The following is a 57,671-nucleotide window of genomic DNA, read 5'->3' as shown; positions in this document are numbered from 1 at the left end:
CTCCACAATCTCTACGGTTTCTTTAGGGAAAAGTTCGCGCACTTCCGCAATCCAACTGGGAACGTTGAGCTGACTCGGATCGAGGGAGCCTGGTTGCTTTTCCGTGCTGCTATCCTTTCCATCTTTTCCACGCATCCCCCGACCTTGATATTCTCTGCCATAGAGATAGTCGAGCGCCGCTTCGATACGCGCATCGCGCCCTTCCATCGGGCATTGCAGCTTGTCCTGTGCAAATCGTCCCAAGATATGCCGCCACCGCATTAAATTTTTAGGGTTGGATTTTGGAGAATCCACGCGATCGCTCATGATTGAAAACTCTTGAAATGCTATGAATCTAAAACGGTTAGGCTGTGAGGATTGTCAAGCTTAAGTAAGCGTTTTTCTTTAATCAAGTTTCCGTAGCAAATAATTAATTTTTTTTGTTGGTGAGCAGAAGTTGCGATCGCATATTCGCGTTCTTGTAAATCAATCTGAACTTGTCGTTTAGCGATCGTATCTTGAACGGTAACTTTTCCTATTCTTGCATTTCGAGGTCGATAGAGCTTAATTACATCCCCTTTTACTTCTGTAGCGATCGGCAGCTCAAAATTTGGAATAGCAAGCCCTGAAATAGCAGCATAAAGAACATCAGGGTCTAGATCGGCATCGTTCGCCCATTGGATAGTTCCCGATTCAGGGTTTACATATACGCTTTCAAAAAAATTTTTGTCTTGAAGCGGAGCAAAAACACCAGTGAATTCGATCAGTTTAGACAAATCTACAATTCCTTCTATTCCATCTTCAAACCACAAATGGAGCTTGTAATCTGGAAGTGTTTTAACAGCTAAAATATCTTGAAGCATATTTACTCCAGAGGTTGAATCATTTTTAAAGGTTGATTTTTAGTGGTAAGTTCCCAGTTTTCTAAAAGTTCCACTTGATGCAGATTTGCCCACTCAATCACCAAGTTGGTAACTTTTGTGGATAGTTCGCCAGCTAATAGGCTCGGAGGGGAAATGCGAATCAGTGCTTTTTGCTGATTATAACGAACATGAAAATGTGGCGGCAAATGATCGTTGTAGTACATCATTAAAGAAATACCCAGAAATCGGCTGATTTGTGGCATGGTTGGGATTTAAAAGTTTCTCAATAAACTTTATTGTTCGAATACCGATCGGGTTGCCATCTTGTCAAAGACAAGTTGTTGTATGTGCTTCATATAGCCTCAATATATATCTGCATAAATCTAGTTTAACTTTTCTTGCATAATTACTTTCAGAATATGACGACTACCTTTGTTTGCGATCGTAGAATGCAGTAAGGCATTTTTATAGTAAAACCCAATACAGAGCATTCGTGGCAACATCAGAGAAACAGAGCGCAGGGGACATCGCCGCAAGTTTTGCGGATATCGTGGGTTTAGGTAACGTTCAGACACTCGATCTGGCGGAACCGCACCTTAGATCGCAGATCGTGAATTCAACCATAGGTGTTGAAAATCTTGCCATTGTCTCCCCTAAAACCCAAACCAAGCTAGCCAGCGCGATCGCCTTGGCACATCAGCAGCAATGGCGCGTTTTACCCTACGGCAATGCCAGCAAACTGAGTTGGGGCGGACTGGTTCGCGGCGCAAACGTGGCAATTAGCACGACTGGCTGCGATCGCTTGATCGAGCATTGCGTAGGCGATCTCACTGTCACCGTCGAGGCAGGCATGAAGTTTGCCGACCTCCAGAAGATTTTGGCGCAGGAGGGGCAGTATTGCGCGATCGATCCTGCCTATCCTCACGAAGCTACGCTGGGTGGAATTGTGGCGACGGCTAGTACAGGTTCGCTGCGGCATCGTTATGGTGGCTTGCGCGATATGTGTCTCGGCATTTCCTTTGTGCGATCGGATGGCGAGTTGGTCAAGGCAGGTGGTCGGGTAGTCAAAAATGTGGCAGGCTACGATCTGATGAAACTGCTGACGGGGTCTTATGGTACGTTGGGCATAATTTCCCAGTTGACCTTTCGGCTATATCCTTTGCCAGAAGCCAAGCAAACCGTTATTTTGACGGGCAAAGCCGAGGCGATCGCGGAATTAAGAAATAAAATTCTATCCTCGACCTTAACCCCTACGGTTTTAGATCTGCTCTCTTCCAGTTTGCTGAAGGAATTGGGATACGGGCAGGATACGGGCAAAGAGCTTGGATTAGTGGCTCGGTTTGAGACCTTAAAAGTCAGCGCGATCGAGCAAAGCGATCGCTTGGTAGAGCTTGGCAAATCCCTTCATCTCAAGGCGGAAGTACTATCAGAAGCAGAGGATTTCTTGCCGAGGCTAGAGAATTTGGTTTGGCAACCGAGTCCGCAGTCCAGTCTGGAGGGAAATTCTAAACTGATTGCTAAACTGGGCATACTTCCTTCTAAAGCTGTCAATATCTTGGTAGAACTCGAAGCGATTGCGCGTACCCTGTCAGAATCCATTCCACAATCTTTCGTTCAAATCCATGCGGCGGCGGGGCTAGGAACGCTACGCTTCGATCTTACGGGAGGATTCGATCCTCAAGAGTTGCTCTTAAAGATTCGCCATCTAGCGAACGATACGGGCGGATTTCTCACGATCTTGGAAGCTCCACCTGCACTCAAACAAAAACTAGATGTCTGGGGATATACGGGCAATGCGATCGAAATCATGCAACGAATTAAGCATCAATTTGACCCGCATCACATTCTCAGCCCCCATCGATTATTCATGTGATGTAGGGGCAATTCATGAATTGCCCCTACATCGATCGCCAATCACTCATCCTCACCATTCAAACTATGCAAACCTCAGAAATGTCCTCTGAAGAACTTCCAGAAACCAGTCAAATGAATAGCTTTGACTTCAAAAGCCTAGAATTCAAAAATTTTGACACTCAAAATCCACCTGATGCCACTCTGATCGATGCCTGCGTCCATTGTGGCTTTTGCTTATCGACCTGTCCCAGCTATCGCGTTATGGGCAAAGAGACAGACTCGCCAAGGGGCAGAATCTATTTGATGGATGGTGTGAATGAAGGCAAGATTCCACTATCTGGGGCAATTACACAGCATTTTGACTCTTGTTTGGGATGCCTTGCTTGCGTAACCACCTGCCCCTCTGGAGTGCAGTATGACAAATTAATTGCAGCCACTCGCGCCCAAGTGGAACGAAATCACGATCGCCCGTTATCTGAGAAACTGTTGCGAAAGTTGATTTTCTCGATCTTCCCCTATCCCAATCGCTTACGGGCTTTGCTAGCTCCATTACTGGTCTATCAAAGATTGGGATTGCAAAAAATCATGCGATCGTCTGGGCTGTTGGCAAAGATCTTGCCAAAATCGCTAGCAGCCATGGAATCCGTTTTACCTGAGATTACACCTGAGTCATTTCAAGATATTTTCCCTGAGGTAATCCCAGCCCAAGGGACAAAACGCTATCGCGTCGGCATGATTTTGGGCTGCGTGCAGCGCGTCTTTTTACCTGCCGTGAATACAGCAACCGTAAGGGTTTTAGCCGCGAATGGTTGTGAGGTTGTGATTCCTAGGTCTCAAGGCTGCTGTGCTGCCCTCTCTCAGCATCAAGGACAAGAGGAGCAAGCAAAATCTCTAGCCCGTGCCACGATCGACAGCTTTGCGAATACGGATGTCGATGCAGTGATTATCAATGCTTCAGGTTGCGGTCACACGATGAAGGAGTACGGTCATATTCTGCAAGATGACCCAGAATATGCAGCCAAAGCCAAAGAATTTGCCAAGAAAGTAAAGGATGTACAGGAATTCCTCGCAGATGTAGGTTTAACGGTAAAGCTCTTCCCTTTACAGGAAGCTTCGCCTTTAACGATTGTCTATCAAGATGCCTGTCACATGCTGCACGGACAGAAAATTAGCGTGCAACCGCGTCAACTTTTAAAACAAATTCCGAACGTGCAATTGCGAGAACCTCTAGATGCGGCTCTATGTTGCGGCAGTGCGGGGGTATATAACATTTTGCAGCCTGAGGTAGGAGACGAATTAGGCAAGCAGAAAGTAGAGAATCTCGTGGATACGGGTGCAAGCTTGATTGCTTCCGCCAACGTGGGTTGTACGATTCAAATCCGCAAACATTTGAAACTACAATGCCAGCGAGTTCCCGTGATGCATCCAATGGAACTCTTAGATCTCTCCATCCGAGGTGAGAAGTTAAGGTCAATCGATTAGGATTGCTATAAATAATAATTTGTAATAGCTTGAGATTTGCGTTCCGTGCCTAGCGCGATCTACACAATGATATTACGGAACCAAAAGATTTTGAATGGTGGCGATCAATTGCCTCATCTTTACGGGTTTAATCACGTAATCATTGGCTCCTGCGGCTAAACAGCGATCGCGATCGCCATCCATCGCTAATGCAGTGAGCGCGACGATCGGTACATCGATTAAGTTGCGATCGATGCGAATCTGCCGCATTGCTTCTAATCCATCTATCCCAGGCATTTGAATATCCATCAAAATTAGATCGGGATGTGCAGATTGAGCTAAAGCGATCGCCTCCTGTCCATTTTTCGCCAAAAGCGTGCGATAGCCTTTGGCTTCAAGATAGCTGTAATATCACTTTTAATCAGATAGTCTGCTGCCCCTAGTTTCATTGCCTGTACGGCAGTACGCTCATCTCCCTGTCCAGTTAGGACGATCGCAGGTAATTTCTCATCAGCTTTATCAGTACCAATCTCTGTCAGAAATTCCAACCCATCGCCATCAGGTAAGCTCATATCAACCAACACCACATCTGGATGCTGCGATCGCCATAACTCCAGCCCTGCTTCTAGGGTTTCGGCTGTGATAATGCGATAGGACTGCTCTGCGTTCGATTGTAGATAGCGAATGTAGGTAGTGCGATCGATTTCAGAATCTTCTACAATCAGGATCGTCGTTGGAGATGGCAGGGCTTGGAAGAAGCTAGTACTTCTACCATCCTGAGAAATGCCTCTAGGGGGCGAGTTTGGCATAATTATAGCGGTATGAGATCGGCTTTTATCCGTTTCGCATTTGCGATCTCTCGTCCTTCGGGAATCAGTAACTCGACCTGACCCGTCCGATCGAACATCGGATGCAGAGAAAAGTCGATGGGAATCACCGTTTGATTTGCACCCCAAATATCCACTTCATAGCGGACAAACTCCCCTTTCGCTGCCAGAGCGATCGCCTGTTTCAATTGAGCTTGGGTTTCAGCCGAAATCTGCCACCAATAGGTCTCCCAAAGGGGACGACCCATCACCTTTTCAGCCTCAATTCCACCAACTGTTAGGAAAGATTTATTCACTTCCAAGACAGTACCATCAATCGCCAACAATCCCATAAACTGGAACATACGATCGAAAATGGCACGAAAGCGATTTTCAGTAAATTTGAGTGCCCTCTTTCGTTCCTTACCTTTCCGTGTTAGGGATTTGTTGAGAACTTGGAGTGATTGAAATAGTTCTGCCTGTTGAATAGAGAGTGACAACTGTGTCGATAAGCGTTGCAATAACTCGATGTCTGACGCTTCCCATTGTCGTGGCTCAGAACATTGATGCAAAATCAAAAAGCCCCAAAGGAGTTGAGGTTCGCCAATGGGTATCACCAAATTTGCTCGCACCTGAAACTGTTCGAGCAGTTGAATGTGGCATGGGGAAAGGTTTGCAGCATAGATGTCGGCGGCAGCAAAGACTCTGCCCTCTTGATAGTCCCCACTAAGATAGCTCTGAAAGCAAGTATCGACAATTTGAGCGTTCAGACAGGGAGTCCAAGGGGAAACAATCGCCTCGGCTACGACTGTCCCACTCATATCGGGATTAAATTGGTAGATGATGACCCGATCGACAGCCAAAAATTCATGCACTTTTTGGACGATCGCATTCAAAATTGAGCTTAAATTGATATATTTCCTTGTTTGAAGGGCGATTTCAGCAATCATCGCCTCTTGCTGCTGCGATCGCTGCAATTGACGAGCAAGGGTGATGCGATCGCGTACCTGAGAGACACTAATGCAGAGAGAAATCGCCGTGATATCCCGCTTGACGAGATAGTCTAACGCTCCTAGCTTCATCGCTTGCACAGCGAGCCTTTCATCGCCATGTCCAGTTAACATGATTACCCCTGGTTGCATATCAGGGGAGCTTTTTCCCATCGCCTTTAGCAAGTCCAATCCATCCCCATCAGGAAGCAAATAATCTACTAGAACGATTTCAGGATGCTGCGATCGCCATAGCTCTATCCCTTCAGCCAATGTTTCTGCTTCGATGATGTGATAAGACCAGTCTGGATCTTGCTGGAGATAGCGAATATAGGTGGCGCGATCGACCTCCGAATCATCAACAATCAGAATAGTTGTCAGCCTTTTACTCACTTTTATTTATATCTCCATGTATATCCCCATGTTTAAAAAATTTTGATAATTATAAAAAAAGGGCTTTCCTTCATTTTATCTCTTCATCATATTATTTATCTTTGTGAGATTTTCATGATTCATTGTTATGTAGCTAAGAGTTGTTGAATATCTAGAGCGATCCTATTCGATCCATGAGAGCTTCTTTCCTCTGCATTGCGTGTAGGGGCAATTCATGAATTGCCCCTACACGCATGCTATCTGTCGGTTAGGAGTGGTGCATGAGGATTAAATCGACTTTGAAAGAATTGCACTTTCATCAATCTAAAATCCTTAGTGAGAATTTGGTTTTGTGATAGGCGTGGAGTCAGGGAGCGTCGTGTCTGTAGATGCTGTAAGCGGTGTAACCACAATGCGATCGCCTACCTTTACACCCATTTGCATTGCCCAACCTGCCCGCAATTCGATCACCTGATCGGCAACAACGCCCTCGCTGGGATAGATCGCACAGGGCTCTGCCACACAGGGCGGGGCGGAATGCGCGATCGCTTTCACTTCCCCTTTATACAAAAACAGCATATCTAGATCGACAGGCACGTTTTTCATCCAAAAGGCGATTTGCCGCGCTGGGTCAAACGGAAATAACATGCCGCGATCGTCAGGTAAGGCGGGGCGATACATTAACCCCTTGGCTTGCTCGGCAAAGGTGCGGGCGACTTCTAGTTGCACGGTGCGTCCTGCAATTTCAGCTTTGGCAGTAATGGGTAGAGATTGTGCCAGTTGAGGGTTGGGCTGGGGCAATTGGGGTTTACTAGATGTAGGGGGTGTGGGTACTGAACTGGGTTTTATCGTTGTATTGAGATTGGGTTTAGCACTAGGTTCAGGTAGAGTGCTAGGCTTAGAAGCGTCAGACACTACGGGTTGCGTACAGCCCATTAAGCAAAGCGGCAAAATTAAGTAAAGGGGCAAACGCCAAAAATAAGCTCGATGCCAGTTTTTTAGAGCTTTTAGATTTTTCATGTTCGTATTATCCATTAAGGATATGTAACAATTTTTAAATATTGAGCCTGCCATAACCTATGTCTCTTCCCTTATACGTTGCGTTTATCTGGCACCAGCATCAACCACTCTATAAGAGTCCGATCGCTGGCAAATATCGTATGCCTTGGGTGAGGCTACATGGGGTCAAAGACTATTTAGATTTGGTGTTGCTCTTGGCAAAATATCCAAAACTTCACCAGACTGTCAATTTAGTCCCTTCTCTGATTGCTCAGCTACAAGATTATAGTGAAGGCAATGCCTTCGATCCATATTTGGAGCTAACCCTAACACCCGTTGCTAATTTTGACGCAGATCGGCGGCGTTTTGTGGCAGAGCGTTTTTTTGATGCCTACCATCACACCATGGTCGAGCCCTATCCGCGCTATGCCCAACTCTTAGCCCAAAAAAAGCAATATGGTACGGACTGGTGTGTGGCAAACTGGACGCATCAAGACTTTAGCGATCTCTTGGCTTGGCATAATCTGACTTGGATCGATCCCCTATTTCGCGAAACCGATCCTCAGATTAAGGCTTGGTTCGATCGCGGTGAAGGCTTTACCCTCAGCGATCGTCAGTTAATTTACACCAAGCAAAAAGAGATCATCGCCCAAATTTTGCCCCAACACCATGCGATGCAAGCGCAGGGGCAGCTTGAAATTACCACAACTCCCTATACGCACCCGATCATGCCTTTGCTGGCAGACAACTATTCAGGCAGGGTGGCTGTCTCCGACATGTTGCTACCAGGAATTCGCTATCGTTGGGACTCTGATATCAACCTACATTTAGAAAAATCGAAGCGCATTTACCGAAAACACTTCGAGTGCGAGCCACGCGGTCTATGGCCCTCAGAACAATCGGTCAGCCCTGCCATCTTGCCCCATGTTGCCAAGCATGGCTTTTCTTGGTTGTGTTCCGATGAAGGCGTTTTGGGATGGAGTTTAGGGCATTATTTTCGCCGCGACGAACGAGGCGGCGTCCTAGATCCCCATCTGTTATATCAGCCCTATCGTCTAGAAACCATGCATGGGGACTTAGCGATCGTATTTCGCGATCGGCGCTTGTCTGACCTGATCGGGTTTAGTTATAGCTCCATGTCACCCCAAGCAGCCTGCGACGATCTATACGATCACCTGGAGAGCATTCATGTGGCTCAGCAAGAATATTTGCAAAACAACCCATCGGCTGACCCTAAGCGACCTTGGCTTGTGACGATCGCCCTTGATGGCGAAAATTGCTGGGAATATTACCCGCAAGATGGCAAGCCATTTTTAGAAACCCTGTACGAGCGCTTCTCAAAAACGGACGACATTCAATTAGTCACTGTGTCAGAGTTTGTCGAGCACTTTCCTCCCGTGGATAAAATTCCACCGCACCAACTCCATAGCGGCTCTTGGATTGATGCCAACTTCACCACATGGATCGGCGACCCGATCAAAAATCGGGCTTGGGATCTATTGGCAGAAACCAGACAGGTTTTGGCAAATCATACCGAAGCGACCCAAGAGAATAATCCTGAAGCTTGGGAAAACCTATTTGCAGCAGAGGGTTCTGACTGGTTTTGGTGGTTTGGCGACGGACATAACTCCGATCACGATCACGTTTTTGACCAACTGTTTCGCGAGCACTTGCAGGCAGTTTATCGCGCCCTGAATGAGCCTGTGCCAACAGGTCTGCTGTATCCCCTAGAGCCGCATGATGTCTCGCCCAGCGATCGCCCCACCAGTTTTATTCATCCAGTGATTGACGGACGGGTTGACAAACAAGATTGGGATGGGGCGGGGCGGCTAGAAATTGGTGGCATGCGCGGAACAATGCATCAAGCCAGTTTGGTGCAACGCCTATGGTACGGGGTCGATCACTTTAACGTTTATCTGAGAGTGGACTTTCATGCCGATCTTTATCAAGGCGAGTTAAATAAGAAATTATTAACAGAATCTCAATCGACTTTACATTTACTATGGTTTTATCCCGAACAAACCAATTACAATAGCCCTATTCAACTAACAGGTTTGCCAAATATTTCACCCTTAAATTACCTGTTTCATCACCATCTAAGTGTCGATCTGTCCAATCATTCCATCGATTTTCAAGAAGCGATCGAAGATCATCAGTGGAAAAATATGCCTACACAGGCGAAAATGGGACTTGATCAATGTTTAGAAATTGCTGTACCTTGGTGCGATCTTGTAGTAAAACCTCAGTCCTTAACCCGATTAGTCGTTATGCTCAGCCGAAACGGTCAGTTTCAAACATCTTTGCCAGAATATACGATTATTCCAATTGAAGTGCCCTGAGTTACCTTAACTTTAGAGAGAGAAATCTTTAGAAATGTCAAGTTCTGTGGAAAAATCCAATTCAACCAGTATAGAGAAAATCGTAGAGCAAGCTTTGCAAGACGGTTATCTAACTCCTGCGATGGAGGCTGAAGTCGGACGCATCTGTGACAGTGCTTTTGAACTGTCTGTAGAAGAGTACATGGCGCTCGATCGCTTGATGGGTGCTTTGCTCACAGGTGAAGTGGTTGCCGTCCCGCGCAAACAGTTTATCAACGTCATGGAGGAGTTAGTCCTCAGCGAAGCTGTCGCTAGGGTTGCAGAAATTGAGGAACATAGCGGTAAGATTCTCGATTTAGGGGATATTGCTGCCTACGCGCTGAATCGCTTGCCTCCCCTCTATGCGACCACCGAGCAGGGAGCGGTTTACCAAAGAGAGCGTGCCTTAGCCGATCTCCAGCATTTGATCGTACAACAGGTTAAAGAAGCGATCGAGCGTAACCTCGATCGTCCTGAGTTTTTCCCCGATCGCTCCAGCTTTGGACAAACGGGCAAAGACACGGTACTTACCCAAATCAGTGCCCTCTTGCAAACGATCGCCCCAAACTTTGAGAACGATCCCTCTCAACAAAATTAGTTGTCAGTATCAAAAATTAGTTGTCAGTTGTCAGTTGTCAGTTCAAGTGTTAATTCCAAATAAATGCAGCTAACCGATAACCGATAACTTTTTACCGATAGCCGATAACCTTATTACCCTTTATCCGCTCAAATGACCCAACTCACCCAAGTCCTCCAACCGATCGCCAATCAATTTGAGAAATTGGGTACTCCTGAGCCCATTGTGCATTGGGGACACCCCTTTTTTATGGCGATCGTAATTTTTATCATGGGCAGCTATGTCGGTTATGCGGGATGGCGTAGTCGCATTGCTACCGACCAAGAAATTGTTACAAAAAGTAAAGCCGATCACCGCAAACTTGCCCCATTGATGTCTGCATTTTTAGCGGCAGGCTATACGGGTGGTTTATTGTCCTTGGTGATGCAAGACAAGCCTTTGTTAGAAAGTCCTCACTTTTGGACGGGCTCAACGATTTTAATCTTGTTGGCGGTTAATGCCACACTTTCGCTCACAGGCTTTGCGGGGAATAAAGCCATCCTCCGCACTACCCATGCTTATGTGGGTAGTGCTATTCTCGTTTTGCTATTTGTTCATGCTGCGTTAGGGCTAAAACTAGGACTAGCCATTTAAACGAATGGTTGGTATAGCAAGATAAGCAATTTTTTCTCTGCCTAGAATAAATCGTAGGGGCAACTCATGAGTTGCCCCTACATCCACATCAAATGGGATTGCTATAACAAGTTGTAATTAGCTTCTAGAGCGGGATTTTGAAAGAGCGATCGCAGTTTGGGTGACGGGTTATAGACCTTTGCGGGAATCGCTAACAACCAACCGCCAATCGCTAATCGATAAACTTCATAAAGACGGAATAATAAATTTGTGCCTAATCCGTAACTATGGGTTAGTATTTGGCATATTTGTTGCAAGTTTTTATCGCAAGCCTTATGGACAACTGGGAGTTTTTGTTACAAAAGAAAGGTGACAAGTCCTGGTTACCCCTAGAGTCACCAACCGTAGAGATTCTAGAGGGGCAATATCGTTTGGCTGCAAGATCTGAGTTAGCCAATACCATGATTGGGATTCAGATTACTTATCAGCCTAGTTCAGAATCTAGCCACCACCCCAATCAGCAAAGAATCTCGAAGCGGGTCAGCCCAGATGGACTGCTGATTGTGATGCCTTACACCCACTTTGCCCCAGGTGCTTGGCAAATTAGCTGTCAAACGGTTGAACCACAACCCGATCGCAAGAGCAATCGACCTGCCGTTGTTAAATTTGACGTGCAAGCCATTTCCCCTGAGTTAGCCTCTGAATGGCATTTGCCCGACTTAACTGTAGTAGAGACAAACGCTGAGCGTAGAGCGTCGGATCGGTTTGAATCTACAGATATAGATAATGTTTTAGGGATTGCAGACCCTCAGCCTGTTGCTTCTCCATCGATATCCGCTCAAGCTAAAACCACGGCTAAACCATCGGCTACCGCACCCACTGCTTATCCCTCTCCCATGATGCAGATGGCAGAACAGATGTCAGAGCAATTGGTGCAGTCTTTACTAGATGAGTTTTCGCCTTTTGATGATGACTTTAATCAAGATCTCGATAGTTTAAATTTCAATCTAGAGGCAGAAGCCCCTTCGCAATCCGACGAGCCAAGCGATGAGCCAGTAGCGGTATCTAGTAGCCAGACTGAGATTGCTGCAGAGCCTACAGATTCCACACTCCCACAGATTTTACTCAGCCTCGATCGAGCCCAATATTTAGTCTCGCCGCAAAGCAACATTACGATCGCTGGCGAAGCCTACACCGCAGGTGAGTTAGAAATAACGCTCAAAAACCCTGAAAATCTCGAAATTTTGGTCAATGTTTGTCACTTTGTCCCTCAAGAGCCTACAGATTCTCTCAGTTCTAACGTTTTCCCCTTTCAATATGTCGTCAACATTCCCCGTCAAGCTGGCATACAGGTACTGATCGGCGAAATCAAGCTTTATCCGACGGATAGTTCGCTACAGGATGCGCAGTCCTATCAACTCAGTCAAGCGATTACAGCTACCGCCCAATCCCCGACGCTGCTTGCCGATGTTGCTAAGGAAATGGAAGCGATCGCAAATTCTATGGCTGAGCCGCCTACGACGGTAGGGACTTCAAGTAAGGCGAAAGCCGCGCCCAAGAAAATGGCGAAGAATACGTCTGCTTTAGAACTGCCCCCACTTTCCTCTACGCCAAGTCCTACGACAAAAAAGCCTACGCCCTCCACGCCACCCCAACCGACTTCTGAAAGCAAATCACCTAGCCTACCCAATCTGCCAATCAACAAAACGCCTTCTATTCAAGATGCACCCATAAACTTATCGGCAAATCAAGGGCAAGAAGCTATAAATTCGCCCCAGAACTACGAAGAGTTTACCGAACTGTTTGAGTCAGAGCTATTAGATTCGGAGGCTAGGTATCCTCAATCATCTATAAATGCCCAAATATCGGGCTCTGATGAGCCCGACTTGCTCTACCTGTTTGAAGAAGATTTGCCCAGTGATTACCAGCAAATGCTGGAGGAACCACCTAAAAGCGAGCAACCTTCTTTGCTGGGGGCATTAAATATCGGCGATCGCTTTCTGAGTAAGCTGCAAAGTCTGTCTTTAGATGCGATCGCGACGAAACCTGAGGATTCTGAATCTACTCCTAGCTCAGATCCTGTAGAACCAGAACCAGTAAAGCCAGAAGAAATTGCCTCAACCACTTCCACCGATTCAATAGCCAGTAGTGCCTCGCCTCAAACCGATGCCATTGCCGATCTAGACCAAGAATTGGAACAGTTGCTATCATCCTCTGAGTCAGGTAGCCCACAGGCAGAGCGACTCTGGGAAGACCCCAACGCACCCTTGAGCGAGGCTCTCAACCAAGAGTATTACGAGGCACTGAGTCAGAGACAAGCTGCGATTTCCCCCGATCTTGCCAATCCCAATTATGCCCAAGCAGGGGGGCAGATTCAAGATGAAGGCATGGGAACTGCCCAAAATCCTGCTAGTGCGACAGCCAAAGCTCAAAATATTCCCACTCTGGCACCACAAGACCCAATTCCTCTGCCTACGATCGAAATCCCCATAGGCGATCTGGTTGCAGGTACACCGATTCCAGCCAGAGTTAAATTGCCCGCGATCGCGCCGCAACTGTTTGTCAAATTTTGGATCAAGGATTGTCAAACCCGTGCCACCATTGATGGCCCTCGGTGGTTGGTCGATTTTAAACCTGAATCCGAGCCTGAGTTTGTGGAAACAACCATGCAAATTTCCATACCCCTCGGCAGCATGGAAGTTGCCTTAGAAGCGGTCACGATCGAAGTGCAAACCCAGAGAGAAAGCCATAAAACCCGAATTACCCGTTCGGTCACTCCTCCCAATCTCGATCGAGATAACGATCTAGACTTTGAGATTGCGCTTTAGGAGCTTTCTTAACCTCAGTTCGAGATAAGAAAAGCTGAAACCCTTTATCTGAGCTATTGATGCCGTAAATGCTAAATTCTCCCCCAAAAATCCCATTTACCCTGCAAATCAGGGCAGGCACGGGGGCACTGCCCCTACAATTGGGGTAGGGGCGATGCCCCTGTGCTCGCCCAGAACGCTTGTACGCCCTATATTTCGTCTCATATTCCTTATCCCGAATTCACGTTACGAAGCTTTGCTCTCAAACTCAATCACATTGTTAGGGTTTACAACTGGGCTAATTAAGGGCAAACTGCAAGCAATATCAGGACGCAACTCAGCATAGCGACTTTGCCGCACCGCCATAATTTCTGACTGTACCATTTGCCGACTTTCGCCCAAACTCAACAGGAGGTGGGTGGAGAGTTCCAAACTCGCCTCAAAGGTTGGATGCACGACTTCTCTCGCCCCCAATTGATAGAGCGTATCAATTTCTGCGTCCCTGGAGGCTCTTGCTACGATATCTAGTTCGGGTGCGATCGCGATCGCGCGTTGTACGCAAAGGCGGGTATAACCTGCATCCGTAATCACCACCACCATCGACTTTGCCCGTTCCACTTCGGCTTTTTCTAACACCAAAGGACTCGCGCAATTTCCATACAAATAAGGAATGCCCTGACTGCGCAAAAGCTGGATCTTCGCCTCAGATTGTTCGATCACGAGGACTGGATAGCCTCTCGATTGCAGCAAACTGACAATGTTTTGACCTGCACGTCCGTAGCCACAGACAATTACATGGTTGTTGAGAACGGCAGTATCTGAAATTTCCTGTGGGACATCCATCTGATTTAGCCAGTCTTTAAGGATAGGAACCTTCTCCATTAACAGCAAAATCTGGGGGGTTGCCTTGAGTAAAAAGGGCGTGATCATCAGCGTAACTGCGGTTGTGCCCAAAATCAGCAAGTAAACTTGGCGGGATACCAGACCTAATTTTTGTCCTTCACTGGCTAACACAAAGGAAAATTCGCCAATCTGAGCCAAGCCAAACCCTGTAAAGATTGCCAAGCGGAGTGGATAGCGAAATAGCCGCACCAAGGGCACGACGATTAAAAACTTGCCGACCATGGCGATCGCGACCAGCCCCAAAATCAAATCGAGATTTTGCCAGAGAAACATAGGATCGATTAGCATCCCGATCGATGCGAAAAATAGGGTGGCAAAGACATCCCGTAGCGGCTCCATATAGGAGAGGGTTTGATCGGCATATTCCACCTGTGTAGAGATCATCAAACCCGCCACAAATGCGCCCATCTCAATTGACAAGCCCATATATTCGGTCAGGAGGGCAATCCCCAAGCACAAAACAATGACGCTGAGCAGGAATAACTCGCGACTCTCTGTACTTGCCACCCAATGCAAAAATGGCGGGATCAACCAAATTCCAGCCGCGATCGCCCCACCCGCAAACAAAGCCGTGACAAGTAAGGCTTTTGCCACTGCCATCCCCACCGCATCGGGGTGGTCGAGGGCAGGCAAAACCGCCAACATTAAGCCCAACGCTAAATCCTGAATAATCAGAATTCCTAGGGTTACCTGCCCCTGTACAGACTCGGTTTGGTTACTTTCCATGAGACTGCGCAACACCACAGCGGTTGAGGAGAGGGACAAAATTCCGCCTAAAAAGATACCCTGTACGGGGGTTTTTACCCAACCCACAAAGACCGATAGGGCAGCAGTTAACGAGATCGTTAATAAAATTTGTAAGAGTCCACCACCCAAGGCGATCGCCTGTACTTTTTTGAGCTGCGTCAATGAAAACTCAACGCCCAGAGCAAATAGCAAAAAGGCTACGCCAAATTGTGCCAAGGTTTCTACTTGGATCAGCTCTTTAATCAGACCCAACCCAGTAGGACCGACGACAATGCCGCCCAGCAAGTAGCCCAAAATGACAGGTAACCTCAAACCTGCTGCCAATAAGCCTCCTAGAGAAGCGGCAGCAAGTACTGTTACCAAATCGACAATCAATCTGAAATCTTCTTGCACAGTTGTTTACAGCTTTGTTATTTCCATCTCCTTTAAGAATACTTAATATTTATTCAGTTATCATCAACACCCTTTAGTTTTTTACCGTCACGAAAAATCTATGGTTTGAATTTGCTCCCCGTCTCCTTGTCGGAGAAGGGGCTGGGGGAAGAGGTCAAGTTACTTTGAGCGCCTAAAAGCCCTTAAATCCGTAGCCTTTGGTGAGGTAGTAATTTTTGAGCCAGATGCCAAATAAAGAAACGGGTACGGTTTGCGACTCGGACATACGTGCAAATTTTGATTTCACCGTCGCTGTCAGAGGATACCAATCATCAGAAAGCACGATCGCATCTTGACCCATGCGTTCTTGCTGGAGATTCCATAGGGTGAACTGGCTGACGCGTTGGGAAATGGCTGTAACTTGCCGATCTTTTAACTGGTAAGCCAGCAGGGAGGCAGAACGATAATCGGTGGTAGCGAGAAATGGAGTCTTCGCCAAATTCTGGTTTGAAGCCTGTTGAATTGCTGGGGCAACTTGGTTCCAGCCAAACACGATCCGAGATTCCTGGTCGGCATCTGGGCTGAGCAGCGCCGCGATCGGTATAAAGCTGTAATTGATGACAAGCAAAGTTGCGAACAGGAGTCCGTAGGCTTGACCGCCCATAAAGAGTCGCTTCGCGGTTCCCTTGAGGATGGGTTCAACCGCACTTCCTTGAGCCTCGAATAAAACAGAAGGGATGAGTGGGAATAGCAGTAAATAAGCTGTGATATTCCAGTAATAGAGGGCAGTTGAGAAGAAAGAGATGCCCGTCAATAAGCCCGTACCGATCGCGAATGTCCAACCAGCCAGCGATCGATAAATCGAATCCGAAGGAAGTCCCTGTTGCGTGGGTATGCCTCCCGATCGCGAAGGTTTTTCAAGGGAAATCGGGAATCGCCGCCATCCTTGCCACAACAACCAAGAATTCACAGGTGAAACCATCACCACTGAAAGTAGCAAAAAGCCTATCGGTTCCGTGAGGCGCATAAGGGGAGTCCCAGCATCGACACTCCGACTCAAATAAAACCGCAAGGATTGGAAGTCATTGCCAAAATTCCATAACAGCACGGGCAAAAATCCGCCGATCGCGATCGCCACGCTCAGATAAAATCGCGAATCGCGAAATAGGGGACGGTGTTTGGGACTGGTGGCGATCGCGGCAATAAAGCCTAGCCCCATGAAGAGGGCGTTATATTTGGCGAGGCAGGCGAGGGCGATCGCGATCGCGGCGCAGTAGAGTCGCCAGTTTGTCCCTTTGCCATTTTGGGCGTAACCATCCAAAAAAGTAACCATCAGATAGGCGGACACGAGGGATAGCGTCATCATCAGGTGGTCGTGCCATGCTAGGGATAGCATCACGAAATATAAGGGGGAGCTAACAATGGCGAGGGCGATCGCGCCAAAATATTGCCACAGTCGCGGCTTGGCGATGCCTCGATAGAGATATTTGGCGATCAGGAAATAGGTGTAGAAAAAAACGCAGTTACTGGCAAGGTTGGGCGATCGCAGGGTAAAGAATGACTGCCCCAGTATGTGGGTAAATATTCCCTGCACCCAAGCCAGTAGAGGCGGATGGTCGTAGTAGGACAGGTCGGGATGCTGCCCCCATAACCAGTAATAGGCTTCGTCGGGATTCGGAAAGGCATTGAACCAAAAGATCGTGCGGAGGGCAATGTAGATCAGGGCTGGGATGAGGAAGATTAGGCTCTGCGACATACAGGGTTTAACATGATTGCGGGGGTGGGGGCAATCCCCCTGTGGTTGCCCAGATATCTAGGGGCAGGCACAGGAGGTCTACCCTGACAGAACGTTTAATAGCAACGGAAAATTTACAGGTAAAAATTATTTCTGGGGATTTGCTAGCCGAAAGTGATAACACCTGCTACTATTGTAAATGCTGAAAAGCAAGGGCGCTTAGCTCAGTTGGTAGAGCGTCTCGTTTACACCGAGAATGTCGGGGGTTCGAGTCCCTCAGCGCCCATTAATTTTTGAACGGAAGATGTACGTATCTCTGCTATCGGGGCATTTTTTGAGCTGTTGAAGTATCTTGAAATCTTGAAGTATGAAACAACGAGAATGAAGAGTCGAGTGCTGTGTTAGGGGTTTAATACTAGATAGGGAAGTGCAAAACCATGAGTCAAGAATTGTTGCAAAATTTAATTAAACAGTCTAATGACTTGACATCCGAAGAACTATTTCAGCTTGTTAGTCACCTGACAGCAAAGGCACAGAGAGCTAGATTGGCGAATAGTTCTTGCCGTAAGTTGAGTGAATTTAAGGGTAGAGCGCCTTATCCTTTGGTGAGTGAGGATGCACAAACTTGGATATCGCGCACCCGCCAAGAAGATACAGAGCAAAGAGAAAAATTGCTTAGACATGATAAAAGTTGAAACTGCCCTTAATGGAGTAACCAAGTTATTTCTGGATACGGCTCCTGTAATTTATTTTGTCGAAGCCAATCCCAAATACTTGCAGATTGTGGAGAGTATTTTTGACAGGATAGAGAATGGATTGACTGCTATTACTTCTCCTGTAACACTAGCTGAATGTTTGGTTATTCCGTATCGTTTAGGTTTAATGCAACTTCAGCAAGATTTTACTGACTTGATCGTAGATACGAACAATATAACTTTCACTTCTATTGATGAAGCGTGTGCAAAGAGTGCTGCTGACATACGAGCTAGATACAACCTCTCTTTACCTGATGCTTTGCAGATCTCGGTGGCGATTGGTACGGGCTGTGATACTTTTCTGACCAATGATGTAAAGCTAAAACGCGTTACTGAACTGCGGGTTTTAGTAATCGACGAATTGAATTTTCTTTAATCTTTATAGAGTGCTTGCATATTTTCGATCTCTTGTCGGATGCGATCGCGTACGCTTTGAGGAGACGCAACTTTGCAATCTTTGCCATATCGCAATACTTCTCTCGTAAACCAAAACGTATTCGCTACCCGTCGCACTACGCGGCGAACTTGGGGAGGTTCGCTCAACCATTCGTTTGTCTCGTCTTGATTTGATTTGCTGCGATAGGCAAAGGCTAGTCCTCCCGATAGGTACATTTCTATGGGAATCGTGGCTAACCCGAAATGCCACACACCTGTTACAGGTGTAACGGATGCATCTGTAATGCGATCGAGTCTCAAACACCAGTTATGGGTTAGCTCTGGCAAATCTTGATTGTTTGTGGTTTCTTCGCACCAACAGTCTAGGTATTGACGGTCTTCATGCTTGGCAATTTCGGCATAGCGAATTGTAAAGTTCCAAATGCGTTCGGCGGCATCTTGATAGGATAGCTGAAACGGTTTCTGACGGCGAATATAGCGTTCCACTTCTAATCGCCAAGGGCGCACGGGTTCAGCCACGAAACCTTCTAGTTCTGCTCTGAGGGGAATGGTGAGTTCGCTGCGCTCTAATAATAAAAGCGCGATCGCGACTGCCATCTCAATCTCTCCTGCATCAACCAAAGCAGTCCTAGATCTATTTAGGGCATCAATTCGCTCTTTGTTCCAATCGTGGTTAGGCGCAACGATCAGTTCTCGGCGTGCGATCGCTTCGACTAGTTTAGAAATGTTGGGGCGATCGCCCCAAGTCATCGCAAATTCTAGGGCGATCGCTTCTAGCTGGGCTTTATCGCGATTGCTTATAGATAATGTAATGGAGTCTCCTTTTCTTCCCATGAGAGATCTTTGTAAGTGTACGTACACTTGATAGGTACAATATCTTGTGTCTCTTAGTTAATCATGCCAAAATAATCTCATGCAATAAGTTAAGTACAGATTTTTGGGACTTACTACGATCCATATTACGGACACTATGCTATGTCTGAGTACAAAATTACGCTTAAACCTGTTTATTCTTGCCCTGCTTCGGAATTACCAAAGGGCATAAAATTACCCGAAGGTTGGTTATCTTTGTCTTGGCATCAAGTGGAGACTTTCAATGCTCTCAATAATCCTGATGTAGATGTAGTGATTAACACAGCAATGACAGGAGATGGTAAAAGTTTAGCTGCTTATCTCAAGGCAATGACAGGGCTTAACTCAACGCTAGCAATGTATCCAACAAACGAGCTTGCCAGAGATCAAGAGCGTCAAGTTCAAAACTATAAGTCCCAATTTCAGCCCAAATACGATCCACAGATTTATCGTCTCACTGGAGCAACATTAGAAGACTTCGTTGAAACCAATCGGCTACCATCGAAGCAGCAAGGCATTATTGATCGTGTTAATAACTCAGAAATCTTACTAACCAACCCAGATATTTTTCACTACATCCATGATTTTCGCTATCTACGACGAGATCGGAAGAAGTCAAATCGAGGAGATAATGCAGATAAGCTATTTCGTAAGCTTGATGATAGTTATAAATTATTTGTTTTTGACGAATTTCATATTTTCTCATCACCGCAAATTGCTAGCATTCTTAATGCAATGCTGTTAATTAAACATACAGCAACGAAACGCAAGTTCCTTTTTTTATCCGCAACTCAAAATGATTTACTGGGAGAATTTCTAAGGCGTTCTGGATTTAATATCGCAGTCATTAATCCTATCGAGAAGGGAGCATATTGCTTCTCGAATGGTGAAGAGACAGGCTGGCGACAGATTAGCCAACCAATTACATTAATATTTCCTGACGATCTGCAACCAAACCCACAGTCAAGTTACAACTGGATTGTGGAAAATGTAGAATCAATAATTCTGAAATTCTTTCTAGATAATCCCAAAGGTAAGGGCGCGATAATCCTTAATTCAATCGCATCTGTTTACAAGCTCTTAGCAAAGCTGAAACCTCTATTTGAGCAGCATGGGCTAACAGTTTTAACTAACACCAGTTTAACGGGTGAGAGCGAACGAGCAAAATCGATTCAGGATGCTAGTCTACTAATTGGAACTTCCACAATTGATGTGGGTGTTGATTTCAAGATTAACTTCCTCATTTTTGAAGCATCTGATGTTAGTAATTTCATTCAGCGTTTCGGGCGTTTAGGAAGACACCAAGGATTTTCAACCTATCAAGCCTATGCACTGATTCCAAACTTTCTTGTTGCACGACTATTCACTAAACAGGATAACGAAACCTTGCTACTGCAAAATGGCGAAGAATGTGATCGCATCTCTTTTACTGAAGCTATTCAAGTTGCGTGGTCACTTAAAAATCAGTTTGAGTGTTATCCACAAAGGTGGGGGAGTATTCAATCTTTTAGTGTCTGGAATGAACTTCGTCATCCTCGTATGAAAACCATCTATCCTGGTGCTGATGATGGTTTTAAAATGGATGCCCAAAATGCGTTAGGTTTTAAAATGAATCAGAAGCATGGTCAGGTTTACCAATACTTAAATGAGAAAAAGCACAAAATTATTGATGAAGCCCGTAGCTTTCGAGGAAGTAGTCAGCTTGATTGCGCGATTTACGATATGACGAATCCAGTAGATCCAGAACGAGAGCGGTTTAAAACGTATAATCTCCAAGGACTGCTGAGCAATTTTGAGTTTGACCTGATAGAGAAAAATGAATTTTTACAAAAGGTGAAACAGGCGGGATTACCAGTTAAACGATTTGAGGATGCGTTATGTTGGTTGCGGCTGAAAGACTACCGTGAGGTACGGGAAAACTGGCATTTTTACTATGCAGCCGAAGATTTTGATGCTATCAAACGATCAGGAAAAGTCCAAATTCTTAAGGGGCTAGAGGTGACAGCTGGAGCAAATGCTATTAGTCAATCTTTGTTCCGAAGAGAAATGGTTTGCTTTATTTCTGACCACGATCGCACATATCTTCGCACCAAGCTAGCATTACCAATGCAATTTCAGGCTTATGGATTTAGCGATCGCCCAGATGATTGTAATCCTCCCTACACCATTGCCTTTGGTCAGTCTGCCCTAATGCTGGAATCTTTAATTTGGTATTGGAAGCCGCAAGAAAATTATGTGCAGATATATTAAAAACATTTGGAGGAAATTTTATGAATCACACAGATCTACTATCCCGAATTTCTATTGATCCAAATATCTGCTTTGGTAAGCCTTGCATTAAAGGGCATCGGATCTGGGTGTCCTTGATTTTAGATTACTTAGCAGCAGGGGAAAGTATTGAAGATGTTCTAGAAGCCTTTCCCAGTATTAAGCAAGTGGATGTGCTTGCTTGCATTGCCTACGGTGCAGAGATGACGCGAGGTGGTTGGGTAGAGATTCCGCTAGATCGCCAAAAGGAGGCAGTTTAATGAAATTTAAGCTGGATGAAAATGTGGATCTACGCATCCTGTCTCAGTTTCGCTTGGCAGGCTACGATGTTGCCACTGTACCAGAACAAAATTTGATGTCTGCCCCTGACACGGAATTAATTGAGGTTTGTAATCAAGAAGGGCGTTGCTTAGTCACTGCGGATCGAGATTTCAGCAATCGTGGACGATACAACCCGACCAATTATTCAGGGATAGTTGTTATTCGCTTGCCGCCTCAAGTGCGATTAGTAGATTGGCGTGAGGCGATCAGTACGCTCATTTTTGGGTTGGAATCTGCAAATGTCATTGGCAAACTCTGGATAGTTCAAGGTAAAAGCATTCAGGAATATCGCTCTATTACAGGGGAGATACCTGAAAATGAGTAATGAGTTTAGTTGGTAGCAGATGGATTTATTTGGACGAACTGCATAAAATTTGGAGGTCAGTTTCGTGAGTGAAACTCAAATGTCTATTTTTAATGATGAGGCAGATAGTGATTTACCCATTCTGGATCTTGATGCTGGTAGAGAAGAAAAAGAACAGATAGAGAAGCCTGAGCTACTAACAATAAAGTTATTTAAGCAAGCCATTCGTGAGACAGAAGGCAATCAGACTGATGAATTATTGGCAAGGTTTGCAGAGTTTGTTTTGCCTAATTTGATACGACATCTTGTAGGTGCAACAGCAAAAGGTGGACAGTTCACTGAAGATCGGCGTGCAGAAGGTAAGAATGTAGAGCGTAGTAAGGAAGATCAATCTTTTACGGCTCATTTACTGAATGGATTATTCCCAACCTATAGAATTTTCAAAAAGCTGCAAGTCCTAGAGACAAACCAAGTTAAACGTTTATGTGATGACTTGGAAGCTGCTATCTACATGACTGCTTATATCTTGCATGATTTTGATAAATTTCCTGATTATCCCTCTTGGCTAATGTCACATGATGTCAAGGGGCAGTTTAGCGATCGCAATTGGTGTAAAGATCCGCCCCATAAGTCTGATGCACCCAATCTAGGACGAGAGTATGTTACCCAGAAAATGCAAGAGTTTGGACTAGATCGTCTAATTGGTCAAACTTGGCAAATATACATTGATGACATTATCTGGATCAGTAACAATGCTGGAGAAAAGTGGGATGCCGATCTAGGCATGAAGAAACGTGGATTGAATAATTGCCAGTTAGATGAGCGAATCCAAGGTATTCTGATTCGTTTAGTACGTCTTTCTGACCTATTTGCATCTGTCATAAAACACCCTAGTGATATTGAAGCTCAAAATCTTACCGACCTTCTACGAGATTTGAGCGCAGGGCAACTTAAGTTTAGCTATCATGCTCTTTCAGACAATCGAGGCGTTTTAACAAACATTTTAAATAATGCTCTTATAGATATACATCCTAAGGAGTCTTACACACCTTTGTTATATCTGCCCGATGGAGTGGTTTATCTCGCAAAGTCAGATGCACCAGAGATCGATACAGATACACTTCCTAATCAAGTTATTCATAAAATCAAAAGCCTCTGTGCCGAAAGGCTAAGGGAGCGTCAAACTGGTTTTAGCAGAGATGGGAAAGGCTTCAAGTTTGCCGACTATTACTGGCTATTTTTTGATATTCAATCGCTCATGGAGGTCGCTGTAGATGGAGCTTGTCGAATTATTTCATCCATAAAAGCATCCTCTGGAGCCAAGAGAAGTTCTAGCTTAGAGGGTTTCAAAACGACTGGAGATCTGCCTGCAAATTTAGATGTAATTTTTCCTGATGATTACCGCATCGATCGCCTAGCCGAGTTTGGAGATCTTCTCTGTCGAAAAATTTGGCTGGAATGGTGCGATCGCTTTGATCGCTGGCAAAAACAACAACCTAAAGCCCAACGTAAGACCTTACCAAACCTAGATTTAACCCATAAACTAGCTGAGTATCTAGGCTTGACAGATGAAATTCCTAACTTGATCGCTATTCAAGCTCTCAAAAAAACAGGGGGAGTACCTCTAGATTGGTATTACCTATCTGCTAAACATAACTCCAAGAATCCTCATCTTGATGACAATCAAGTACGAGAAGTAATGGAGGGAATGGTTAATTATGCAGTTAGTTTGATCCAAGCAGCGATTGCAGAATTTAACTTACCTGATGGCTGGGATGATTTGCGAACCTATGTTCAGCGTGTAGTTATCTTACCCACAGGTGCTATTACTTCCCCTAGTACTAATCCTTTTTTGACTGAGCTAAATCGCTACCAAGCAGCAAAGATAACTGGTCGAGGTCGAGAAAATGTCTGCGCGATGTCTAGCTCGTCCTACACCGTGACTGAACAAATGGAGTCTGCTACTTTATTTGCCCCACAGGTATATAGCAATCGTCAGATCCTATTCAATGCTCAAGCGGCAAAACGTCAGATCTGTGCTATCTGGTCAATTGAAATTATGTTACGACAGATTTTGATGAATCAGACAAATGCCACAGGAGGAGACTTCGAGGGACGTAAATATCGTTACCTTTATCTCTACCCTACCTACTTTTTTACTCCAGAAACTAATAATTTTCTACAAAAGGCATATAGCTGGATTCGTCGAACCCGCTTTGATGCTGATATCCGCAAACATTTAATTACGGATCAACAAGAAGCTAAGTTTAACATTGAGAACTACCAAGCAGTGGACTCTCTGTTACTGCAAGAGGAGTCAGAAAAAGATCAAACCTTCAAACTTAGCTACCCAGCAAAACAACCTCTGACCTTCTTCTTCATGGCAATTCCGCCAGGAAGAGATGCTACAGATACAGAGTCTTGGGTGATGCCAGCTTGGTTAGCCTTTGCTTTACCACTGGTGCTAGATGTGAAGGTGGTTGCCTCGGAATCTCCTGTGCCGCCCTTCTTAAGTGGTGCTGATTTTGAGCGCACGACTATTTTGGATGGAGAACATCAAGCGATCGCTTCTTTAGTCAAACAGCAAAAGGATGGGACTCGTCTAGATGCTATTTTACCGCAAGGAGAAGGGAGAGCCTTTTCCCCGTTAAATGCCCTCAGTGCCGCTTATTGTATTCATTTAGAAGTTAACCGCAAGAAGGACGGTGATCCAGACTGGGGTAAGCTCACGGCTCTTGCCCGCGATCTAGAGACGACTCCTCTCTATGTTTTTCATTATCTAACGAAGCTTGTCCGTAAGCTGGATTGGGATAGTCCACCAATCGCAAAAATTAAACTTTATCAAGACTTTTATTATTATTTTGATCCCCAAGGAACAGAAATGAATCAACTTCGTGAATTGACCAAACTTTATCGCCGCTTTTACCGTGCTAAAAGTCAATATGCTAAGCCAAATGCGGTCTTAAAACCAATTGATGAGACGGCAGATGTAATTTTAAAAATTGATAAGGCTCTAGTCAGTGACACACAATCTTTAATTGATGTAGTTGCAGCTCGACTAGCTAAGCTGATGACGAATGTTCGTCGTCGTACAGCAGAGGGTAAACGCACTTTAGTTTGTGTTGACGGCAAATGGAAGCCAGCCTTGACTGCCGAAGAAGAACGGCAAGCAGTCAATGATTTTGCTCAGTTTTTTGTCAAGGAAGTTTTTGAAGGGACTTTTAAGAGCGATCGCGCTCGTTTGGCAGGAATTCAGCTCAATTTGATCCGAGACACTTGTGATTATCTCTATCGATTGGAAGATGATCAAGAACGAAAGATTATCCAACAACCTGAGCCTGACGAACTACCTGACCTAGAGACCGAAGAACCCGTGTAGTAGGTATCCTAATCTCATATTTTAAATATAATTCAAACCATTATCGAGTAATAACTATGAATTTCCTCAAAACCGTTGATGCGAGTCTTTTCCATTCCGAGATCCCTGCTAAACCAATGGGTAAATATGTCCACTTCATTACAATTCGCGTAACAGAATCCTATCCTCTTTTTCAAACAGATGGCGAATTGAATAAAGCACGAGTCAGAGGGGGAATCAAGTATGGAGAGCCGATTAGTCGTCTGGCTATGTTTAAACGCAAGCAGTCCTCTCCTGAGCGATTGACTGGGCGAGAGTTACTACGTAACTACCGAATCGGTGATTGGGAGAAGTGTGAATACAATGTTGGCTTCAGCAAGACAACTCCCGATTGCATTCTCTATGGTTTTGCAATCGGGGATGCTGGTTCTGAAAAATCAAAGGTAGTCGTTGACACTGCTTATTCCATCACACCATTTGATGACTCTCATCAAAACTTTACTCTCAATGCACCATATGAAAGTGGAACAATGTCGTCAAAAGGAGAAAAAAAAGTGGATGGCACTTTGGATGCACAGATTGGGGAAACAACTTCTCGCATCAATAGTCAAGATCACATTTTACCTCAAGTGTTTTTTCCTAGCATTGTGACACTCAAAGATCCAACAGAAGCAGGGTTTCTCTATGTATTTAATAATATTTTGAGGACTCGTCATTACGGCGCACAAACGACACGTACAGGTCGGGTTCGCAATGAATTGATTGGTATCATTTTTGCTGATGGTGAAATTGTCAGTAACCTACGTTGGACTCAGAAGATTTACGACTTGCTAATGGATAAACAGCAAATTCAATTGCCCGATCCACTAAATGAGGATCATGTTTTGGAATCTGCAAAGGAAGCTATGCTGCAATTAATGACTGAGGAGTATATTCCTCATAGAGATTTGATTGGTGATACTCTTGCACCTCTCTTGAATGAGGTCAAAGCTATTGCCAGTAATGAAACTCAACTCAAAGCACTATTGACTCAGGCAAACTTAGAATCAACTGCTTATGCCCAGAAGTATATCTTCAAGTCAACTGACAAAAGCAAGAAGGGGAGTAAAAAAGTTGCCAGTGCAACGGAGTAATAGACAATGACTACTATCTATCGCTGTAATTTGGAGCTTCACGACAGTTTATATTTTGCGACTCGTGAAATTGGACGACTTTATGAAACTGAGCCTGTGCTGCATAACTATGCACTGTCTTATGTGTTGGGATTAATTGATAATCCACAGTACAGCACAGAGGTGGCGGAAGAGCATTCTTATCGTTACTTTTGCCCAGAACAGGTTCCTAAGTATGAGGAGCATTTGAATCCTCTCAATCAGCAAGGGATTTATGTGACCCCAGCTAGGGCAGTTCATCACACAGCAGTGCTGAATACGTGGAAGTATGCGGACAATCGCTACCATGTGGAAATGAAGCAGACTGAGAAGAATATCCCTAGTTTTGGTAGAACTAAGGAAATTGCTCCAGAAAGTCGATTTGAGTTCTTTATTATTTCTGGAAAATCATTAGTTTTACCCAGATGGGTGCGAATCGGCAAGTGGGCAAGTAAGGCTAGGCTAGAAGTTTACGAACTTCCTAAACCCAAGCATCATCAGCAAGGAGAGTTTATCTTTCCCTATCCACTTAATCCTCTTGATGTGATGTTTTCTAATCAGGTCTTAAGCTATGACACGGTAAATATGCCACCAGTCAGCTTAATTCGTAATGTCCGCATGATTGGAGAGTTTTACACCTTTGAGGGATTGCAAAACTTGAAGATTCCAGCACAAATGCAATATCGATTTAGAGGATAGGTTTGATGGTTTTTAATTTATTTGTCGGTTGCGATCGCATGTGTCCTAATCAGGAGAAAACGAATGAATAAAATTTTGAATCCAGAGGAGACTTATACCTTTAGTAGGTATTTTGAACTTAAGATTGAAGCCCAAGACCTCGCAGAAGAATTTGGCTATACCCTAGAGCGCAAGAATTTGAACTTACCCAAATATCTTGGTGAATTGGATCGCATTCAAGAAAACCAAAGTCGGATCGAAGAGATTTTGCCTTACGTGAGCCTATCTAACGAAATGGCAAGGCGCGAATGGCTAATTTCTCCCGTTTTAGCCGACCTAATCCATTACACTAAGGCAAAGGTGAGAACTGAGTACGCGATCGCGGTGTCAAAATATTTGCAAGGTAATCTTGATTACTTTCTTGAGGCTACCAATAAAATCCTAATTATTGAGGCAAAGAAAGCCGATCTTGACTTTGGCATGACCCAGTTAGTATCTCAATTGATTACTTTAGATCAATGGCTAGAAGACCAACATCAGACTCATTTGATTGGTGCAGTTACTACAGGGAAAATCTGGGAATTTGCGCGTCTCGATCGCCAAGCGAAACATATCGAACAAGGGCTGGAAAGTTATAGAGTGCCTGAGGATATCGAGAGCCTGATGCGGATTTTGGTACAAGCTTTGCAAGGGAGTTAGGAACGACCTATGCCCTACAGCCTCGTTCTCAACCTATTACCGCGATCGCCAATTCCCACAAGCAACCTGAGCGGGCATCACCTTCATGCTTTATTTCTGGAACTGGTACGGTCTGTCGATCCTGAGTTGAGCATTTATTTGCATCAACAAACCGCAGAAAAAGCATTTACCCTCAGTCCATTGCAGGTCGATCGCGATCGCAAACCAGAAAATAAAGCTCTACTCCAATGGGAATACGAGCGGGCGATCGCGACGGGGACTCCTTGCTGGTGGCGTATCTCTTTATTGGATGAAGCCCTATTTGGGAAATTGGCATACCTATGGCTCGATCTCAATTCTAACCAGCACTGGCAACTGGGTTCGACGAAGTTGGATGTCACCAGTATCTTATGTAATCCACAGCCAGACCAGCCTTGGGCAAATTATGTCACTTACGCCCAAATTTACGAGCAAGCTAGGGATGGGAGCAGCGAATCGCAACCGAATGACTCTCGTAAACTGCATTTTCAATTTTATACACCAACCACATTTCGGCAATCTAAGTATGATTGCGCTCTGCCTACTAGAGATTCTGTGTTCAAAAGTTTACTCAAGCGTTGGAATCATTACAGTCATATTCCATTTCCTGAAACGATTTTGGAGTCGATTTATCCGAGTTTTTTCGATATTCGCACGGAAATGGTGAGCGATCGCCGCAGTAAGTTTATTGGCTGCGTGGGTTCGCTGACTTTTCAAATTCTGGGAGAAGTCGATCCGCTCACAATCAAGCAGATTAATACCCTCGCTGATTTTGCCTTTTACGCAGGGGTGGGGCGAAAAACACCGATGGGCATGGGAATGATTAAACGTCTCTAGCACGCTGAACCTCTTCCTCCAAGCTTCCCTAGGAGAGGAAGGAGCAGGCTTTCAAGCCCTTCTCCTACGAGGAGAGGGGTTGGGGAGAGGTCAAATAACGAACGTCACCAACAAACGCTATGAATGAAAATGACTATCTACCCCTCGCTTATCTCAATGCTTGGGAATATTGCCCCCGCCGCTTCTATTTGGAATATCAACTTGGAGAAATGGAGGACAACGAGCATATTCTGCTCGGTCGTCACCTGCATCGCAATGTTGATGATGAGGGTACTGTGCAAGAGGGGGGGACGCTGGTGCATCGCAGCCAGTGGGTGTGGAGCGATCGCCTGATGGTGAGCGGTGTGATTGATGCTGTGGAAGAACGCGATCGCCAGCTCATTCCTTTGGAGTTTAAAAAAGGCAAGATGTCCAATCATCTCAACGACCATTTCCAATTATGTGCGGCGGCGCTATGCCTAGAGGAACGCTTGAATAGGGAAGTTGCCTATGGTGAGATCTTTTATCACGCCAACCGTCGACGTCAAAAGGTTCAATTTACGCCGCAACTACGCGCTGCTACGGAGCAAGCGATCGCAGCCGCATGGCAGACCTCTCGCGGTTCGATGCCACCCCCTATCGATCGCGTTCAGAAATGTCAAGCCTGTAGTCTCCAAAATATCTGTCTGCCGTTTGAAGTCAAACTCCTACGCTGTGAGGTTTAATCATGTCAGTTTTATATGTTATGCAGCCTGATGCTGTTCTCAGTAAGGTCTATGAGGCTTTTGCCGTTGCTACGAAGCAGCAGGATGGCTCTTGGAAGAAGCAATCTGTTCCCGCCCAAACTGTCGAACAAGTGGTGCTGATGGGTAATCCCCAGGTTACGGGCGATGCGTTGGTCTATGCGTTGGAGTTAGGGATTCCGATTCACTATCTCTCTAGTTTTGGTAAGCATCTAGGAGCGGCACTACCAGGGCATTCTCGGAATGGACAGTTGCGTTTGGCTCAATATGCTGTCTATGGAGACATGATGCGACGCGTGGCACTGGTCAAGGAGATTGTCACGGCTAAAATTCACAATCAATATTCTGTGCTGTATCGGCATGGTGAAAAAGATAATCCGTTGAAGTTGCGGAAGAGTGCGATCGCGAACCAAGCAACGCTCGATCAAGTTAGAGGGATTGAAGGCATGGCGGCGAGGGAATATTTTAGCTGCTTTCCTAAAATATTGGGCGGCAGTATGCATCCCGAAGGGAATCGCTGGACTTTTGCGGGGCGCACGCGTCGCCCTCCTACCGATCCTGTGAATTCGTTACTCAGCTTTGCCTATGGGTTATTGCGGGTTCAGGTGACGGCGGCGGTTCACATGGCGGGGTTAGATCCCTATATCGGTTATCTACATGAAGTCAGTCGCGGACAACCTGCGCTGGTGTTGGATTTGATGGAGGAATTTCGTCCTTTGGTGGCGGATAATTTAGTATTTGCGGTGCTGAACAATCGTGAAATTCAGCCAGACGATTTTAGCGAGAGCTTGGGGGCATATCGCCTGTCGGATAAGGGTCGTAAAGCTTTTTTGCTGGCATTTGAGCGCAAGATGACGGATGAGTTTAAGCATCCTGTGTTTGAGTACAAGTGCACCTATCGTCGGGCGATCGAGTTGCAAGCTCGTCTGCTCAGTCGTCATTTGCAAGAGGGAATTCCTTATAAGCCATTAACGCTGCGATGACTACGCTTTTCTATTTAATTATTTACGATTTGCCTGATTCTAAAGCGGCGAATAAGCGTCGCAATCGCTTGCACAAGATGCTGTCTGGTTACGGTAAGTGGACGCAATTTAGCGTGTTTGAATGTTTTTTAGATGCGAAGCAGTTTGCGAAACTTCAAATCCAAGTTGAGGCTTTGATTAAGCCTGATGAGGATTCTGTCCGAATTTATGTGCTGGATACGGGGTCGGTAAAACGCACGATCGCCTATGGTTCAGAAAAACCTCGTCAAGAAGGAGCGATTGTTATATGATAATTATCAGTTGGCAAACCAAAGCGCGACTGAAAATGCTGGGAGGTTTGCCAAATCTTAGAACCTTGAAAATTCAATATTTTCAAATATCCGAGGCTTCTGAGAATGTTGGTTTTCTGTCTGTTTTCAGCTCAGACGGAAACCTTTGCCAGAATCATGCTTGGAATGCCCTTCCTGTAATGTTTCTGGCGCACGCACGTTCCGCCAACAAAATCCCGCGATCGGGACTGAAACATGGGATTTGTAGAAACTTTTCTCCCTCCGCTACTGCGCGTTCCGCCAACAAAATCCCGCGATCGGGACTGAAACATTTAGTTAATATCACCAGACTCGCAATAGCGATCGACGTTCCGCCAACAAAATCCCGCGATCGGGACTGAAACTCGAGTTTTTAGGAGATTATAAGCTTCCTTGGCTTCGTCGTTCCGCCAACAAAATCCCGCGATCGGGACTGAAACCCGCTACTCTTAGCAGCCTGTGCTGCTCTGTATAAGCGTTCCGCCAACAAAATCCCGCGATCGGGACTGAAACAGGAGGGGGGATTTTTTTGGGGGGATGAGGCGTTTTACGTTCCGCCAACAAAATCCCGCGATCGGGACTGAAACACGTGCTACTACCTGTGCTTGGTAGTCATGGGGGAACGTTCCGCCAACAAAATCCCGCGATCGGGACTGAAACGTATAGAGATTACTTGATGGTTGATGTGACTATAAGTCGTTCCGCCAACAAAATCCCGCGATCGGGACTGAAACGTTAGTTCTGGCTTTGAGTAGCATTGCTGAGCGATCCGTTCCGCCAACAAAATCCCGCGATCGGGACTGAAACGCTATAGAGACTTTGGTGGTATCAAAGGATCTCCACTTCCGTTCCGCCAACAAAATCCCGCGATCGGGACTGAAACTGCAAATAATTTAGTATGGACGGAGCCCTCATCTACACGTTCCGCCAACAAAATCCCGCGATCGGGACTGAAACTGGACGGAGCCCTCATCTACAACCCAAAGATTTAATCGTTCCGCCAACAAAATCCCGCGATCGGGACTGAAACCTGGGTTCGAAGCCCAGCCTGTGCATTTCATTATTAATTCGTTCCGCCAACAAAATCCCGCGATCGGGACTGAAACAGTAACAATCATGACTGGAATTAACGACATTATTATCGTTCCGCCAACAAAATCCCGCGATCGGGACTGAAACGTAACTTAGTCCTTCCTTACCTTCGGCAGAAGGATGTCGTTCCGCCAACAAAATCCCGCGATCGGGACTGAAACATGGAACTGGTTAATGCCAACAATATTCCACTTAACCGTTCCGCCAACAAAATCCCGCGATCGGGACTGAAACGCTAGAACTTTGGCAACATTCCTTAATCCTTTGACAACTCGTTCCGCCAACAAAATCCCGCGATCAGGACTGAAACTTCTTTTGGAAAAAGAGCCCTGAGGGACAACTCATCACGTTCCGCCAACAAAATCCCGCGATCGGGACTGAAACGCGCAGGGACTTGATAGCCCCCTGCGTTTTTTTGGCGTTCCGCCAACAAAATCCCGCGATCGGGACTGAAACAATCCATTCACAACTTCTCAAGAACCTGCAGAAACTCGTTCCGCCAACAAAATCCCGCGATCGGGACTGAAACAATCCATTCACAACTTCTCAAGAACCTGCAGAAACTCGTTCCGCCAACAAAATCCCGCGATCGGGACTGAAACATTCGAAATGCGGCGGGTCTATTATACTGATGGGGACGTTCCGCCAACAAAATCCCGCGATCGGGACTGAAACGTAACTGAGCCTTCATTTAAAACCCAAAGATTTAGCCGTTCCGCCAACAAAATCCCGCGATCGGGACTGAAACACATTAACGTATACCCCAAGTTCCAGACGGAAATAGCGTTCCGCCAACAAAATCCCGCGATCGGGACTGAAACATACAACGCACGCGTGCTTTATCCCCCTCAGATAGACGTTCCGCCAACAAAATCCCGCGATCGGGACTGAAACGCTAATCCATAGCTCTGTCTCGCTTGGTTTTTTACCGTTCCGCCAACAAAATCCCGCGATCGGGACTGAAACGTTAGTACCCGTCTCATGGTTTTGTTCATGATGATGTCGTTCCGCCAACAAAATCCCGCGATCGGGACTGAAACATAGAAATCACTGCTCATTAAGTCAATGCCACGGATCGTTCCGCCAACAAAATCCCGCGATCGGGACTGAAACCCGCCCTAGGTGTTAAAGTCTCACCCCACTGCCTTACCGTTCCGCCAACAAAATCCCGCGATCGGGACTGAAACTCTGAGACAAATCCAAAATCGCCAAAACCCATCCAATCGTTCCGCCAACAAAATCCCGCGATCGGGACTGAAACACGGACAGCAAATTATCTAAAATCGACATCTATATTCGTTCCGCCAACAAAATCCCGCGATCGGGACTGAAACGTGTCTATCAGTTTTATTTATGGCTATCAAACCATTACGTTCCGCCAACAAAATCCCGCGATCGGGACTGAAACATAAACCCTCCCTGTCACAGCGCAAACTTTGTTTCGGCGTTCCGCCAACAAAATCCCGCGATCGGGACTGAAACATGACGCAACTAACTCCCCCAGACTTTCCTTTTCGACGTTCCGCCAACAAAATCCCGCGATCGGGACTGAAACTGGAGGCGGCGAAGGGGGCGTTAACATACGTTCCGTCGTTCCGCCAACAAAATCCCGCGATCGGGACTGAAACTGGAGGCGGCGAAGGGGGCGTTAACATACGTTCCGTCGTTCCGCCAACAAAATCCCGCGATCGGGACTGAAACATTGGTTCGAGCCCCAAGATGGCTCCATCCCCTCCCCGTTCCGCCAACAAAATCCCGCGATCGGGACTGAAACACCTAAGTTTAGATATCTGTCAACCCATAAACAGATCGTTCCGCCAACAAAATCCCGCGATCGGGACTGAAACTTGAATGAAGGGTCCGTTGGTACTAAATTATTTGCCGTTCCGCCAACAAAATCCCGCGATCGGGACTGAAACGAATCGGAACGGGCAGATTGACAGGAAGATAAAGACCGTTCCGCCAACAAAATCCCGCGATCGGGACTGAAACAAGGTCCCATATGGATAATAAATCCTCCCTGTCACACGTTCCGCCAACAAAATCCCGCGATCGGGACTGAAACGCTAGGATTAGGAAGCCCTGTTGGAGGGAGCGGAATCGTTCCGCCAACAAAATCCCGCGATCGGGACTGAAACTAGCCTTTTCCAGTTTCGGAAGCAGATATAGATTCGTTCCGCCAACAAAATCCCGCGATCGGGACTGAAACGAAGCGATCGCCGCCGCTGGTGGCACACTGCACGCTTGCGTTCCGCCAACAAAATCCCGCGATCGGGACTGAAACGTTGCCGTTGCCATTCCTGCGGCTCAGACATTCGTTCGGTCCGCCAACAAAATCCCGCGATCGGGACTGAAACCTTTGACCTTTTGCTCCTCAAGGGACAACTCAGAAGCGTTCCGCCAACAAAATCCCGCGATCGGGACTGAAACGCTAAATCTTGCTTGATGGCTCCCGAAAACAAGACGCGTTCCGCCAACAAAATCCCGCGATCGGGACTGAAACTTCGTTATGGTAGTAAATGGGAATATCACGTTTATGACGTTCCGCCAACAAAATCCCGCGATCGGGACTGAAACCTTTGATGACAAAGAGGTATAGAATGTTCAACAGGTTTTTCTTTAGAACATTCCAGCCACTCAGTAGCATTGCTTACACCATTAGCTTGGGTTGACTTGTGGGCGATATAATTGAGAGCGTCATAAGAAAAAACAGACATGCATCCAAAGGATACAGCCGCCCGATACGATCGCATTGCCCGATGGTGGCAAACTCAGCATCAAGATTCGCTGTATGGAATCGCACAGTTGGAGCGGGCTATCAAATTTACTTCCAAGCCGCAACTAGCTCTTGATATAGGCTGTGGAAGCAGCGGACGTTTTATTAAAGTTCTAACCGAACATGGATTTCAGGTAGAAGGACTGGATATTTCTGAAGAAATGATCGAATTAGCCAAACAACTGCATCCAAACATCACTTTCTATAGGGAAGACATCTGTAGTTGGAATCCTCCCAAATTCTACAGTTTGATTGTTGCTTGGGACAGCACATTTCATCTGCCACTAGATAGGCAAGAATCTGTTACAAAAAAGCTATGTAATGCTCTCGAACCTGATGGCGTGCTTATGTTTTCGTGTGGGGGCGGATATAGACAAAGTGAGGCTTCTGGAACATTTCAAGGTCAGGACTTTGAGTACAGCACCTTGGGTGTAGATGCTTTCCTCAAGATCTTGGCTGAGCATCACTGTACCTGTCTTCACCTCGAATACGATCAATATCCTGAGAATCATGTTTATCTGATCGCTCAAAAGATTCGATCGCTGAGCCTTCAAGAGCTTTACCCATCGTGAATTTAGGTCGCTTATGATGCACTTGAAATAGATCGAGAACTAAGTATGTGTTTATTATTGGAAACCGTCAAAATACTGAACTCGAAGCTGCAAAATATTGAATTTCACAATCAGAGGCTCAATTCCTCAAGAAAAAACCTGTTTGGGAGCGATCGCAAGTTAGATTTAGAACATGAAATTCAAATACCAGCCGACTTAAAGGATGGGATATTTAAATGCAGGGTTTTATATAAAGAAAAAATTGAGAAGATTGAATTTCAGCCCTATCAAATTAAGGCAGTTAAAACCTTGCAAATAGTGCATGGCGATCGCATTGATTATCAATATAAATTTGCCGATCGCACAGCATTGGAAAATCTTAAAGAAGGGACAGTCGCCGACGATATTCTAATTGCTAAACATGGCTGTATTACAGATACTTCCTACGCCAATATTGTGTTTTTTGACGGTCAGAATTGGCTTACCCCTGCAACGCCTTTGCTAAAAGGGACAAAAAGAAGTCAATTGCTGCAACAACAAAAAATTCGAGCAGAAATAATTACGCTCGACGACTTACAAAAATTTCAATATGCCAAACTAATCAATGCAATGATCGATCTAGAAGAAAGCCCAGTCATTGAAACGTTTATTCATCAGGGATAGAAATGACGAACAGAAAGGAATCTTTTTAAGAATGGAAATAGACAGAAATAAGAGGAAGGAAAGCTAGTAATAGCCAAGCAAAAGACCATGAATGCATTTGAGCTGGTGCTTCGGGCTGGTTGAGCAGGGCTTCAATTCTTTCCTCAAGGCGATCGCGGGTAGTCCAACGACTTAATGCCGCAGAAAAAATCTCAACGGAATCCGTCTTATCGCAAACTAACCATAGAATCGATTCTGCCAAAAGCAAGGTATCCACAGATTGAGCCGCCCAGCGATCGGCGCGCAATTCTCGCAAAATCAACAACTCTTCCCAAATCGCTTGCGTGTTTGGCAGCCAAAATGTAATTTGACGGATGCAACCCAACCAGAAAAACCAAAAGGTGTCGCGATAATGCAGGTGAGCCTGCTCGTGTTGGATTACGGCTTTAAGGTGCGGTTCGTCAAGATTTTCTAGTAAGCCTTGGCTCACCACCAGTTGCGGTTGCCAAAATCCAATCTGAGCCGCAAACATCGTAGATAGTTCTAGAATCCTCACCGACTGCCCACCCAGTTCCACTTGTGCGTAGGTGTCGATTTTATGCAGAGATCGCCAGCCTGTCACGATCAGTTGCACGAGCAAAAAGAAATTATAAATGAGAAATCCCCAAGCGATTGCATAGCTAAACCAGCCCGCAGGCAAACCAATCATCTGTCCTTGCGTCCCCATCAGAATCACAGAAATTGCGGTCGCGATCGCCAGCAGAGGCGGCAGCAAAAACAGGATTAGACTTCTCTGCCAACGTTGCGACCAAGAAGCGAGGCAGTCAGTACCCGTAGAGGTTGACCAACTCCAACGCAAACCAAAAGCACAGATAATTACAACCAAAATCATGGCTAGGTGCATTATTCCGACTCCCTTGCTTGACGAATTGCTTTGAGCCTTGCCGCGATCGCTTCGATTTTTGCCTGACTGGTTCGATCGAGATCGTCCGCAAAGGCTGCTACGATATCGGCCGTGCCCACTTCTAAAAAACGATTGAGTTGGTGATAAGCCTCTAAGGCTTTGGCTTCTTGGCGCGACACGAGTGCCTGCCAATAAAAAACACGTCCTTGTTTTTGGCAACTAAGCCAACCTTTTTGCTGAAGCCGTCGCAAGACCGTCATCACCGAAGCATAGGCGAGTTCGCGATCTGGATCTGCCAAAATGCGATCGAGCACATCTTTGACAGTAGCTAAATCCAAATCCCAAATGATGTTGAGAATTTCTGATTCTAACGGCCCCAGCGTTAATTGCCGAGGTCGATATTTAGGTAAGGGTGTCATAACCAAAGTATCTAATTGTAATTAGCTTACACCTTGGCATGTTGCTTTAACTTAAGCCATACCTTCTTTTTCTTCCAATTCAGCCGCTTTTAAGGAGTCAGATTCCTTCTCTCTATAGTCTTCCAACGCCCCGAGTTTTTTAAGGCTGGGGAAAAGCCCAAGAGTGGCAAAGACCACCGCGATCGTGCCAATGCCACCCCCAACTACCGCAATTACAGGGCCAAATATCGCCGCCGCCAAACCCGACTCAAAACCGCCTAGCTCGTTGGATGCACTGATAAAAATACTATTGACGGCAGAGACGCGACCGCGCAAATGGTTAGGGGTGCGAATCTGCACGAGGGTATGACGGATGACGACGCTAATCATATCCAACGCGCCACTAAAAGCTAACATCAACAAAGAGAGCCAAAACCAGCGGGACAAGCCAAACACAATCGTGACAATGCCAAATCCTGCCACTGACCAGAGCATCGCTAGTCCTGCATGGCGAAAGGGGGGCAGATGGGCGATCGCCACCGCCATAATCAGCGCACCAATGGAAGGCGCAGCTTGGAGATAGCCCAGCTCTAAAGGCCCAACTTGGAGAATATCTTTAGCGAAAATCGGAAGTAAAGCCGTTGCGCCACCTAGTAACACGGCAAATAGATCGAGGGAAATCGCTGCCAAAACGAGCTGGTTATGCCAAACAAATTTGAACCCTGCGGATAGGGCTTTGAGGGATATCGGTTCCGAACGATGGGTGACAGGACGAATGGGAATCAGCAGCACCGAACCAAAGCAGAGAACCGCTGCAAAGGCTGCAAGTAAATATACCCCCGTGGCACTGCCGAGGGTAGCGATCGCCAATCCTCCCAACGCGGGCCCAGCCACCGCAGCAATTTGGAAACCACTGCTATTCCAAGTGGCAGCATTCGTAAATACGCTGACGGGAATCAATTGCCAGATAAAGGCATCGCTCGAAGGTTTGAGAAAGGCTCGACTCATGCCAATAAGAACAAGCAGGGTATAGATCCAAGCGATCGCTCCCTTACTATAGGAAACCGTAGCCAAGCCAAGGGAACAGAGAATCAACAAACCGATCGCGAATAGGATTGTCCTTTTCCGATCTTGGCGATCGGCGACATGCCCTGCAAAGAGCGTCAAGAGAATCATGGGCAAAATCTGCGCTAGTCCTACACCGCCTAGAGCTAAAGCCGATCCCGTGCGATCGTAGATTTCCCATCCCAACGCTACTGTTTGCATTTGGAAAGAAGTGAAAATTAAAATGCGGGCGATCGCAAATAGCCTAAAATCACGAAATCGCAGCGCGGCAAAGGCATCGCGATCGGGGGGAGGTGTAATCTCTGGAGCATGTTGAGAAGAGTCTTCAGGAGAATGTGGGGAGGGGATTTTCTGGTGAGAACTCATAGTTTTTGAAGTGATGAAAGCCTTACGGCGTAGATTTTGAGGCAAACACCTGATAGAGCAGCGCTAAACTGTCGTCAATTTTGGCAATCTGCTCCTCTGTGAGCGAGTCCAGCAGATCGGCAATATAGGCACGGGTTAAATCTCTGGCTTGGTCGAGATGGGCTTTACCTGATGGGGTCAGTTTTAGCGAAACGCGACGACGTTCCGATGGGTGGTCGCAACGATCTACAAAGCTGCGTTGTACGAGTCGTTCGGTATTGGCAGAGGCAGTGGCACAGGTGACACCCAAATGCTCTGAGAGTTCGGCAAGGGAAGCACCAGGATTGCGATCGAGAAAAGCCAAGGTGCGAAATTGCGGAACCGATAGTTCTGTTGCCTTGCGATCGCGCATATCAGCCCGAATAAACCGCATCACCAAAGGAATTGTTTCCATCACTTTTGCCGCACATTGTGCTGACAGCGTGGAGTCAATAACTGGCGCAGTAGACTTTGAAGCTTTGGGGCGAATAGATTTTGGCGATCCCATTAGATAGTCTAACAAAATAAACTAAATATTAGATTATCTAAGATTTCGCTAGATTGCAACCCTATTGCATCTATTTTTTGGCGTTTTGAATCGTGGAATCGTCGAGTTTATGTTTATTCTCTTCGTATTTTGCAGGAATTAGGAACATCTCAACCTATCCCTATTTGTCCTTTACTTGATACGCTTAAAAGCCTGTTTGTCACCATTTGTCTGAGTCATAATCATCCGATCGCCCTCAAATTTGACCGTTGAAGTAGAATTATCGCCTACACCAGCTTTAATCGTCATTTTGCCATCAGCAAACTCATAATTGGCAGAGAGAAAGGGTTTGTCATTAAGAGTTATCATCAGAGATCCATTCGGCAGAAATTCAAAAATCATGGTTTCACTCTGAACTTCATCCACTTGCCACTTGCCAAGAATCTGTTTTTTAGGATCGCTACAGGCATTGAGTGCGATCGCTGTAGTAGCAGTGAGTAAACCTACCGTAAAAGTTTTGCGCTTCATAGAATGTTTTAATCTTCTAGTTCTCTAAAGTCGTACCCACATATGGAATTTCTATCTAGACTCAACTAAATCAGAAGAGGATTGAGAAAATCCTCAAAAGTAGAATAAGAAAAGAAAAGTCTCCCTGTTGTGATTCAACTTATTAATCCTACCTTACGATCCTGTCACCTTGCAGGATCTTGGTAGCTAATTCGCTCACCTTATAATTCGTGCCAATGCAACCATTCAGATAGGTGACTTGGGTATGGTCAGACTGCAACTGTCTCAGTGCCCGATCGCCTGCGGAGCGATCGAGCTGTTCCAGTAAGATTGCGGCATAAATACGACCAGCAGGAGTTGACTGTTGCAGCAATGTTTCGATCTGCGGACGAATGGTATTTCCTGCGGCTAGGGCTCTCTCAAAAGCTTTGTAGGTATTACTTCGAATGGCTGCTATCCCGACAGCAGAGCTGTCTAGGGTTCCTGCTTGACTGAGGATAACGAGATATTCAGGAAGCTTTTCTTGCTCCTTTCGATGCTCTAAAAGTGCGGTCTGTATCTTTGCTTGCTGACGGGTATTAGGAATTTGGGCTGAGCCAAGTGGCGCGACCGAACCCAATCCCAGTACTATTCCTAATAGTAATAACGAGCCTTGCCCTAAAGTGTTTTTGTACATAACTGGGTTCCCCGTCTTGTATCGTATGCCTTAACTTTAGCGAAGCCAAGGGCAAATTTCTTTGCTGTTGCATTTTTGGTAACTACATCTAGGCAAGTTTCATAGATTTCCGTTACAGAAATTTACAAATCGCTCTCATCTTGCCAAAATTCCATAATGGAAGCAAAAAACAAAATGCTTTAACTAGTTGTATCTTTGACCAAAACTCACTGTAAAAAGTCAGTAGGATAGCAGTTCTGGATTGCGAACCGATGAGCAACTGTGTATCCTTTTAAAGACAAGTAAAAGCGATATATTGTCAAGTTTTTAGTTCTTGAGGATTATTTGGAGCATAGAAAGAGATGGCTCATGTTCGCGACGCTACCTATCATAACCAAGCAACCCTGTATGAAACCGATTTTCATGCTTGGGCATTTGAGCAAGCAAAACTGATTCAACAAAAGCGTTGGCAAGAGCTTGACACGCTCAATTTAATGGAGGAAATCGAATCATTGGGGAAGCAACAAAGAGAACAACTTGAGAATCGTCTAGCAGTCTTGCTCGGGCATTTATTGAAATGGGATTTACAGCCTCAACTTAGAACTAAAAGTTGGAAAGCAACAATTCGAGAGCAAAGAAGGGCTGTACAAAAGCTTATCGCAAAAAACCCGAGTCTAAAACCCTACTTACCCGAAGCAATTTCAGATGGTTATACAGCAGGAATGGATCTAGTTGTGCGCGAAACCCCATTGGATTATAAAGACTTACCGAAGGAGTGCCCTTTTACGATTGAGCAAATATTTGATTCTACTTTCCCAGTTGGTATCGAAGCTTAAAAGTCTCAATCCAGAAATATGATTGGTTCTAAATTACAAATTTGTGGAACGATCGAACATGCCATCCATTCAAAATCCCAGACAAAATCTTACATAACCTATGACGATTTCCCCGACGGCTTGTTTTCTAGTCACCCATGGTAGTCGCGATCCGCGATCTTGGCATGTATTGCAGGAGATTGTTACCTTAGCCCAGCGGCAGGAACCATCCATGGCGATTGGTGGGGGGTGCTTGGAGGGATTACCACTAAGTTTGGCACAGCAGTTACAAAAATTTGGTCAGGAGGCTCAAGCAAGAGGATGCGATCGCATCACGATCGCTCCCCTATTTTTGATCCCAGGCGTGCATGTAAGTCAAGACATTCCTACAGAGGTAGCGATCGCTCAGAAACATTTTGCTACCCTCCAATTTCAGATCGCGCCCCACCTCGGAGATCGCCCGCAGATCCCTCAACTGATTCAAACCCAATTTGAGCGAGATCTCGATCCAAACAGTCCGAGCCCGCCAAAGAAAGCAAGAATTTTGATCGCCCATGGTAGTCGGCGCGAACAGGCAAATCTACCCATTGAAAAACTAGCGAGCCTAGTGGGTGCGATCGCTGCCTATTGGTCAGTGCCACCCAGCCTAGAAACCCAGATTGAGCGATCGATCGAGCAAGGGGCTGAGCAAATTGCCGTAATGCCCTATTTTTTAGCCCCGGGCGGAATAACTGAAGCGATCGCCTCAAAAATTCTAACCGCCTCCTATCAAACGCCTGTTTACTTGATGCCCGTCCCTTTGTCTTTTAGCGACATTGTGTCACTAACAATTTCCTCATCCCGCTCCGCTGAGATCGCAAGGCTTTCAAAAAGCTAACCGCTATAGCCTCAAGCATTGAATCCTTTACGTGGGTGGTTGCTAGCAATAAATCATGATTATTTTAGGTCAGTTTCAGCTTAAATTTTGGTAGGCTTGATCTCATGTATAGACAAGTAATCTAAAATCAAGCAATAAAGAATAGATACAAATATCTTTCTTAAAGTAAACTGCAATCATTGGTGATTCTGATATCCTACAGTTCAGTCAAATTTCGATCTGGATTTTCTGGATTTTCTGGTAACCAGAAACGAAGTGCGAGCCTCGCGTGATTTGTTGATTGTGAAATGATAGTAGTAGCAGCGTAGGTACATGTGAGACTAAGCCCTAAGATTCTCATTTTAATCTGCATCACCCTGATTGGCGCAATTGGCACATTCAATACTGATGCCTCAATATTTCCTTTACTCACAGGCTTTGTGGTAGGAATTTCTGTTCTACTGATCGAGAAAAATCAAACCGCCACAAAGCTAGAAAATTTTAGCGAAAATCTCAGTTTAGAAGTTGCAGAAATCTTGACAAAGGGAACGCTCTCTGAGCGATTATCTGAAGATATTGAAGAGCAAAATCCTCAACTTGCCACGACTATCCATGTTTTGTTAGAAGCATTAGCCCAAAAAGAACAGCAATTGGCTTCAACCCAAGAGCAGTTTGCCCTATTGTCCGAGAATGTGGGCGATCTGATGGCGATAGCCAAAGCCGCAGAAACATCACAGCAGCTCACCGAAGAAAAATATCTCGCTACGATTGAAAATATTACGGAGCAAACCTCTGAGAGAACCGCAGAGGAAATGGCAGAAAGAAGAAAAGCCGAAATAGCGCTACAGGAAAGCGAAGCAAAATTCCGCACCTTAGCCGAATCAACTTTTGAAGGAATTGTGATTCACGATCGAGGGATCATTCTTGAGGTGAATGCCCGAGTAGCTGAAATGTTAGGCTATGAAACCTCGGATCTGATCGGTACAAATGCGCTCGATCTAGTGACGCCAGAGTCTCGGGAATTGGTACAGCGAAGTATCGAGGAACATCACGGGCAGGTCTACGAACTCACCTCTGTACGCAAGGATGGCTCGACATTCATTTCTGAAGTGAGGAGTAAAGCCTTACCCTATCAAGGCAAAACCGTCAGTGTTGCGGCAATTCACAATATTGCCGACCGCAAGCGCATAGAACTAGAACTCTTGGAAGCAAATGCCTATCTTAATGCCATTATTGACAATTTAGGCGAGGGGTTGTTGGTGATTGATATTAACGGTCTCGTTGACCGCGTTAATCCTGCCTTAGCCTCTCTATATGACTTGGATGGTCAGCATTTACTGGGTTGCCACCATCGCGACAAATTTAATCTTGAATTGGGCGCATTGATTGAAAAAACGATTCAATACACGCGAGAAATTTTTATAGCCGAAATTGAACTGCCAAGAGGTCGATTTGGTATGGCTGTCGCCACGGCAATCAATCGCATGTCTGTAGAATCAAATGAATCTTATGTTTGTATTGGTACGGTAATTCTAATCCGCGATATTACGGCTGAGAAAGAAGTCGATCGGATGAAAACGGATTTTATCTCCAATGTCTCCCACGAACTCCGTACGCCGCTGACTTCGATTTTAGGATTTGCTAAGGTCGTAGATCGAAAACTGGCAGACAATTTATTCCCGCTGATCCTATCTGAAGACAAGAAGGTAAAGCGTTCAATTCGACAGGTAGAAGAGAACCTCAGTATTATTGTTTCAGAGACAAAGAGATTAACCGAAATTATTAATAACGTGCTGGATATTTCCAATATGGAATCTGGCAAAATGGAATGGCATATCGAACCTGTGACGATCGCAGAAGTGATCGAACAGGCGATCGCAAACACCAGCCAACTATTCCAACAAAAAGGTCTAGAACTAACCGTAGATATAGCGCCCGATTTACCCACGATTGAGGTTGACAAGCATAGACTCGTTCAGGTTATGGACAATCTGCTCTCCAATGCGGCAAAATTCACTGACATTGGAACGATCGCCTGTTCGGTTCAACGCGATCGCGGTCGCATTCTTGTAAAGCTTACAGATTCTGGCATTGGTATTGCCGAGCAGGATTATCCCAAAATCTTTGAAAAGTTCAAACAAGTTGGGGATATTTTGACCAACAAGCCCAAGGGAACTGGTTTGGGACTGCCGATCTGTAGAGAGATCATCGAACATCATGGTGGCAAAATCTGGGTGGAAAGCGAACTAGAAAAGGGAAGCACTTTCTCGTTCTTTCTTCCAATTGTTTCATCATGACTCAATCGGAAGCCCTATGTTTTACCTCTCCCCAACCCCTCTCCTGCGAGGAGAGGGGCTTAAAAACCCCATTTTTTCTTACTCCTCCCTCGCCTTTTAGGAGAGATAGGCTAGGAGGGAGAGGTTCATCGAATTCACTCAGTTTAAGGGCTACCAAAACCACCGAAAGAAGATTGGCTAAAGTTTGCCGCACTTTGGCTAGCTCGGATCGCAGACTGGGAAAAGACTTGGAATGCTTTACGGATCTCCGCATCGCTATTCGCAGGGGTAAGAATCCATTGGTCGCGTATTCCCATTTCCTGAAAGACTTGGCGGAAGTTGGTGCTACCGTCGTCGATACCCATCGCTGCAATGATGTGGTTTTCTGACATCAGCATATCCTCAGCGATCGCTGCCACATCTCTGGCACTCGCCCTCACTGAATGGCAGTCTGCACCATCAGTAATAATCAAAGTTACGGTACGAACGGGTACGCCATTATCAGAAAACTCCTGCGCTTTGGCTAAAACGGTTCCCAAGAGAACAACGGTTTGGTCGTATAAAGGTGTACCTTTATTGGGGTTATAGTTTTTCGTATCCATGCGGATGGCTTGAGACAAAGGGCAATAGGGATAGAGAATATCGCCATTTAAATAGCGATTGTGCGCGAGAATGTTATCCTGCTGCTGCGAGGCAAGCAGGGCATCCAAGACGGAATTATGTCCGCCTCTGACCGCTTGGGCGTTACTGCCAAACTGGATGGAACCAGAATCATCGGGCATGATCGTCACGAGTACGACTTCGCTTGCCATCACATCATCGACATGGATTCCCAAACCCGCTTGGATTTGAGCGCCAATATCGAAAACGGTCAATGCTTGCATCGATTGGTTCGAGAGAATACCTTCGTCATGGGCTGATTGAAATAGATCGTTGATGTTAGGTGTATTCATGGTTGTCATTCCTTAACTTAGTTTTGCTCTTCATTTCTGCGGTTACGTTGCACTTACAGTGCTTGAATCTAGTCGAATTTCTAAGCAGCTATAGCGATAGCAATCGCTCTAAAATATTTTTCTTGGGTTGAATGGTTTCCCAGTATTCGCGAAGTAGGCGATCGATCAGTTCGGAACTCGTCGTGCTTTCTTGTGAAAGAATTGCCACCAGATATCTTTCTGTATCGCCATCCAAATTGATACTCATCATACGATTTTCCTCTTAAAAAGCTAGGTGTTCGTGTACATTTGTAAAGTTCTTTGCTTCGTTTTTGGGGTTTGATCTCCCAGCCACCCTTATGAAGGGGAGAACCTAGAGTTGTTCCATCGTAGGGGCAATTCATGAATTGCCCCTACGATGGAAAGATAATTCTCATCCAAGATTCAGATCTGCCCAAGTTTCCATCGGCTGTGTAGACTTCACCAGATGCATTCCCGCATTCGCAAATCGTTGAAAGGCTTTATCGGCTTGGGGTGTGAAATCCACAACCCCTGGGACGACTACAGGTGAGGTGCAATCATCCAAGAGATAGACCTTCTTAGCGAGTTTAGGATCGTTGGCAAGAATCTCTGTGAGTAGGTCATCAATTGTCCATGCCACGCAATGACTTTTCGCTTGTCCTGCAATGACCACGGCATCAAATTCCAGCAGTTTTTGCAAGAATCGAGTGTTTTTCTGCGCGATCGCTCTGCCGTCTGCACCATCCAGCACTTCAGGACGCAGGACGGAATAGTTCTCTGTGAGAGGATTACCACCCTTAATCTCAAAATTGGTTTGACTGTGCCGTGCGATGTTATGGAAGAACATCGCTTCCTCAACCGCCGAGACGAGGGCATGTCCGATGCCGCCGAGCATGGAATGATAGGGCCAAACGGTGAGAGGATATTTGCCTTCATCGCTGAGTTTCTGTACGTAATGCAGGGCGTGCTTTTGCAATGCCATATAGTTGCCTTTTGCCAAGCTATAGGCGATCGCGGGGTTAACTTTCCATTTTCCCTGTTTGACTTCGTCGAGCGTAATCGTGGTGGCAGCAGGAATGGGATGTTCGCCTGCATCGTTCACCCAAAATACAGGATGGAAAATCTGCATGGCAGTGTGGGTATCCATCGTTGGGGCGATTTCGGTAATCGCGCCCAAATTACGATAGATAAACTCACAGAGTCTGATGTTGTCATCTACGGCTCCAGTGCCAGACTGTCCGCCTACAAAAAGCTCAAAATCGGGAATGCAGAAGGTGTTCTGAACGTCGATCGCCATCAGACAAATTCGCTTTTTGTCTTTTGCCGCAGGTAAAATCCCCTGCTGTTTTGCCCAAACTTCGGCTTGACTTGCTCGTTCTTGATAGGGAACCCGCCAGACTTGACTTACTTTGGTGCGATCGAAAAAGGTAGGAATTGGTAACTGTGTCATTTGTGTTTTCATGATTTTGATGCGATGTGATGTGAATTGGATTTAATGGAATTTGTTTGACCTATATAGATAACGGACGGTGTGTGACTATCCCTAGGGATTTGGGCAACCACAGGGGGATTTCCCCTACCCTTCTCGTTGTAAGAAATCAATCTTTTTACCATTCACGACATAGATGCCGTCCCTACTGGCAAAGAGCTGGCTATTGGCATCCACATAGGGTTCTGTCTCAGGGAAAGTTTTAGTTTGAACGATTTGTCCATTTTGCACCTCTATTCTTACGATGCCCTCATCGGTCGCGGCGAGGAGAAATTGATTGATAGCATACTTACCATGTATAGTGTTGAGCCATGCGGCGGAACTAGAGCAACGATTCTTTTCTAACGATAATGTGGCAATTACTTCACCATTAGAACGAATAACGTTGGCGCGATGTACGATCTTGCCCTGCTCTTGGGTGGCAGTAAAGAACCAGCAGTATTCTTGACTGAAACTGCAAGTTGCCTCGATTAACTCACCCTGCCATGCAGGTAGTTTGACGCGATCGTTGATTCCAGAATGCTTGGCATCAAAGACGAACGATACATTTAACTCGCCCGCTCGATAGAACCCAAATCCAAAACGATCGCCCACCCAAAATTGCGTCTGTCCTGATAAAACATCCCCGATATATTCCGAGCCGAACTGTCCATCTCTTAGAAGTTGTCCGTTATCAATCCAATAACGACTCGATTCGTTGACAGCAAATCTTTCTGCCGCCTTGACTTGGGGTGGTGGCTGAGGCATAGAAGTGGCGGGAGGTACAAGCGTAATCATAGCTTTCTGCTTTCCAATTAATGTAGACTTTCCTTTGAGATGAAATTCTAATTGCGAATCCAATTCACCTGTGAGAATCGTTGTGCCATCTTCACGTTTAAACGCCCCGCGATCGTGATAGAGCCACAGCAAGCGATCGCCTTCTAAACTCGCACAGAGAATAACACTCTCCGTAGTAAATACAGTCCGAACCGTGCAGATTCCAGTTTGAGCAGAAATTTTTACGGTAGGGATAGAGGTCGAATTGCAGCTAGGACAAGAACTCCGAGCATGTTCGATCCCACACTGAGAGCATTTTTGCCACCGCATCGATTCCAAGATAGTCTTAGGGAATTCTCCCCGCCAATCTTGCTCGAAGCATTGATGAAAGTAATGCAGCAGGTCGTCAGACAGAACTTTATAGGGAATTGCTGGCTTGGGATACTTGACTTCGGGATGGAAAATCGTAATGCGATTTAGCGATCGCGCCTCATGGGGAATCTTTGCGCTCGTATCCTTGGGCTTATACACACCTCCATAGGGATCGACAAATAAGAGAGATTGCATCAACATTACAGCGAAAGCATACCAATCAGAGTCAAAGTTATGCGGCTGTTGTAACATCGGCTTGCTCTGCTGCGGGTCGCACAACAGCGGATCGACAAAGCGACTGGTGAAAACACCACACATATAGTTATCGAACTGAAACGAGTCCGCATCAATCAGATAGGCTTCGTCTTTATAAATCAACACGTTCAGATCGTTGAAGTCCCCGATCGCTACTTTTGCCTCATGCATCCTAGCAATTGTGCCATGCAAATCTTGGAAGATTGCCGCGATCGCTTGGTTGCCAATTCCACTCGTACTGCGGAACGTGCGATCGCTATACTTCAGTAAGGGTGTTGTTTCTTTTAACAGTGGCATCACATAGCCCAAAATCCTTTGACCTTGTTTATCGGTGGCGAGACTCTCTGGCTTGACCACGCGGCTAGGTAGGTTTTGTGGAAAGGCGGCGAGTTTTTGTTGATGGGTGTTTAGACGCGCGATCGCAGCGGCTTGCTCTCGTTCTCTCTGTTCCTCAGGTAATGCTTGATAATCGGGGTGATCGGCTTGCTTAAACAGTTTTAAGGCTTTCCCACCACCAATATCGAAAACATCGGCTTCTCCACCTTTACCAATGGTCTGACGAGGGTTGAGGCGTATTCTTTTTTGATTGATATAGACTTCCATTTTACCTATTCCCCATATTCTAGAAGGAGGATGTTTGAGAAGCTTTTAATCTCTTCTACTGTATACACATATTTCATGTGTCCGAGAGGTTTCGATCCCCCTGCCCTGTCGGGCATCCCCCTTACAGAAGGGGGAATTCGTCTTCTCCCCCCTTTTGTAAGGGGGCTGGGGGGATTGAACCACAAAACGAAGCAACTGTATCTTCTCTAAAGCTGGTCGCTTAATATTTTAGCTTTAGACCTTCTAATCACCACGAACGTCGTATCGTCGGGTAAAAGTCCTACGGATTTTACGAGTCGTTGATTTTGCCAGTCAGGTTTTGTGACCTCGTGATTGATCAAAGCTAAACGGCGGTGAACCAGATCGGGATTGGTAAAATAGCGATCTTGTTGCCAAAATTGAGCGATATTTCCGACGACTTCTTTGCCATTGGGTAGTAACTTGATCTCTGCATGAATCAGATCGCTGACACCATCCGTTCCAATGAGTACGGAATTCAAATTCTCCGTTGCCAAACGGTGATGCAATTGGAAAGGAACGAGATCGGGGCGATACAGTCCATAGGCTAAATAGGGAGGTGTATTATTAGGAAAGCTAAATTCTGATATCTCTCCATTCACAGCGATCGCACCATCTCCGATCGCAAAGGTAATGCTTTCTTTGGGAGTAATCAGTACGCCCACAATCGTAAATAGAAAGTAGTCGTTAATGATGCTAAAAAAAGCACTCTCTGCTTGACTATCCTTGTGAATATCCCCACTCAAACCACCGATCGCTTCGAGCATGTTTCGGAGTTGCAGCAGTAAATCTGCTTGAACTGTAAGCCAAAAGCTTTCTCCAATTTCATCCTCCCCCTTAGCGGCTTGTCTGTTTAATTGTGCTGCGATCGCTCGAACAGTTAGTTTCGCGCCGATTTTTGCGCCCACTTCGCTGTGTTTCCCACTCCCACATCCATCACAGACCACTGCGATCGTGCCCAACTCAGAGCGCAAGGTGTGGTAAGCATCTTGGTTGTTTTTGCCAACCTGTAGATGGTTTCTCCCAATTACCGAGCCTGCCGCGAGTTCAAATGCACTGTTCATTTGGGTTGTGATCAATTACTTGTAATGGTGTAATTTCTACACCATCTAATATAGTGTGTTTTTCACACTAAGTCAATAGGCTTTTGGAAAATCTATATTTCTTACAATTTAAATACCCGCAATTTGGCAAAATATCATATATACTAAGTGCTGTGGTGCGAAATCCAAAAAGTTGTCAATTAGTGTTTGAGGGTTCGATGCTTAAGGAGAAATAGTGATATCTCTATACACATATCTCCTAGTGGGCGATATTCAGACCCAAATGCAATTAATCGCGGCAGAGATTTCGAGGATATTGGTGGAATCTGTAGTATCCCTCAAGGTTTTCCCATTCCTCAGCCTCTCTTTCCTCCGTTTTTACCAGTTGATGTACCTGAAATACCGTCTAAAAAAGATCTAGAAGGAAAAACTGATAAGGAATTACGCGATATTGCTGGGAAAATTAAAGGGAAGACGTTGCAAGACGCAAGACAAGAAGCAAGAGAAGATCAAGGAGATGGACAGAGTGGAAGATCTGGAGGTCATGGGGCAGTTGACATTAATGCGGGTAACGCTTTACGAGATGCTGCTGGAAAGCTTGAAAAAAATCATCCACTGAAAGAACTACTACGTACTGAAGCTAAAAGGTTATTGAAAAATGGAAGAAATACTAATCATCCAGGGATAGATCGCTAGAGTATGTTGCCTTCACTAATACAATTTTCATCTCAAAAATTCCAAGAACTTGGCGAATCTCCATGGGCATCACGTGCGCTTGCAGATTCGCTAGAGGAAAAAGCTTACTATTATCTAATGCCGCTTATGGAGGCAAGACTGAGATGCATTGTGCAAGCAATGAATAGGTTAGGACACGATCTAAAGATTATTGAAAAAAGATATGATTCCATTGAGTATTGTTCTGATTTTGACGAAGAAGATGGATATTGCTATGGCTTGATGATATGTTGCGATTTAACCATTTCGACAGGATATGCCGATACTATTCCTGATGAAGAAGCATGCGATGATATACCTGATGAGAGACAAATTTGGGAATCTTTAATTAACCCTGAAATAGTTAATACATATCAAGAAATATCTCTTGATCGCACAGATGAGAATGATTTGGAAGATTTCTCGCTTCAAAACTTCTTGCAAGCCGATGATTTACAGACTAAGGAATTGCTTGAGCAACTCAAAATCAATATCAATGAGAAATTGCACAATCAAGTACTTACAGGCGTTATCGATATAATAAATGACCTAAACAAACAGGGACATAATTTACAAGTGTATGGAGAAATTGATATTGGTAGTATCCCTTTTAGAGATGATTTTATCGATGACAATGGATATCATTGCAAATTACGTCTTGGAGTGAATGTATTAACTATCGTCAATTTCAGGACTAGAAAAATATTAGAGTAACAACGAGAAGCAGGGTGAACAATCAACATGTTTGCATAGCTCAAGCATCATGCTATGCTTAGCTCTCATGAAAACGGACACGCTCTTTTATCAACTCTTCCAAACATTCCATTCGCTCCTTTTTGAGCTACTCGATCGCCCCGCATCAGAAGCAGAAGGCTATCAATTTAGTTCTATCGAAATTAAAGAGAAAGCGTTTCGGACTGACGGCGTTTTTATTCCATCAACCGACGATAAACTGATTTACTTCACAGAAGTTCAGTTTCAACTCAACGATGATTTTTACTTGGATTTTGAGGCAGAGATACGACTTTACCTCAAACAATATCGCCCCAAACAAGACTGGAAAGCCGTAGCCATATTTGCCCGATCCAATTGCGAACCAGAACCTCCCAAACATTGTCAAGAAGCGATCGACTCAACTCGAATCCTGCGAGTCTATTTAGAAGATTATTTAGAGCAAGAAACTGACTCGCCAGGGCTTTCGATTATCCAATTGATTTTAGCCTCAGAACAAAAAGCCCCAGAGATGGCAAAAACCATAGCGGCTAAAGTTGAGCAAGAAACCGACACAGATTTACAAGCCGAAGTAGTAAAATTTATAGAGACTGTACTGGTATATAAATTCCCAAAATTAACTCGTACGGAGATTGAGAAAATGTTTACGCAAAGTGATTTAAAGAAAACCCGTGTCTATCAAGAAGCCCTCGAAGAGGGCGAGCAAAGAGGTTTACAGTTAGGTGAGCAAAAAGGTTTACAGAGACAAGTTGCTATATTGCTGCGCCAACTCACCCGCAAATTTGGTCAAGTCAGCCCCAGACTAAAAAATCGCATTTCTAAACTATCTGTGGTGCAACTAGAAAATCTCGCCGAAGCAATCTTTGACCTTGAGACAGTTGCTGACTTAAACGCTTGGCTAAAAACACACGCATAGCTGCCACCCGCAAAGACAACAGCAACATCCAAATCCAATCCATCGCCACCAAAGCCCTCTACCCACCCAGCCAAACGATCGACCCCTTATCCGCGCCTAATGCCTTTGGAGCCAGTGCAATCGAAGCCGTCAGCCCCGCCGCAGTCTATACCGACGGCAACGGCAACATCAGCACCATGCGTTTAAACCAACGCGGCGATCTGGTTGTAGGCACAGACCCCGTAGGCAATCTCTCTAGCAACACCTACAACAGCCAACACCAACTTACCCAAAGCAGCAACGGACGCGGACAAAACACCGACTATACCTACGACAGTAAAGGCAACGTCACCCGCATCGCAGACACAATTTCAGGTGCAAACGGCAAGCAATTTACCTACGATCCTACCTTTAACCAAATCACCAGCATCACTGATGAGTTAGGACGCATCACCACCTATCAAATCGACCCCACCAACGGCAACACCCTATCTGTAACCCAAACCGTAGGAGGTAATCCCCAAGTTACCACCTACACCTACACCGCCAAAGGGCTAGTCAGCACGATTACCGATGCCCTAGGACGGATTATATTCAACGAATATAGCGCCCTTGGGCGGCTGTTTCGCGTCACGATCGCTCAAGGCACAACCGTACAAGCCGTTCTCAACTATCAATACGACCTAGCAGGCAATCAAACCCAATTTACCGATGCCAAAGGCAACATCACCCAATACACCTATGACGTGATGAATCGGCTAACGCGCGTGACCGCACCCGACCCCGATGGCGCAGGCGCATTGACCTCACCTGTCACCAACTACACCTACGACCTTGCGGGAAATCGAGTCACAGCGATCGATCCCCGACTCAATGTCACCACCTATGCCTATGACGCGCTCGATCGCCTCATCCAGATTACGCAGCCTGACCCCGATGGCGCAGGCGCACTCCCTTCCCCAGTTACCACCTACACCTACGACCCCGCAGGCAATCGCCTCACCGAGACAGACCCCCTCAATCGCGTTACCCAATATCGCTATGACGGCAGAAATCGCCTCACCCAAGTGATTAATCCGCTCAATCAAACCACAACCTATGGCTATGACCTAGACGACAACCAGACCATTGTCACAGATGCGCTGAACCAATCTACGAAATATGTCTATGATGCGAGGAATCGCCTCACCAGAGAGACGAATGCCCTCAATCAAGCCACCAACTATGTCTACGATCCCGTTGACAACCTCATCTCTGTCACCGATGCGCTCAATCAAGTCACGACTTTTGCCTACGACAGTTTAGACCGTCGCATTACTGTCACCAATCCGCTCAACCAAACCACCACAACCACCTACGACCGAGTCGGTAACGTGCTGTCGGTAAAGAATGCGTTGAACCAAACCACAAGCTATGTCTATGACAGCAGAAATCGGCAGATTCAGATTATTGATGCACTGAACCGAGTCACGAATTTGAGCTATGACTTGAATGGAAACTTGGTGCAGATCGCCGATGCTTTAAACAATGCCACCAGCTATCAATACGATCCGCTCAATCGCTTAACCATAGAAACCAATCCGCTCAACAAAACTCGTACCTATAGTTACGATAATGCCAGCAATCTGGTGCGCATGGTAGACCGAAATAACCGCGCCCGAAGATATATCTATGACGGGATCAGTCGCTTACTAGCAGAGCAGTGGTTAGATGCGGCAAATGCGGTGACAGCAAGCTTTTTGTATGGGTATGATGCTGCAAGTCAGGTAGTGAGCGCGATCGATCCGAGTTCGCGTTATGCCTTTAGTTATGACGGGGCAGGTAGACAAACCATTGTGGATGGTACGGGAACATCGGGTGTGCCGAATGTGATTTTGACCTCGACCTATGATGTCGCAGGAAATCGCATCAGTTTGACCGATACTATCGCGGGAGTTTTGAAAGGAACGCAGGCGTTTGGTTACGATGCGCTCCAACGTTTAACCCAAGTGACGCAATCGGGTTCGGGTGTGAGCAATAAGCGGGTTGACCTGATCTATGATGCGGTGGGAAGAATGTCGGGAATCAACAGGTTTGCGAGTACAGATCAGTCTGTACCTGTGGTGAATAGCAATCTGACATTCGATCTGGCGAGTAAGTTAACGGCTCTGACGCATGTGCGGAATGCGGTGACGATTAATAGTAATGGTCTGACCTATGATGCTGCGGCAAGGGTGACGCAGTTGACAACGGTGGATGGCAGTAGTGGTTATGGGTATGATGCCACGAGTCAGCTTACGGCTGCGACCCATAGTTATCAAACATCTGAGGTGTTTAGCTATGATGCGTTGGGAAATCGCACGGGTTATGTGACGACGGCAAATAATCGTTTGCAGTCAGATGGAACGTTTACCTATCTCTATGATGATGAGGGAAATCGCACGCAAAGGACAAATATTGCCACAGGTGAGGTGACGAGTTATGTGTGGGATTATCGAAATCGTTTGACGGGTGTGGATACGAAAACCAGTGGTGGGGTGTTAACAAAGTCTGTGACCTACACATACGACATGTTTGACCGTCGCATTGCCAAGAGTGTTGACTTTGATGGTTCGGGTGCGGGGTTGGCAGTAGTTGAGCGGTATGTTTATGACCGCGACCATATTATGTTGGTGCTGAGTGGGCTTGGCATTCTCAAGGAGCGATATCTCTATGGTGCGAATCTAGATCAGGTGCTGGCGGTGGAGGGTAGTCAGGTAAGCTGGACGCTTTCTGATTATTTGGGTACGGTGAGGGATCTGGTGAGTAGTGCGGGTGTGGTACAAAAGCACATCAAGTACGATAGTTTTGGCAATGTCACGGCTCAGAGTGCGCCACTTGTGAAGTCGCGGTTTGGCTTTACGGGGAGGGAGTTTGACCCTGAGACTGGGCTTTATTACTATCGCTCTCGTTATTATGACTCTGCGGTTGGGAGGTTTATTAGTGAGGATAGAATTGGTTTTGCGGGTGGTGATGCGAACTTAAATAGGTATGTGCGGAACAACGCCTTAAATTTTACCGACCCTACTGGCAACAATGGTTCCAATATAATATTTGGTGAGGCTATTAGACAAAGAGAGCAACTGACAAGAGAAACACCGATAACTTCAATCCATCAAGAAGTAATTGATTCATCCAGACAATTTAGTCGTCCAGCAAACGTTAATGAGTGGGATATTATTGACATAGGTAGATGGAAACTACTTAATGATCCTAGTTATGTCGTTAGATTCAAAAACCAATGGGTCTGTGGTTATCAAGATACAATCAACACAGTGGCGAACCAATTAAACATTCCGTCAAAGCTCTTAGCTGCCGTTGCGTGGGGAGAAGTTGGCGGAGATCCAGATTTTGCGGATGATATTTTTTATGCATTGCGGACAATTTTTCCATATTCTAAACCTGCAAATCAAACGTCTTTTGGGAATGTTCAAGTACAGGTTGAAACCGCTGCATTAGTCCTAGGTTATAATCCAAAGATCATCTCTAGAGAACAATCTTTACGAATAATTAGTTCACTTCAAGACCCAATACAGAACATTATTATTGCAGGAAGATATCTTTCTTATTTGCAGAATACTTACTTGCCTGGACGTAATCCTAGTCAAATATCGCTTAGAGATCAGCAAGCTCTAGTTGGTGCATTTCGAGCTGGAAATATATTTGATTATTTAAATGATTTTTGGAAACCTAATGAAAAAGGAGGCAATGAGGCTCAGTATGGTGTTAAGTCTTTCAGAGGTATAAATAGAAGTGGATGTTCTGATAAATTCAAATGATTTGTTTAACTGTTTTTTTTGGAGTGATTTTTGCTGTTATTGTTTTATCAACTCTTATCATTAAGGAGGAGCTTCTTTTCCCTTATACCGATATTGGTGGATTTTACGAGCACGCAGTCAATATAGATGTACTTGGAGCAAGTATTGGTCTTTCAATAATTGGAATATCGATAAGTTTGTTTTTTTTGTTGTTTTTATTTTTTTCAGCAAACTTTAAACCTTCTGCAAAACACAAGAAAATAATCTTTTCAATGCCTATGCTGATCTTGTCTTTCCAGCTTTTGTATTTAAGCTATACATTGATCGGTCTTTTTCAATTATATTCAAGCCTTGTTCCCTGCGGCAAAGGCGTAAATGAAAATCAGAATTGTTACTATGACTCGAAAATTAATTTTCAGAAAGGAAGGTAATACTAAAAACCTTCAATGTAATAGAATGTTTATCTATCTCTATCATAATTAAGTACGATATTTTCGATCGCCGCATTGCCAAAAAGTTGACCTTGATGGTGCGGGTGTTGGTGCTGCCACAACGGAACGGTATGTGTACGATCGCGACCATATTATGTTGGTGCTGACTGGGCTTGGCGTTCTCAAGGAGAGATATCTCTATGGGGCGAATCTGGATCAGGTGCTGGCGGTGGAGGCAAGTAGTCAGGTAAGTTGGACGCTTTCTGATTATTTGGGTACGGTGAGGGATTTGGTGAGTAGTGCGGGTGTGGTGCAAAAGCACATCAAGTACGATAGTTTTGGCAATGTCACGGCTCAGAGTGCGCCACTTGTGAAGTCGCGGTTTGGCTTTACGGGTCGGGAGTTTGATACGGAGACTGGACTTTATTATTATCGTGCGAGGTATTACGATTCTGCGGTTGGTAGGTTTATTTCAGAAGACCCTATTAGTTTTGCAGGTGAAGATATGAATCTCTGTCGTTATGTGGGAAATGATCCAATGAATGGAACCGATCCATTTGGTCATCTTGTTGTAGCAGATTTCAGTATTTCTAGACAGACTTTGACAGTAATTGATCTCACCACTGACAGGAGGGTGACTGTTCAAGCGTTTTCAGGATATGGAATTTTTCAGGGCGCTCAATTTGATAGCGTACCTCAAGCAGGAGCAATTCCTGTGGGCGTTTATGATATCCTTCATTTCACACCCGACCCTAATTGGTATCGATTAGATAGACGTGATAGTGAGCCTTTGAACGATCGGTATGATGATTCTCCATTAGTCCCTGGGGTTCCTCGGGGTCAATTCAGACTACATCCTGGAAGAGTTTCTCTAGGTTGTGTTACTGTTCCTATTGGAAACGTACAAGATTGGAGCAATTTGCAATCGATTATTAACACTACAGTTACTGAAATAGTTGAAGACAGAGTAGGTGATGGATTAGGAGTTGTGACTGGACTTAGAAGCCTCTGCGGTAAAAAAGCTAGTACACTACGGCGTAAAAATGTCTACCGTTAAACTGCCAGAGCCTTTCCTTTATAAGTCCACTTAAAAGGCTTTGCCATCGTACGGTTGAAGTAGGCAATAAATGCAAGGATTCGAGT

At 45.5% G+C, this 57,671-nt stretch carries 51 protein-coding genes, 1 tRNA gene, 1 pseudogene and 1 CRISPR repeat array (1 of these 54 running past the window's edge); of the genes and pseudogenes, 31 read left to right on the top strand and 22 right to left on the bottom strand.

The window, feature by feature from the left end; genetic code table 11:
* The 3 genes in view from ACP2WE_RS16095 to ACP2WE_RS16085 are tightly spaced (at most 20 nt apart) and all read right to left on the bottom strand, a layout consistent with a single transcriptional unit that may run on beyond the window.
* Positions 1–306: the beginning of a VWA domain-containing protein gene (locus ACP2WE_RS16095; protein ID WP_425216564.1), read on the bottom strand. It extends 864 nt beyond the left edge of the window; 306 of the gene's 1,170 nt are visible here — the first part of the coding sequence; it begins with the start codon at positions 304–306; the stop codon falls past the left edge of the window.
* Positions 307–326: 20 nt separating this feature from the next.
* Positions 327–842, bottom strand: coding sequence for a DUF2442 domain-containing protein (locus ACP2WE_RS16090; RefSeq protein ID WP_425216563.1), 516 nt, complete (start codon positions 840–842; stop codon positions 327–329).
* Between the two features lie 2 nt (positions 843–844).
* Positions 845–1,105: a DUF4160 domain-containing protein gene (locus tag ACP2WE_RS16085; RefSeq protein ID WP_425216562.1), complete on the bottom strand. Its 261-nt coding sequence runs from the start codon at positions 1,103–1,105 to the stop codon at positions 845–847.
* 230 nt (positions 1,106–1,335) lie between these two features.
* On the opposite strand from ACP2WE_RS16085, the gene ACP2WE_RS16080 reads away from it, so the two are divergent.
* Together ACP2WE_RS16080 and ACP2WE_RS16075 are read left to right on the top strand one after the other, a co-directional pair.
* Positions 1,336–2,715, top strand: a complete 1,380-nt coding sequence (locus ACP2WE_RS16080) for an FAD-binding oxidoreductase (protein WP_425216561.1) — start codon at positions 1,336–1,338, stop codon at positions 2,713–2,715.
* A 113-nt stretch (positions 2,716–2,828) separates the two neighbouring features.
* Positions 2,829–4,178 (top strand): (Fe-S)-binding protein, encoded by a 1,350-nt coding sequence (locus ACP2WE_RS16075; RefSeq protein WP_425216634.1) that lies wholly within the window; start codon positions 2,829–2,831, stop codon positions 4,176–4,178.
* A 72-nt stretch (positions 4,179–4,250) separates the two neighbouring features.
* Here the strand turns inward: ACP2WE_RS16075 and ACP2WE_RS16070 are convergent.
* The 4 genes and pseudogenes from ACP2WE_RS16070 to ACP2WE_RS16055 all read right to left on the bottom strand — a co-directional run.
* Positions 4,251–4,562, bottom strand: a pseudogene (locus ACP2WE_RS16070) (response regulator); the annotation flags it as partial.
* Complete coding sequence (locus tag ACP2WE_RS16065; RefSeq protein WP_425216560.1) at positions 4,496–4,966, bottom strand: response regulator; 471 nt, start codon at positions 4,964–4,966, stop codon at positions 4,496–4,498. The gene ACP2WE_RS16065 and the pseudogene ACP2WE_RS16070, both read right to left, overlap by 67 nt.
* A 2-nt stretch (positions 4,967–4,968) precedes the next feature.
* Positions 4,969–6,345 (bottom strand): GAF domain-containing protein, encoded by a 1,377-nt coding sequence (locus ACP2WE_RS16060; protein WP_425216559.1) that lies wholly within the window; start codon positions 6,343–6,345, stop codon positions 4,969–4,971.
* Positions 6,346–6,657: 312 nt separating this feature from the next.
* Entirely contained in the window at positions 6,658–7,344 is a 687-nt protein-coding gene (locus ACP2WE_RS16055; RefSeq protein ID WP_425216558.1) for a DUF192 domain-containing protein, read from the bottom strand.
* A 59-nt stretch (positions 7,345–7,403) separates the two neighbouring features.
* On the opposite strand from ACP2WE_RS16055, the gene ACP2WE_RS16050 reads away from it, so the two are divergent.
* The 3 genes from ACP2WE_RS16050 to ACP2WE_RS16040 all read left to right on the top strand — a co-directional run bounded on the left by ACP2WE_RS16050 (position 7,404) and on the right by ACP2WE_RS16040 (position 10,890).
* Entirely contained in the window at positions 7,404–9,662 is a 2,259-nt protein-coding gene (locus tag ACP2WE_RS16050) for a glycoside hydrolase family 57 protein (RefSeq protein WP_425216557.1), read from the top strand.
* Between the two features lie 34 nt (positions 9,663–9,696).
* Positions 9,697–10,278 carry a late competence development ComFB family protein gene (locus ACP2WE_RS16045; protein WP_425216556.1) on the top strand — a complete coding sequence of 194 codons (582 nt, stop codon included), beginning with the start codon at positions 9,697–9,699 and terminating at the stop codon, positions 10,276–10,278.
* 132 nt (positions 10,279–10,410) lie between these two features.
* On the top strand, positions 10,411–10,890 hold the full coding sequence (locus ACP2WE_RS16040; RefSeq protein WP_425216555.1) for a DUF4079 domain-containing protein: 480 nt from the start codon (positions 10,411–10,413) through the stop codon (positions 10,888–10,890).
* Between the two features lie 101 nt (positions 10,891–10,991).
* Here the strand turns inward: ACP2WE_RS16040 and ACP2WE_RS16035 are convergent, their stop codons facing one another.
* Complete coding sequence (locus ACP2WE_RS16035) at positions 10,992–11,186, bottom strand: hypothetical protein (RefSeq protein ID WP_425216554.1); 195 nt, start codon at positions 11,184–11,186, stop codon at positions 10,992–10,994.
* Positions 11,187–11,204: 18 nt separating this feature from the next.
* Here ACP2WE_RS16035 and ACP2WE_RS16030 point away from each other — a divergent pair, with 18 nt between their 5' ends.
* Entirely contained in the window at positions 11,205–13,697 is a 2,493-nt protein-coding gene (locus ACP2WE_RS16030; protein ID WP_425216553.1) for a hypothetical protein, read from the top strand.
* Between the two features lie 225 nt (positions 13,698–13,922).
* On the opposite strand, the gene ACP2WE_RS16025 is transcribed toward ACP2WE_RS16030, so the two are convergent.
* A complete protein-coding gene (locus tag ACP2WE_RS16025; RefSeq protein ID WP_425216552.1) occupies positions 13,923–15,719 on the bottom strand; it encodes a cation:proton antiporter in 1,797 nt (598 codons plus the stop codon).
* Between the two features lie 172 nt (positions 15,720–15,891).
* Positions 15,892–17,454, bottom strand: a complete 1,563-nt coding sequence (locus tag ACP2WE_RS16020; protein WP_425216551.1) for a glycosyltransferase family 39 protein — start codon at positions 17,452–17,454, stop codon at positions 15,892–15,894.
* A 192-nt stretch (positions 17,455–17,646) separates the two neighbouring features.
* Between ACP2WE_RS16020 and ACP2WE_RS16015 the strand changes: the two genes are divergently transcribed.
* The 3 genes from ACP2WE_RS16015 (at position 17,647) to ACP2WE_RS16005 (ending at position 18,564) form a co-directional block, all read left to right on the top strand.
* A tRNA-Val gene (locus ACP2WE_RS16015) sits at positions 17,647–17,719 on the top strand.
* A gap of 151 nt (positions 17,720–17,870) precedes the next feature.
* On the top strand, positions 17,871–18,128 hold the full coding sequence (locus ACP2WE_RS16010) for a hypothetical protein (protein ID WP_425216550.1): 258 nt from the start codon (positions 17,871–17,873) through the stop codon (positions 18,126–18,128).
* On the top strand, positions 18,115–18,564 hold the full coding sequence (locus ACP2WE_RS16005; RefSeq protein ID WP_425216549.1) for a type II toxin-antitoxin system VapC family toxin: 450 nt from the start codon (positions 18,115–18,117) through the stop codon (positions 18,562–18,564). Before ACP2WE_RS16010 ends, ACP2WE_RS16005 begins: the two co-directional genes overlap by 14 nt.
* On the opposite strand, the gene ACP2WE_RS16000 is transcribed toward ACP2WE_RS16005, so the two are convergent.
* The gene (locus ACP2WE_RS16000; RefSeq protein ID WP_425216548.1) at positions 18,561–19,418 is read right to left on the bottom strand and encodes a helix-turn-helix transcriptional regulator; all 858 of its coding nucleotides are present in this window, start codon (positions 19,416–19,418) and stop codon (positions 18,561–18,563) included. The genes ACP2WE_RS16005 and ACP2WE_RS16000 overlap by 4 nt on opposite strands.
* A 141-nt stretch (positions 19,419–19,559) precedes the next feature.
* On the opposite strand from ACP2WE_RS16000, the gene cas3 reads away from it, so the two are divergent.
* The 13 genes from cas3 to ACP2WE_RS15935 all read left to right on the top strand — a co-directional run bounded on the left by cas3 (position 19,560) and on the right by ACP2WE_RS15935 (position 36,165).
* Positions 19,560–21,686: a type I-D CRISPR-associated helicase Cas3' gene (gene cas3 / locus ACP2WE_RS15995; RefSeq protein WP_425216547.1), complete on the top strand. Its 2,127-nt coding sequence runs from the start codon at positions 19,560–19,562 to the stop codon at positions 21,684–21,686.
* A gap of 20 nt (positions 21,687–21,706) precedes the next feature.
* The gene (locus tag ACP2WE_RS15990; RefSeq protein WP_425216546.1) at positions 21,707–21,964 is read left to right on the top strand and encodes a DUF433 domain-containing protein; all 258 of its coding nucleotides are present in this window, start codon (positions 21,707–21,709) and stop codon (positions 21,962–21,964) included.
* Positions 21,964–22,350 (top strand): DUF5615 family PIN-like protein, encoded by a 387-nt coding sequence (locus ACP2WE_RS15985; protein ID WP_425216545.1) that lies wholly within the window; start codon positions 21,964–21,966, stop codon positions 22,348–22,350. Before ACP2WE_RS15990 ends, ACP2WE_RS15985 begins: the two co-directional genes overlap by 1 nt.
* A gap of 79 nt (positions 22,351–22,429) precedes the next feature.
* Positions 22,430–25,708, top strand: a complete 3,279-nt coding sequence (gene cas10d, locus ACP2WE_RS15980; protein WP_425216633.1) for a type I-D CRISPR-associated protein Cas10d/Csc3 — start codon at positions 22,430–22,432, stop codon at positions 25,706–25,708.
* Between the two features lie 56 nt (positions 25,709–25,764).
* On the top strand, positions 25,765–26,820 hold the full coding sequence (gene cas7d / locus ACP2WE_RS15975) for a type I-D CRISPR-associated protein Cas7/Csc2 (RefSeq protein WP_425216544.1): 1,056 nt from the start codon (positions 25,765–25,767) through the stop codon (positions 26,818–26,820).
* 6 nt (positions 26,821–26,826) lie between these two features.
* Positions 26,827–27,537 (top strand): type I-D CRISPR-associated protein Cas5/Csc1, encoded by a 711-nt coding sequence (cas5d, locus tag ACP2WE_RS15970; RefSeq protein ID WP_425216543.1) that lies wholly within the window; start codon positions 26,827–26,829, stop codon positions 27,535–27,537.
* Positions 27,538–27,600: 63 nt separating this feature from the next.
* Positions 27,601–28,215 (top strand): hypothetical protein, encoded by a 615-nt coding sequence (locus tag ACP2WE_RS15965; protein ID WP_425216542.1) that lies wholly within the window; start codon positions 27,601–27,603, stop codon positions 28,213–28,215.
* Positions 28,216–28,224: 9 nt separating this feature from the next.
* On the top strand, positions 28,225–29,070 hold the full coding sequence (gene cas6, locus ACP2WE_RS15960; RefSeq protein WP_425216541.1) for a CRISPR-associated endoribonuclease Cas6: 846 nt from the start codon (positions 28,225–28,227) through the stop codon (positions 29,068–29,070).
* 119 nt (positions 29,071–29,189) lie between these two features.
* A complete protein-coding gene (gene cas4, locus ACP2WE_RS15955; RefSeq protein WP_425216540.1) occupies positions 29,190–29,774 on the top strand; it encodes a CRISPR-associated protein Cas4 in 585 nt (194 codons plus the stop codon).
* A gap of 2 nt (positions 29,775–29,776) precedes the next feature.
* A complete protein-coding gene (gene cas1d / locus ACP2WE_RS15950) occupies positions 29,777–30,775 on the top strand; it encodes a type I-D CRISPR-associated endonuclease Cas1d (protein WP_425216539.1) in 999 nt (332 codons plus the stop codon).
* Complete coding sequence (cas2, locus tag ACP2WE_RS15945) at positions 30,772–31,065, top strand: CRISPR-associated endonuclease Cas2 (protein ID WP_425216538.1); 294 nt, start codon at positions 30,772–30,774, stop codon at positions 31,063–31,065. The genes cas1d and cas2 overlap by 4 nt, the downstream gene beginning before the upstream one ends.
* A 197-nt stretch (positions 31,066–31,262) precedes the next feature.
* Positions 31,263–34,752: a CRISPR direct-repeat array (repeat unit 37 nt; unit sequence CGTTCCGCCAACAAAATCCCGCGATCGGGACTGAAAC).
* Between the two features lie 138 nt (positions 34,753–34,890).
* Positions 34,891–35,523, top strand: a complete 633-nt coding sequence (locus ACP2WE_RS15940) for a class I SAM-dependent methyltransferase (protein ID WP_425216537.1) — start codon at positions 34,891–34,893, stop codon at positions 35,521–35,523.
* A 45-nt stretch (positions 35,524–35,568) separates the two neighbouring features.
* On the top strand, positions 35,569–36,165 hold the full coding sequence (locus ACP2WE_RS15935; RefSeq protein WP_425216536.1) for an aminotransferase class IV: 597 nt from the start codon (positions 35,569–35,571) through the stop codon (positions 36,163–36,165).
* A 25-nt stretch (positions 36,166–36,190) separates the two neighbouring features.
* Here ACP2WE_RS15935 and ACP2WE_RS15930 read toward each other — a convergent pair whose 3' ends face one another.
* The 6 genes from ACP2WE_RS15930 to ACP2WE_RS15905 form a co-directional block, all read right to left on the bottom strand.
* Positions 36,191–37,048: a M56 family metallopeptidase gene (locus ACP2WE_RS15930; protein ID WP_425216535.1), complete on the bottom strand. Its 858-nt coding sequence runs from the start codon at positions 37,046–37,048 to the stop codon at positions 36,191–36,193.
* On the bottom strand, positions 37,048–37,467 hold the full coding sequence (locus ACP2WE_RS15925; protein ID WP_425216534.1) for a BlaI/MecI/CopY family transcriptional regulator: 420 nt from the start codon (positions 37,465–37,467) through the stop codon (positions 37,048–37,050). The genes ACP2WE_RS15930 and ACP2WE_RS15925 overlap by 1 nt, the downstream gene beginning before the upstream one ends.
* Positions 37,468–37,518: 51 nt before the next feature.
* A complete protein-coding gene (locus ACP2WE_RS15920; protein ID WP_425216533.1) occupies positions 37,519–38,877 on the bottom strand; it encodes an MFS transporter in 1,359 nt (452 codons plus the stop codon).
* Between the two features lie 22 nt (positions 38,878–38,899).
* A complete protein-coding gene (locus ACP2WE_RS15915) occupies positions 38,900–39,403 on the bottom strand; it encodes a MarR family winged helix-turn-helix transcriptional regulator (protein ID WP_425216532.1) in 504 nt (167 codons plus the stop codon).
* Between the two features lie 171 nt (positions 39,404–39,574).
* Positions 39,575–39,910 (bottom strand): hypothetical protein, encoded by a 336-nt coding sequence (locus ACP2WE_RS15910; protein ID WP_425216531.1) that lies wholly within the window; start codon positions 39,908–39,910, stop codon positions 39,575–39,577.
* 148 nt (positions 39,911–40,058) lie between these two features.
* Positions 40,059–40,565, bottom strand: coding sequence for a hypothetical protein (locus tag ACP2WE_RS15905; protein ID WP_425216530.1), 507 nt, complete (start codon positions 40,563–40,565; stop codon positions 40,059–40,061).
* A gap of 341 nt (positions 40,566–40,906) precedes the next feature.
* Between ACP2WE_RS15905 and ACP2WE_RS15900 the strand changes: the two genes are divergently transcribed.
* From ACP2WE_RS15900 to ACP2WE_RS15890, 3 genes are all read left to right on the top strand, one after another.
* Positions 40,907–41,380, top strand: coding sequence for a DUF29 domain-containing protein (locus tag ACP2WE_RS15900; RefSeq protein ID WP_425216529.1), 474 nt, complete (start codon positions 40,907–40,909; stop codon positions 41,378–41,380).
* A gap of 100 nt (positions 41,381–41,480) precedes the next feature.
* Positions 41,481–42,236, top strand: coding sequence for a sirohydrochlorin chelatase (locus tag ACP2WE_RS15895; protein ID WP_425216528.1), 756 nt, complete (start codon positions 41,481–41,483; stop codon positions 42,234–42,236).
* A gap of 314 nt (positions 42,237–42,550) precedes the next feature.
* Positions 42,551–44,512 carry a PAS domain-containing sensor histidine kinase gene (locus ACP2WE_RS15890; RefSeq protein ID WP_425216527.1) on the top strand — a complete coding sequence of 654 codons (1,962 nt, stop codon included), beginning with the start codon at positions 42,551–42,553 and terminating at the stop codon, positions 44,510–44,512.
* Between the two features lie 143 nt (positions 44,513–44,655).
* Here the strand turns inward: ACP2WE_RS15890 and ACP2WE_RS15885 are convergent, their stop codons facing one another.
* The 5 genes from ACP2WE_RS15885 to ACP2WE_RS15865 form a co-directional block, all read right to left on the bottom strand.
* Positions 44,656–45,444, bottom strand: coding sequence for a hypothetical protein (locus tag ACP2WE_RS15885; RefSeq protein WP_425216526.1), 789 nt, complete (start codon positions 45,442–45,444; stop codon positions 44,656–44,658).
* A gap of 88 nt (positions 45,445–45,532) precedes the next feature.
* A complete protein-coding gene (locus ACP2WE_RS15880; RefSeq protein ID WP_425216525.1) occupies positions 45,533–45,694 on the bottom strand; it encodes a hypothetical protein in 162 nt (53 codons plus the stop codon).
* A gap of 162 nt (positions 45,695–45,856) precedes the next feature.
* Positions 45,857–46,906 carry a cysteine hydrolase family protein gene (locus ACP2WE_RS15875; RefSeq protein ID WP_425216524.1) on the bottom strand — a complete coding sequence of 350 codons (1,050 nt, stop codon included), beginning with the start codon at positions 46,904–46,906 and terminating at the stop codon, positions 45,857–45,859.
* A gap of 114 nt (positions 46,907–47,020) precedes the next feature.
* Positions 47,021–48,919: a hypothetical protein gene (locus ACP2WE_RS15870; protein WP_425216523.1), complete on the bottom strand. Its 1,899-nt coding sequence runs from the start codon at positions 48,917–48,919 to the stop codon at positions 47,021–47,023.
* A gap of 206 nt (positions 48,920–49,125) precedes the next feature.
* Positions 49,126–50,001 (bottom strand): protein phosphatase 2C domain-containing protein, encoded by an 876-nt coding sequence (locus ACP2WE_RS15865; protein WP_425216522.1) that lies wholly within the window; start codon positions 49,999–50,001, stop codon positions 49,126–49,128.
* A gap of 186 nt (positions 50,002–50,187) precedes the next feature.
* On the opposite strand from ACP2WE_RS15865, the gene ACP2WE_RS15860 reads away from it, so the two are divergent.
* The 6 genes from ACP2WE_RS15860 (at position 50,188) to ACP2WE_RS15835 (ending at position 57,585) form a co-directional block, all read left to right on the top strand.
* Positions 50,188–50,676 carry a hypothetical protein gene (locus ACP2WE_RS15860; RefSeq protein ID WP_425216521.1) on the top strand — a complete coding sequence of 163 codons (489 nt, stop codon included), beginning with the start codon at positions 50,188–50,190 and terminating at the stop codon, positions 50,674–50,676.
* Positions 50,677–50,679: 3 nt separating this feature from the next.
* Positions 50,680–51,408 (top strand): hypothetical protein, encoded by a 729-nt coding sequence (locus tag ACP2WE_RS15855; RefSeq protein ID WP_425216520.1) that lies wholly within the window; start codon positions 50,680–50,682, stop codon positions 51,406–51,408.
* Positions 51,409–51,475: 67 nt separating this feature from the next.
* Positions 51,476–52,342 (top strand): Rpn family recombination-promoting nuclease/putative transposase, encoded by an 867-nt coding sequence (locus ACP2WE_RS15850; protein ID WP_425216519.1) that lies wholly within the window; start codon positions 51,476–51,478, stop codon positions 52,340–52,342.
* On the top strand, positions 52,321–56,118 hold the full coding sequence (locus tag ACP2WE_RS15845) for an RHS repeat-associated core domain-containing protein (RefSeq protein ID WP_425216518.1): 3,798 nt from the start codon (positions 52,321–52,323) through the stop codon (positions 56,116–56,118). Before ACP2WE_RS15850 ends, ACP2WE_RS15845 begins: the two co-directional genes overlap by 22 nt.
* A complete protein-coding gene (locus ACP2WE_RS15840) occupies positions 56,115–56,528 on the top strand; it encodes a hypothetical protein (RefSeq protein WP_425216517.1) in 414 nt (137 codons plus the stop codon). Before ACP2WE_RS15845 ends, ACP2WE_RS15840 begins: the two co-directional genes overlap by 4 nt.
* A 133-nt stretch (positions 56,529–56,661) precedes the next feature.
* Positions 56,662–57,585, top strand: coding sequence for an RHS repeat-associated core domain-containing protein (locus ACP2WE_RS15835; RefSeq protein ID WP_425216516.1), 924 nt, complete (start codon positions 56,662–56,664; stop codon positions 57,583–57,585).
* Positions 57,586–57,671 lie beyond the last annotated feature (86 nt).

It is taken from the genome of Tumidithrix helvetica PCC 7403 (genome assembly GCF_965232925.1).
GTDB lineage: Bacteria > Cyanobacteriota > Cyanobacteriia > Pseudanabaenales > Pseudanabaenaceae > Tumidithrix > Tumidithrix helvetica.
The sequence above is the reverse complement of the archived record's forward strand: the minus strand, read 5'-3'. Positions and strand labels throughout refer to the sequence as shown.

Coding starts and splice junctions, on each gene's coding strand:
- ACP2WE_RS15905 (WP_425216530.1), bottom strand. CDS start 40,565: ATGTACAAAAACACTTTAGGGCAAGGCTCGTTATTACTATTAGGAATA.
- ACP2WE_RS15985 (WP_425216545.1), top strand. CDS start 21,964: ATGAAATTTAAGCTGGATGAAAATGTGGATCTACGCATCCTGTCTCAG.
- cas2 (WP_425216538.1), top strand. CDS start 30,772: ATGACTACGCTTTTCTATTTAATTATTTACGATTTGCCTGATTCTAAA.
- cas3 (WP_425216547.1), top strand. CDS start 19,560: ATGTCTGAGTACAAAATTACGCTTAAACCTGTTTATTCTTGCCCTGCT.
- ACP2WE_RS15935 (WP_425216536.1), top strand. CDS start 35,569: ATGTGTTTATTATTGGAAACCGTCAAAATACTGAACTCGAAGCTGCAA.
- ACP2WE_RS15940 (WP_425216537.1), top strand. CDS start 34,891: ATGCATCCAAAGGATACAGCCGCCCGATACGATCGCATTGCCCGATGG.
- ACP2WE_RS15915 (WP_425216532.1), bottom strand. CDS start 39,403: ATGGGATCGCCAAAATCTATTCGCCCCAAAGCTTCAAAGTCTACTGCG.
- ACP2WE_RS15865 (WP_425216522.1), bottom strand. CDS start 50,001: ATGAACAGTGCATTTGAACTCGCGGCAGGCTCGGTAATTGGGAGAAAC.
- cas6 (WP_425216541.1), top strand. CDS start 28,225: ATGCCCTACAGCCTCGTTCTCAACCTATTACCGCGATCGCCAATTCCC.
- ACP2WE_RS15880 (WP_425216525.1), bottom strand. CDS start 45,694: ATGATGAGTATCAATTTGGATGGCGATACAGAAAGATATCTGGTGGCA.
- ACP2WE_RS16000 (WP_425216548.1), bottom strand. CDS start 19,418: ATGGGAAGAAAAGGAGACTCCATTACATTATCTATAAGCAATCGCGAT.
- ACP2WE_RS16065 (WP_425216560.1), bottom strand. CDS start 4,966: ATGCCAAACTCGCCCCCTAGAGGCATTTCTCAGGATGGTAGAAGTACT.
- ACP2WE_RS15855 (WP_425216520.1), top strand. CDS start 50,680: ATGTTGCCTTCACTAATACAATTTTCATCTCAAAAATTCCAAGAACTT.
- ACP2WE_RS15840 (WP_425216517.1), top strand. CDS start 56,115: ATGATTTGTTTAACTGTTTTTTTTGGAGTGATTTTTGCTGTTATTGTT.
- ACP2WE_RS16085 (WP_425216562.1), bottom strand. CDS start 1,105: ATGCCACAAATCAGCCGATTTCTGGGTATTTCTTTAATGATGTACTAC.
- ACP2WE_RS16020 (WP_425216551.1), bottom strand. CDS start 17,454: ATGTCGCAGAGCCTAATCTTCCTCATCCCAGCCCTGATCTACATTGCC.
- ACP2WE_RS15875 (WP_425216524.1), bottom strand. CDS start 46,906: ATGAAAACACAAATGACACAGTTACCAATTCCTACCTTTTTCGATCGC.
- ACP2WE_RS16010 (WP_425216550.1), top strand. CDS start 17,871: ATGAGTCAAGAATTGTTGCAAAATTTAATTAAACAGTCTAATGACTTG.
- ACP2WE_RS16005 (WP_425216549.1), top strand. CDS start 18,115: ATGATAAAAGTTGAAACTGCCCTTAATGGAGTAACCAAGTTATTTCTG.
- ACP2WE_RS15850 (WP_425216519.1), top strand. CDS start 51,476: ATGAAAACGGACACGCTCTTTTATCAACTCTTCCAAACATTCCATTCG.
- ACP2WE_RS15910 (WP_425216531.1), bottom strand. CDS start 39,910: ATGAAGCGCAAAACTTTTACGGTAGGTTTACTCACTGCTACTACAGCG.
- ACP2WE_RS15990 (WP_425216546.1), top strand. CDS start 21,707: ATGAATCACACAGATCTACTATCCCGAATTTCTATTGATCCAAATATC.
- ACP2WE_RS15885 (WP_425216526.1), bottom strand. CDS start 45,444: ATGAATACACCTAACATCAACGATCTATTTCAATCAGCCCATGACGAA.
- cas10d (WP_425216633.1), top strand. CDS start 22,430: ATGTCTATTTTTAATGATGAGGCAGATAGTGATTTACCCATTCTGGAT.
- cas1d (WP_425216539.1), top strand. CDS start 29,777: ATGTCAGTTTTATATGTTATGCAGCCTGATGCTGTTCTCAGTAAGGTC.
- ACP2WE_RS16045 (WP_425216556.1), top strand. CDS start 9,697: ATGTCAAGTTCTGTGGAAAAATCCAATTCAACCAGTATAGAGAAAATC.
- ACP2WE_RS16030 (WP_425216553.1), top strand. CDS start 11,205: ATGGACAACTGGGAGTTTTTGTTACAAAAGAAAGGTGACAAGTCCTGG.
- ACP2WE_RS16050 (WP_425216557.1), top strand. CDS start 7,404: ATGTCTCTTCCCTTATACGTTGCGTTTATCTGGCACCAGCATCAACCA.
- ACP2WE_RS16090 (WP_425216563.1), bottom strand. CDS start 842: ATGCTTCAAGATATTTTAGCTGTTAAAACACTTCCAGATTACAAGCTC.
- ACP2WE_RS15965 (WP_425216542.1), top strand. CDS start 27,601: ATGAATAAAATTTTGAATCCAGAGGAGACTTATACCTTTAGTAGGTAT.
- ACP2WE_RS16075 (WP_425216634.1), top strand. CDS start 2,829: ATGAATAGCTTTGACTTCAAAAGCCTAGAATTCAAAAATTTTGACACT.
- ACP2WE_RS15925 (WP_425216534.1), bottom strand. CDS start 37,467: ATGACACCCTTACCTAAATATCGACCTCGGCAATTAACGCTGGGGCCG.
- ACP2WE_RS15900 (WP_425216529.1), top strand. CDS start 40,907: ATGGCTCATGTTCGCGACGCTACCTATCATAACCAAGCAACCCTGTAT.
- ACP2WE_RS16055 (WP_425216558.1), bottom strand. CDS start 7,344: ATGAAAAATCTAAAAGCTCTAAAAAACTGGCATCGAGCTTATTTTTGG.
- cas4 (WP_425216540.1), top strand. CDS start 29,190: ATGAATGAAAATGACTATCTACCCCTCGCTTATCTCAATGCTTGGGAA.
- cas7d (WP_425216544.1), top strand. CDS start 25,765: ATGAATTTCCTCAAAACCGTTGATGCGAGTCTTTTCCATTCCGAGATC.
- ACP2WE_RS15895 (WP_425216528.1), top strand. CDS start 41,481: ATGACGATTTCCCCGACGGCTTGTTTTCTAGTCACCCATGGTAGTCGC.
- cas5d (WP_425216543.1), top strand. CDS start 26,827: ATGACTACTATCTATCGCTGTAATTTGGAGCTTCACGACAGTTTATAT.
- ACP2WE_RS15930 (WP_425216535.1), bottom strand. CDS start 37,048: ATGCACCTAGCCATGATTTTGGTTGTAATTATCTGTGCTTTTGGTTTG.
- ACP2WE_RS16040 (WP_425216555.1), top strand. CDS start 10,411: ATGACCCAACTCACCCAAGTCCTCCAACCGATCGCCAATCAATTTGAG.
- ACP2WE_RS15870 (WP_425216523.1), bottom strand. CDS start 48,919: ATGGAAGTCTATATCAATCAAAAAAGAATACGCCTCAACCCTCGTCAG.
- ACP2WE_RS15920 (WP_425216533.1), bottom strand. CDS start 38,877: ATGAGTTCTCACCAGAAAATCCCCTCCCCACATTCTCCTGAAGACTCT.